The following is a 54,195-nucleotide window of genomic DNA, read 5'->3' on the forward strand; positions in this document are numbered from 1 at the left end:
TGCGCGTGGTGTGCTCGCCAACGAAATGCCCGGCCTGTGGGACACGCCCGCACAGAGCTTTGAAGTGGACTCGGCCCGCGTGTGGGAGGTCGCGCAGTGCGGCAACAACCAGCCGCCGTTTGATGCGCTGTGCCGCTCGGGGGCGACGTTGAACCCGAGCGTCGACGCCAAGACGTTGTCTGCACTCCTGCTTCTGGAGCCCAGTCGTTGGCTCGATGAGGCGCTGCCTGCCACGGCCATCGGCGCGCTGCACCGGCGCATCGACGTGGATCGCCCGGTCGAGCCCTTCCAGGGGCGTGATGTCTATCGCCTCAAGGCCCCAGCGGGCTGCGTGGCCGAGAAGACCTTCTGGAGCCCGACCCTGAACGCCGCGGCCACCGGTTTCACCGCCACGCATCTGGACGAGCGCACCGTGGCCGTGGACTGGCGGGCAGACTTCTGTGTGAAGTACGGCTGGGCGCTCGACCACGACTGGAGCTGCATCGGCAACTACATGAGCCGCAAAACCGTGATCAGCTGCCCGGCGGGGACGACCTTGCCATGAATGACAACAACCGACCACGCCTTCGCCAGCGGGCGCTGCTCCTCCTGGGCGTCTTGCTGGCAGCCTGCAACGCCAAGGCGCCCGAAGACCGTCAGCCCGCGACCGCGCCAGCGCCCGCGGCACCGGCCGCGGCCTGCGCTCGCTTGACCGAGGCGCAAGCGGCCCAGCTGCTGGCACTGCCAGCCACCCGCGCGATGCCCGACCGGGCCGAGAACTGCACCTGGAGCAGCGGCCGCGAGGACACGCCGTTCCCGCTGCTCAACCTCAGCGTCAACCGGCTGGACGACGAGGCCTCGGCAGCCAAGCTCTTCGAAGCCACGGCCCACGTCCAAAGCAAGCTCAACGTTGAAGTGAACCGCACGCTGGGCCAGACGACTCTCAGCGCCGGTCGTGCGCCGCAGGGTTTGGGCGACGAGGCCTGGCTGCAAACAGACGATCTCGCCGGTGCCGACACCGCGCTGCTCGTCATTCGCGCAGGCCGCAGCGTCTACACCGTCAGCGTGGTCGGCATGGGCAAGACGCAAGGCCTGGCCGAGCGGCTGGAAGCCATCGGCCGCTACCTCGTGGCGGCGCGATGACGCCACGAAGACGGGCGACAGGGGCGACTAACCCGGCCGCTCAAACGCGTCCCGCGCCTTCTGCGCCAGCGCCCAGTGATGGCAGCCCGGCTGGTGGTCGTTGATCAGCCCCATGGCCTGCATCAGGGCGTGCATGGTGGTCGGCCCGACGAACTTCCAGCCGCGCTTCTTGAGGTCTTTGGACAGCGCTTCTGACGGGGCGGACTGCGACAGGTTGTGTGCGACCGAATTCTTCGGGGGCTCGAAGCGCCACAGGTAGGCGGCCAGCGACCCTTCGGTGGCGACCAGGTCCACGCAGCGTCCGGCGTTGTGGATGGCGGCTTCGATCTTGCCGCGGTGGCGCACGATGCCCGGGTCGGCGAGTAGCCGGGCGACGTCGGTCGCGTCGAACTGCGCCACGCGGCGATAGTCGAAGCCCGCGAAAGCGGCCCGGAAGGCCTCGCGCTTGTTCAGGATGGTCCGCCACGACAGCCCGCTCTGGAACCCTTCCAGGCAAAGCTTCTCGAACAGCCGGAAGTCGTCCGCCACCGGGCGGCCCCACTCCTCGTCGTGGTAGCGAAGGTATTCGGCGTCGCCGGGGGCGGCGGCGCACCAGGCGCAGCGCGGGCGGCCATCGGGAGGCAGGTACAGGGGCTTCAACGGTATTTCTCTTGCAGCAGGCGCAGCACGCCCTCGCGCTCCAGGCGGCGCAGGGCGTCGGTCAGGCGGTCGACGGTGGGCTGCGGCAGGTCGCTGCGCACGGCGAGGTATTGCGACTCTTCCTGGAAGACCGTGCGGCCCAGGCGCACGCGGTCGGCGAGCCGGGCGTCGCGGATGTGGCGGATCAGGTTCACATCCTGCCCGTAGATGGCATCGGTGCGTCCCAGGGTCAGCATCTGCAGCGCCTCGCGCTCGGAGCTCACCTCCGACAGGTTCACGCCGGCAATGTCGAGCTTGCGCGCCAGCACCGTGCCGCGCGTGACGAGCACGGGCTTGACCTGGCTCATCGTGGCCAGGTCGAGCAGGCTGTCCACGGGGCGCAGGTCGTCCATGCGTTGCACGATGACGTGGCGGATGGTGTACAGCGGCACGGGCACATAGCGCCATTGCCGCTCACGCTCGGGCGAGCGCAGCAGGCAGAAGAAGGCATCCACCTGGCCCTCGCCGAGCATGCGTTCCACGCGCCGCAGCGGCACGAGCTGGTCCAGCCCGGTGAAGCGCAGCCCCGGGTCCACGCGCTCGACGGCATGCAGCACGTCCATGCAGATGCCGGGGCGTTGCGGGCCGCTGTCAGGGTCGTACTTGACGAGGGAACTCGCCTGCTGGACGGTCCGCAGGGTCAGCTCTTGCGCGTGGGCGCCGGTGAGCGCCAGCCCGCCGATCAGGCCACAGCAGGCGCGGCGCAGCATGAGGTTTCAGGCTTTCCTGGGGACATTCGCGCAGCATAGCGCCCGGGGCCGGCAGAATGCACGCATGGCAAAGCCCCAATTCACCTGCACCGTGACCGTCCAGGCCCTGCCCGAGCAGACGCATCTCGAGCAGGGGCTCTACGCCTACAGCTACACCGTCACGCTCGAAAACACCGGCGACGTGCTGTCCCAGCTGATCGGCCGGCACTGGGAGATCACCGATGCACGCGGCCAGGTCCAGGTCGTCGACGGCCTGGCGGTCGTCGGCCACCAGCCGGTGCTGGCGCCGGGCCAGAGCTTCCAGTACAGCTCCTGGGCCCAGATCAGCACGCCGCAGGGCACGATGCGCGGCCGCTTCTTGTGCGTGACCGAGGCCTGCGAGGTGTTCCACACCGAGGTGGAAGAGTTCCTGCTGGCCGACAGCGCCTCGCTGCATTGACCGGCCGCGCCACCGACGCCCGGGCGCGACGATGCCGCGCCCGACACGCCTGAGGCCTTCACGATTGCCATGAACACCGCCAACTGGGACCTCACCGCTTTGCTGAACGCGGCCGACCCGCAGGCGCCGCTGGCCGAGCGCAACCTGTGGCTGGTGCGCCTGCTGGAGTGGCTGCGGCATGCGCCGCGCGACGAGGCTGCGGCCGGTACGCCCAAGGCCATCGTGCGCCTGAAGCACCTGCTCAATGTGCTGGAGCGCCACCCTGAGCACGCCTGGGCCTTTGCCAATGTCATCGGCGGCGTGTGGAACGACGTGGACGCGGTTTCGCTGTTTGCCGAAGTGGGCTTTGCGCCGCGCATGGCGCTGTGGAACGAGTTTCTCGGCCGGCTGCGCCGCCGCCTGCTGCCGGGCACCACCGACACCCGCGACCTCGCCGCGCTGTTCGAGCTGTTGTTCGGCAGCGAGTCCGACGAGGACTGGATCGCCGCCATCGACGACGAGCTGCTGGCGCGCTTGAGCCTCCTGTTCTCGGCCACGCCGGACGACGGCTGGCGCATCGAGGCGCGGGCCGCGATCACGGTGCTCGTCAGCCATGTGCACGCGGCGGGCCTGTCGGGCGCGCTGCGGGTGCGCATGGACGAGCAGCTCGTGCAGGACAAGCCCTTCCACCAGCTGCCGGCCGCCTGGGAGGCGGTGGAGCGCGCGATGACGGCAGGCGACGCCGCGGCCCTGTCGCCGGCCACGCAGTACCTGCGCGCGCTGCTGGACCGCTGCCGCACCGCCGCCCTCACGGTGCCCGAGCACCTGGAGGCGCATGGGGTGTCGGTGGACCTGATGTTCTCGGTCGAGCAGCTCACTGCCCGGCTGGACCGCATCGAGGCGCTGCTGGCCTGCCTGCTGTCAGACGAGCCTCAGCGCGAACTGCTGCGCCTGGTGGCCGGCCTGGTGCGCGTGGTGCATGAACGGCGCAGCCTGCGCACGCTGTTCGCCCGCCACTACTCGCTGCTGGCCCGCAAGGTGGCCGAGCGCAGCGCCGAGACCGGCGAGCACTACATCACCCGCAACCGTGACGAGTACCGCGACATGCTGCGCCGTGCCGCAGGCGGCGGTGCCGTGATCGCCGGCACCACGCTGTTGAAGTTCCTGATCGCGATGCTGGGCTTCACCGCCTTCTGGGGCGGCTTCTGGGCCGGCGTGAACTACGCGGCGAGCTTTGTCGTCATCCATCTGCTGCACTGGACGGTGGCCACCAAGCAGCCCGCCATGACTGCGCCGGCCATGGCCGACAAGCTGCAGCACATTGACCGCGATGAAGGCGTGGAAGGCTTCGTCGACGAGGTCACGCATCTCGTGCGCTCACAGGTGGCCGGCATCATCGGCAACCTCGCGCTGGCCGCGCCCTTGGTGCTGGCGGTGCAGGGGCTGTGCTGGCTGGCCTTCGGCGCGCCGCTGGTCGGCGAGAAGGAGGCGCTGTATGTGCTGAAGTCGCTGAACCTGCTGGGGCCCTCGCTGTTGTTCGCGGCGTTCACCGGCACGTTGCTGTTCGCGTCCAGCCTGATTGCCGGCTGGGTGGAGAACTGGTTTGTCTTCCACCGCCTGGACAGCGCCATCGCGTGGAACCCGCGCATCGTGGGCCTGCTGGGGCGCAGCCGGGCGCAGAAGTGGTCGCGCTGGTGGCGCGCCAACATCTCCGGCCTCACGGCCAACATCAGCCTGGGCCTGATGCTCGGCGTGGTGCCGGCGCTCGGCGGCTTCTTCGGCCTGGGCCTGGAGGTGCGTCACGTGACGCTGGCCACGGGTCAGCTCGCCGCTGCGGTGGGCGCGCTCGGCGTGGGCGTGATGGCGACCTGGGCCTTCTGGTCGTGCGTGATCTGCATTGCCGGCATCGGCATGCTGAATGTCGGCGTGAGTTTCTTCTGCGCCTTCAAGGTGGCGATGCGATCACGCGGCATCCGGCTCGCTGACCGGCGGCGGGTGTATGCCGCCATTCGCAGCCGCCTGCGCCGGGCGCCGATCAGCTTCCTGGTGCCGCCGCGTTGATCAGTCCTCCTTGCGCTCGCCCTTGTTGCGACCGGCGAACATGGTCCACCAGATGATGAAGACGAAGATCAGCAGCGCGCCGAGGGCTTCGAGGGCAAGGAGCAGCATGGCGTGGTGGGCGCGGGGGATGGTGGCCGTCATTCTAGGAAGCCTGGCCGCCTGCTCGTCGCCGCCGCTGCAGTCGCCGTCACCAACGCCCGGCTCGCCCGCCTCGACACCGGTGCCGGCCGCGCCGTCGGCGCGCTCCGCACAGCGCTGGGTGGCCGCCGACTGGCGCGACCTGCCCGGCTGGGGCAGCGACGACCTGCTTGCCGCCTGGCCGGCGCTGCTCGCCGGCTGCCAGCGGCCGGCGCCGGGCTGGGCCGAGTTCTGCGCACGCGCTGCGCTTCAGTCACCCGCCGACCCGATGGAGGCCGCCGTGCTGCTGATGAAGCACCTGCGCCCCTGGCGGCTGGCGGCCGACACCGGCGAGACGACCGGGCTGCTGACCGGCTACTTCGAACCCCAGCTGGCCGCTCGCCGCAGCCGCCAGGGCACTTTCCAGTGGGCCTTGCACGCACTGCCGGCTGACCCGGCGCTGCGTCGCACGCCGCGCCGCGACATCGACGCCAACCCGCGCTTCGCGGCGCTGGAGCTGGCCTATGTGGACGACCCCTTCGGCCTGCTGCAATTGCAGATCCAGGGCTCCGGCCGGCTGGCGGTGCGCGATGCCGCCGGGGTGGAGCGCATCACCCGCGTCGCCTATGCCGGGCACAACGACCAGCCCTTCCAGTCGGTCGTGCGCGCGCTGCTGGATCGCGGCGAGATCAGCGACGCCACGCCGCGCACGCTGGCCGCCTGGGCCAGCCGCAACCCCACCCGCATCAACGACGCGCTGGCCGTCAACCCACGGGTCGTCTACTTCCGTGAGGAGCCGCTGCCCGACGCCAACATCGGCCCGCGCGGGGCCCAGGGCGTGCCGCTGACGCCAGGGCGCTCGGTGGCGGTGGACCGCAGCGTCATCGCGCTCGGCACACCGCTCTGGCTGGACAGCACCGAGCCGCTGTCCACCACGCCGATGCGCCGCCTCGTGATGGCGCAGGACACCGGCAGCGCCATCGTGGGTGCGGTGCGGGCCGACCTGTTCTGGGGCTGGGGCGAAGAGGCGGCGCTGAATGCCAGCCGCACCAAGCAGGCCCTGCGGCTGTGGGCCTTGCTACCTCAGGGCGTGACGCCCTGATCAGCGCCCGCTCATTCGGTGACCTTCACGCCCTTCCAGAACGCGTAGCGGCCCTTGATGTTCTCGGCGGCCGGCAGCGGGTCGGGGTAGTACCAGACCGCGTCGGGGTTCATCTCGCCGTTCACCAGCAGGCTCAGGTACTTGGCCTCGCCCTTCCAGGCGCAGCGGCTGACATGGTTGGAGAAGGTCGTGTACTGCTTGTTCAGCGACTCCGGCGGGAAGTAGTGGTTGCCCTCCACGACGACGGTGTCATCGCTTTCGGCCAGGGTGATGCCGTTCCAGACTGCTTTCATGAGGGGTCCTTGGGAGAATGGGGCAGATGAAACGCTACCACTCCCACCTCGGCCGCGACATCGTGCTCACCGGCGGCAGCGCGCGCGACCTCGCGCCGGGCCAGTTCGGCGTGCTGGCCATCGACGGCGGCGCGGGCGGCTGGTCGGTGGTGCACAAGGGCCCGGACGGCGACGTGATGGAACTCAACAACGAGATGCACTTCGAGCTGCCGGAGGATGCGCTGGCGTTCGTGAAGGAGCTGATCGAGATGATGGCGACCTAAACTCCCACCATGCGCCCGTCGTTCGCCCTTGCCGCCCAGCGCGCCGCCGTGCGTGAGGTCACCGGGCGTTTCCGGGCTGCGAACCCGCGCGTGTTCGGCTCCTGCGTTCGCGGCCAGGACACCGAAGGCAGCGATCTCGACCTGCTGGTGGACGCGCTGCCCGGCGCCACCTTGTTCGATCTGGGCGGCCTGCAGCAGACGCTGGAGGACATGCTGGGCGTGCGGGTGGACCTTGTCACCCCGGCAGACCTTCCGCCACGAGTTCGAGCGGCCGTGCTGGCCGAGGCTCAGCCGGTATGAAGCCGACGCGGCTGAAGGACTACCTCGGCCATATCCGCCAGGCGGTTGAGGAAGCCTGCGACTTCGTTTCCGGCATGAGCCGCGAGGAGTTCCAGAACGACCTGCGCACGCAAAAGGCCGTTGAGATGAATCTGGTGGTCATCGGTGAGGCGGCCTCTCGCGTGATGGACCACTACGCCGAGTTCACGCAGCGCCATCCAGAGCTGCCCTGGCGAGAGATGCGCGGCATGCGCAACCGCATGGCGCACGGCTACTTCGAGATCAACCTGGACGTGGTGTGGAGCACGGTGCAGACGGCGTTGCCCGCCTTGCTGGCGCAGCTTGACGCTCTGCCTGACGATGACGCCTGATCGCGTTCGATCCGGCTCCAGGGGCGCGCCGCGCCTGTTCGCAGCACTGCTGGCCCTCGCGCCTGCGCTGGCCTCTGCTGTGGGCGACCCGGCGGCCGGGCGCAAGCTGTTTGCCTCCTGCGCCAACTGCCATGCCGTCGGGCCGGGTGCCCGCAGCGCCTTCGGCCCGCACTTGAATGGCCTGCTCGGCCGGCCTGCGGGCAGCCTGCCGGGCTACAGCTACTCGGCCGGCCTGAAGGCCTCGCGCCTGGTGTGGAATCAGGCCACGCTCACCGCCTTCCTGCGCGAGCCAAGCGCCGTGGTGCCGGGCACCAAGATGCGCTACTGGGGTGTGGGCATCGACGAGAAGAAGGTGGCTGACCTGCTGGCCTATCTGGCCTCGCAGGAGCGCTGAAGGCGGCGAGGGTAGGGGCGCCCGCGCACGTGCGCGGACGAGGTGCGACCCGCCTTACACCTGGCCGCCCGCCTTGGAGCCCTTGCCTTGCAGCACCGGTGCGTCCGGCAGGCCGAGCAGGTCGGCGGCCAGGGCTTCGGCGACCTCGATGCCGTCCACGCCTGCGCTCATGATGCCGCCGGCATAGCCCGCACCCTCGCCGGCCGGGAACAGGCCGCGCACGTTCAGGCTCTGGTAGTCGCGGCCGCGGTTGATGCGCAGCGGGCTGGAGGTGCGTGTTTCCACGCCGGTCAGCACCGCGTCCGCCCGGTCGAAGCCGCGGATCTGGCGCGCGAAGGCCGGCAGGGCCTCGCGGATGGCGTCCAGGCAGTAGGCGGGCAGCGAGCCGCGGCCCTTTTCCTGCAGGTTGGTCAGCGTCACGCCGGGCTTGTAGCTGGGCAGCACGTCGCCGAATTCGCGGCTGACTTGGCGCTTGATGAAGTCGCCCACCAGGCTGCCGGGCGCAAGGTAGCCGCCGCCGCCCAGTTCGTAGGCGCGGCTTTCCCAGATGCGCTGGAAGGCCATGCCGTCCAGCGGGTTCACGGGGCTGCCGTCCTTCTTGCCGTCCTGACGGTAGTCCTCGGGCGTCAGGCCCACCACGATGCCGGCGTTGGCGTTGCGTTCGTTGCGCGAGTACTGGCTCATGCCGTTGGTGACGACCCGGTCGGGCTCGCTGGTGGCCGCGACGACGGTGCCGCCCGGGCACATGCAGAAGCTGTAGACCGCGCGGCCGTTCTTGGCGTGGTGTACCAGCTTGTAGTCGGCCGCGCCAAGGATCTTGTTGCCGGCATTCGGGCCGAAGCGGGCCGCATCGATCAGGCTTTGCGGATGCTCGATGCGGTAGCCGATGGAGAAGGGTTTGGCCTCCATGTGCACGCCGCGTTCGTAGAGCATCTTGAAGGTGTCGCGGGCGCTGTGGCCGAGGGCGATGACGACATGGGTGGCGTCGATCTGCTCGCCGGATTCGAGCGTCACGCCGCGCACGGCCTTGCCGTCGGGGCCGTCCTCGATGCGCAGGTCGGTCACCTTCTGCTGGAAGCGGATCTCGCCGCCCAGCCGCTCGATCTCGGCCCGCATCTTGATGATCATGCTCACCAGGCGGAAGGTGCCGATGTGGGGCTTGCTGACGTAGAGGATCTCCTCCGGTGCGCCCGCCTTCACGAACTCAGTCAGCACCTTGCGGCTGAGGTGGCGCGGGTCGCTGATCTGGCTCCAGAGCTTGCCGTCGGAGAAGGTGCCGGCGCCGCCCTCGCCGAACTGCACATTGCTCTCGGGGTGCAGCTTCTGTTCGCGCCACAGGCCCCAGGTGTCCTGCGTGCGCTCGCGCACCGATTTGCCGCGCTCCAGCACCAGGGGCCTGAGCCCCATCTGGGCCAGGATGAGCGCCACGAACAGGCCGCAGGGCCCGAAGCCGACCACCACCGGTCGCGGGCCGGTGTAGTCGCCCACCTGGGCCAGGAAGTGGTAGCCGGTGTCGGGCGTGGCGCGGATCTGGTGGTCGCCCGCAAAGCGGGCCAGCACGGCGGCTTCGTCCACGCCCGGGGCGAGGGCGCAGTCCAGCGTGTAGACGAGCTGGATGTCGCTGCGCTTGCGGGCGTCGTAGCCGCGGCGGAAGACGTGCACCTCGGCCAGTTCGGCCTCGGCCAGCTTCAGGCGGGCCAGCACGGCCGGGCGCAGCGCGTCCTCGGCGTGGTTCAGCGGCAGGCGGAGTTCGGTGATGCGGATCATGGTGGCGTTCAGGTCAGTGTCAAGCCGACAAAAACAAACAGGCCCTGGAGAGGGCCTGTGTGCGGTGATCGTTCAGGCGCGAGGCCCGGAGATCAACCCGAGTGCGGGCGCTTGCCCGGGTTCTTCTTGGAGCGGGTGTGCGAACCGCGCTCCAGGCTGCGCTTCTGGCCCTTGCCGGCCGTGAAGGTCACGCCCTTGGGGGCGGCGGGGCGGGGGGTGGCGCGGGCGGCCGCTTCGGTGATGATCTTGTTGCCCATGAATGGCTCTCCAGTGAAACAAAAAGCCCTTGAGCCAAGGCGGCAGGGGCAAAACGACGTTGATCGGCGATTTTAGCCTGCCTCGCCGCGCCAGCGCTCGAAGTCCGGCAGGTCCATGGGCCGGGCCAGCAGGTAGCCCTGCATGAGGTCACAGCCGCAGGCGGTGATGCAGGCCAGCTCCGCCTCGTTCTCCACGCCTTCGGCCGTCACCGTCAGGCCCAGGCTCTGGCCCACGCCGACGATGGACTTCAGCAGGGCCTGGCGGCGCGGGTCGCGGTGCACGTCCTGCACGAAGCTGCGGTCGATCTTGAGCTCGTCCACCGGCAGGTGTTGCAGATAGGCCAGCGACGACTGACCGGTGCCGAAGTCGTCGATCGCGAGCTTCACACCCCAGCTGCGCAGCGCATGCAGCACCGCAATCGGATCGGCGCTGCTGGACATCAGGCCGGTCTCGGTCACCTCCAGCTGCAGCAGCCCCGGGTCCACGCCATGCTCTGCCAGCAGGGCGGCCAGGCGCGCGGGCAGGGCCTGGTCCTGCAGGTCCAGCGTGGAGATGTTGACCGCGATCGTCATCGGCTCGCGCCCTTCGGCAGCCCAGCCGGCCAGCGTGCGCACCGCGCGGGCCAGCATCCATTCGGTGATCTGGCGGATGCGCCCGCTGCGCTCGGCAAACGGGATGAAGTCGCCCGGTGGCAGCCAGCCGCGCTGCGGGTGCAGCCAGCGCACCAGCGCCTCGGCGCCCACCACGCGACCGGTCTTCACGCAGCGCTTGGGTTGCAGGAACTGGCGCAGTTCGTCGTGCTGGATGGCCGTGGCCAGGTCGGACAGCAGGCTCAGATGCAGCGCACGCGCGGCTTCGGCGCCGGGGTTGTAGACGGCCACACCCTGGCGCAGGCGTTTGGCCTCGAACATGGCCTGCTCGGCGCGGCGCAGCAGGGCCTCGGTGTCGGCCGCATGCGCCGGCCAGTGCGCCACGCCCAGCGACACCGACAAGTCCAGCGATTGCCCCTGCCAGGACAGCTTGTGCTCCACCTCTTCACGCAGCTGTGCCGCGAGTGTTGCGCCATGGTCGGTGCGCAGCACCGGGGCCAGCGCGGCAAACGTGCCGCCCGCCAGCCGGCCGTAGGCGGCCACGCCCTCGAACAAGGCGGCCAGCTTGGCCGCCGCGCCCTTGAGCAGCGCGTCGCCCGCCTCGAAGCCGAGCACGCCGTTGACGGCCTTCAGCCGGTCCACATCAATGCAGATCAGCACCGCCACCTGCTCCCCCTCCGGCAGGCTGCCCAGCAGCCGGTCGCCATCGGCAATGAAGCGGGCGCGCTGGGGCAGGCCGGTCAGCAGGTCGGTGTCAGCCAGGCGCCGCAGGGCGGCCTCGCGCTCGCCGACGGCCACGGCCATGGTGTTCATCGCGCGGGCCATGCGGCCCACCTCGTCGTCCGACACCACCGCGATGCGGTGCGCGTACTGGCCTTGCGCGATGCGCTCCGCGCCGTCTTCCGCCCGCTTCAAGGGGCGCACGATGGAGCGCGTGACCAGCACCGACAGCAGTGCCCCGCCGGCCAGCGAGGCGATGCACAGCAGCAGCACGCCGCGGCGATCGGCATCGATCTCGTCGCGCAGGCCGCGCGCCTGGGCTGTGCCGGCGCGCTCCTCGGTGGCCGCCATCTGGTGAATGGCGCTGACGAACAGCGACAGCGCCGCTTCGGTGTCGCTGCCGAGCAGGCTGCGTGCGGCATGGAAGTCGCCGGCCTCGATCAGGCGGCGCACCTCGGCATAGCTCGCCCGGTAGTCCGCCAGCCGCTCGCGCACCTCTTCCAGCCGCTCGCTGCGCGGCCCGGGCGGCAGCACCAGCGACAGGCGCTGCATGGCGTCGTCCAGCCGGTTGTTGGCCGCGGCGATGTCAGGGTAGGCGGCCACGCGCAGTGCGCTGTCGGGGCTCATCACCACCAGCAGCTTGCGCGCCACAGCCTCGGCATTGCGGTTGATCTCGTTCACCGCATCGCGCACCGCGGCCTGGTCGTCCACGATGCGGTTCAGCGCGGCTGACAGCCCGGCCAGCCGGTAGGCCGACAGGGCCGCGAGGCCCAGGAAGAGCAGCAGCAGCAGGCCGAAGGCCAGGCCCAGGCGGGTGCGGATGCGCAGCCGCCGGGCCCACCTCATTCGCTGCTCCAGCGCGTCAGCAGCAAGCGGGCGGTGGCGACGTTGGTGGCGCAAGGCACGTCATGCACGTCGCAAGCGCGCACCAGCGCGTTGATGTCAGGCTCGTGGGGCTGCGGCGTCATGGGGTCGCGCAAGAAGATCACGCCATCCAGGTCGCCCACGGCAAGCCGCGCGCCGATCTGCAGGTCGCCGCCCAGCGGGCCGCTCAGCATGCGCTCGATGGTGAGGCCATGCGCCGCATGCAGCCGTGTGCCGGTCGTGCCGGTGGCCATCAGCTGGCAACGGCGCAGCAGGGGCAGGAAATCGCCGGCGAGGGCGATCATGGCGTCCTTCTTGCCGTCGTGGGCGATGAGAGCGAGCTTCATGGGTGTCGGGGGCGCTGGTGAATCCGCAAAGGATGAACGTTACACGCAAGCGGCCGTCACGCCGCCCGCCAACCTGGGCACATTGGCACGCCCGCGCCGGCTGTTACCCCGGGTTCAGCTGCGTCACGGCTGCGGCTGGACCGACACGCGCAGCTGCAGCTCGCGCTCGGGCTGGCCGGCGGCATCGGCGCTGCTGACGGTGCCCCGCGGCGCCGGCGCACCGGTGTCGCCGGTGCGGGCGACCGTCTGCCAGCGTGACAGCGGCAGGTCCAGGGTCGATTCGAACACCAGGCCGTCGTCCTCGACGTTCATCACGACACGGGCCGGCGCGCGACCGCCCGCCCAGGCCGGTGTGATCGCCAGTTGCCGCGTGACTTGCCGCTCGCGCGGCCGCGGGTTGACGAGGACGCTGCGCAGCTGCCCCTGCGGGCTGGCCTCGGCCAGCATGTCGACCCATTGCAGCGGTTCGCGGGTGACCAGCCGCAGCGCGGCGCGCTCGCCGTTGCGCACCAGCAGGCGCTGCGGCGGTGGCGCGGCTGGGCCGGCCGTGGCCGTGACCACGCCCGGCCCGCGCGGCGACACGGCGCCTGCGGTGCCGACGACCACGGCGCCATCGCGCACACCGGCGGTGGCGGCAGGAGCCAGTTGGCGGTCCACCCAACGCAGCTCCACCAGCAGCGTCACCTCCGGCAGCGCGGCGCGCGCCAGATTCGGCAACGGCCACAGTGACGGCAGAGCGATGAGGCAGGCACGGCGCTTCATGGCCCCGGAGCTTAAGCCTCGCGGGACGCCGCGCGCCAGCGCATCAGTTGCGGCCCGAACAGGTTGATGGCCAGGCCCCCCAGCACCAGCGCTGCGGCTGCGAGCTTCCAGCCCGGCAGGGGTTCGGCGAGCAGCAGGCTGGCCGAGCCCATGCCGAACACCGGCACCAGCAGCGCCAGCGGCACGATGCGGCCGGCGGCATGCCGGGCCAGCAGCCAGCTCCACAGCCCGTAGCCGAAGAGGGTGTTGCCCACGGCCTGCCACAGCACGGCGGCCCAGGTGCCGAGGTCGGCGGCGGCCAGGCCTGCGGCGATCTGCTGCGGTCCGTCGATCAGCAGGGCCAACACGAGCAGCGGCGGCACCGCGAAGGCGCTGCTCCAGACGACGTAGGCCAGCATGTCGATACGCCCGGCCCGCTGGGTCAAGAGATTGGCGCAGGCCCAGCAGAACGCTGCGGCCAGCACCATGGCCACGCCCAGCGGCGTGGTGCTGCCGTCAGTGTGCAGCGCGATGACGCCCACGCCGCCGGCGGCCAGCGCCAGGCCCAGCCACTGGGTGGCCAGCACCTTTTCCTTGCGCAGGCGCACGGCCAGCAGCAGCGTGAAGAACACCTGCGTCTGCACCACCAGCGACGCCAGGCCCGGCGAAATCTGGCTGCGCATCGCGAGGTAGAGCAGGCCGAACTGGCCCACGCCGATGAAGAGGCCGTAGCCGCCGAGGTTGCGCCAGTCCACCGCCGGGCGGCGCAGGAAGAAGCAGGCGGGCAGGAAGGCGAAACTGAAGCGCAGCACCGCGAGCGTCATCGGCGGCAGCGCATGCAGCGCGTACTTGATGACGACGAAGTTGCTGCCCCAGATGGCGACCACGCACAGCGCGAGCAGGAAGTGGCGAAAGGGCAGGGGAGCCATGCGCAGGGCAGGGAGCGGTGAGGTCGCCGACTATGCCAGCCGGGCAGCCGGCGCCTCGGTGGGCGCATCGGCCTGCAGCCGGTTGCGGCCCTGGGCCTTGGCTTCGTAAAGCCAGCGGTCTGCGCGCGCCAGGGTCTGCGCGAGGGTGTCGCCCGCTCGATGGGCGGCCAGGCCGATGGACACGGTGAGCCGGATCTCGCCGCCCTCGGCGATCCTGACGCTCAGGGCGGCCACCTGTTCCCGCAGCCGCTCAAGCGCAGCCTGGGCCTGGGGCAGTGGGGTGTCCGGCAGCAGCACGAGAAACTCCTCGCCGCCCCAGCGCGCCAGGACATCGGTGGCCCGCAGCGCCGCCTGGCCGGCCTGGGCGAAATGGCGCAGCACGGTGTCGCCGGCCGCGTGGCCCTGGCTGTCGTTGATGCGTTTGAAGTGGTCGAGGTCGACCAGGGCGATGCAGAAGTCGTGTGGATGGCGCTGGCTCCGCAGCAGCTCCTGGTCCATCAGGGCCTGCATCTGCCGCCGGTTGGGCAGGCCGGTGAGTTCATCGCGCGTGGCGATCACTTCCAGCTGCGCCAGCGCCCGCGCGAGGTCCTGGCGCTGCTGTGACAGCCGCTGGCGGATGACGCTCATCCGCGCCGTCAGCACCGCCACAGCGGGCAGCATCAGCGCGAGCATCAGGAAGTGGCCCAACTCGACCAGCGGCGGGTAGCTGTCGGGCTGGCGCAGGGCCATGGTGGTCATCACCGCGCCGAACAGCACCAGGGCGAAGAAGCTCAGCGCATAGGCGCTGCGCGCCCGCAGCTGGAACATGCCGAACATCAGGATCAGCGTCAGCACCGGGAAGACCGCCCCGCGCAGCGGCCCGGCCAGCGCATAGCCGAAGGCAGCCGAGCTGATGGCGAAGGCGATCTGCACGCTGGTGAGCGAAGGGTCTGCGAAACGGCAGGAGTGGCCGCTGCGGATGCAGCCGTAGAACAGCGCCATGCCGCCCACCGACCAGGCCGTCCAGAGCCACAGCCACGGGCCGCGCTCGCCATGGGCGATCAGCACGCAATAGTGCAGCACCGGCGCGCACAGGGCCATCAGGGCCATGGCCAGGCTCGTCTGGCGAAGGCGCAGGCGCTGGACGGGGTCGGTGCCCAGCCAAAGATCAGCCAGCCGCTTCAGGGGTGTCACCTGCATGCCGCCAGCCTAACCGCTTGGCGGCTTCAGTTCACGCGGCCGGTGCGCAGGGCCTGGGCCCACTCCGGCCGGCCGTGGCGCGCCGCGAGGGCGGCCATCGCGTCATGGCCGTAGGGCACGGCATGCAGGCTGCACTGCCAAGCGGTGCCCTGCTGTTCGACGATGGCGTAGTGCGCATCGGGCGTGCCGCGCTGGACGACGTAGCGCTCCGGCTCATCGTCCACATAGGCCTGCAGGCCGACGCTGCCCGGGTTCACCAGCCACTGGCCGCGGGCGGTGCGCACGGTGCGGGGCACATGGCTGTGGCCGCAGGCCACGAGGGCGCTCGTCTGCCCCGCCAGGCGCGCCTCGATCTCGTCCTCGGTCGCCAGCACCAGGGCGCCTTGCCGTGGCGTCTCCAGGAAGTGCTCGTCGTCCTGCCGCGGTGTGCCGTGGCAGAGGAAGACGCCGGGCGCCCAGGCCCAGGTCGCCGGCAGGCCGCGCACCCAGGCGAGTTCGGCGCTGCCGAGTGCGGCGCGCGCGAAGCCGTCCGAGGCGCCGCCGGCCTCCGGCGTCCATTCGAGGATCTGCCGCTCGTGGTTGCCCGCCAGCACCGGCCAGCCCGAGGCCATCAGCCATTGCGCGGTTTCCAGGGGCATCAGTGGGCCGGAGAGGTTGTCGCCCAGGCACAGCACCTGGTCGACGCCGCGGCGGCGGATGTCGGCGGCCACGGCTTCCAGCGCGGGCAGGTTGCCGTGGATGTCGGAGACCAGGGCGAGTCGCATGGGCATCAGCCTTTCAGGTGACCGAGGGGCAGCACGCCGCTGGCCTTGACCTCACCCAGTGAGAAGCTGGTGTGAATGTCTTTCACATTCGGCAGGTTCAGCAGGGTGTCGATGGAAAAGCGCGAGAAGGCGTCCAGGTCGGTCGCCATGACCTGCAGCTCGAAGGTGCCGGCACCCGAGATGTAGTGGCAGGCGATGACCTCGGGCAGCTGCCGGATGGCGTCTTCCAGCGGCTTGGTGGCGGCGCCTGCGCTGCGCTCGGCGTCCACCCGCACGAAGGCCAGCACGCCCAGGCCCAGCTTGCGCCGGTCGATCTCGGCGCGGTAGCCGGTGATGTAGCCCTGCTCCTCCAGCCACTTCACGCGGCGCCACGTGGGCGCGGCCGAGAGGCCGATGCGCTGGGCTAGCTCGGCGTTGGACAGGCGCGCATCCGCCTGCAGCGCGGCCAGGATGGCGATGTGGTGGCGGTCCAGCGCTTCGGGCGTGGCTTCTTCGGAACTCATGGTTTGCCCTGATCGGCGAAGTCTCGATACGGATTGAAGCGAAATCGGCAAATCAAAGCAAGAACTTTGCGCTTCCCGGCGGAATTGGGCGTGAATGAGAAAGCACTGTGCCCCTTCATTTCCCTACACTGCCCGGTCCGGCCATACTGGCCCGACGCCCGCGCGCCTGCTCCACAAGGGCGGTCCGCCCGGGCGCCCCGTTTCAGGAGACCCCCGATGAACGCCCCGCTGCCCGAACACATCCTGCGCGCCCTGCAGACCGTCACGCTCGACGACAAATATGCGCTCGATGCCGGTCGTGCCTTCATGAGCGGCGTGCAGGCCCTGGTGCGGTTGCCCATGCTGCAGCGCACGCGCGATGCGATGGCCGGCCTGAACACCGCCGGCTTCATCAGCGGCTACCGCGGCTCGCCGCTGGGCGGCTATGACCAGGCGCTGTTTGCCGCCAAGAAGCACCTGGCCAAGCAGAACATCGTCTTCCAGCCCGGCGTGAACGAAGAGCTCGGCGCGACCGCCGTGTGGGGCACGCAGCAGCTCGACCTCTTCCCCGAGAAGGCCAAGTTCGACGGCGTCTTCGGCCTCTGGTACGGCAAGGGCCCGGGTGTGGACCGCTGCATCGACGTGTTCAAGCACGCCAACATGGCGGGCACGTCCAAGCACGGCGGCGTCATCGCGATTGCGGGTGACGACCACATCGCCAAGAGCTCCACCGCCGCCCACCAGAGCGACCACGTCTTCAAGGCGGTCGGCTTCCCGACCTTCTTCCCGAGCAGCGTGCAGGACATCCTGGACATGGGCCTGCATGCCTTCGCGATGAGCCGCTTCTCGGGCCTGTGGGCCGGCATGAAGACCATCCAGGAGATCGTCGAGAGCTCGGCGTCGGTCAGCGTGGACCCCGACCGCGTCAACATCATCCTGCCCGAGGACTTCGTCATGCCCCCGGGCGGCCTGCACATCCGCTGGCCCGACCCGCCGCTGGAGCAGGAGTCGCGGATGATGAACTTCAAGTGGTACGCGGCCCTGGCCTACATCCGCGCCAATCGCCTGAACTACAACGTCATCGAAGGCCCGAACGATCGCTTCGGCATCATCACCAGCGGCAAGGCCTACAACGACACCCGCCAGGCGCTGCACGACCTGGGCCTGGACGACGAGACCTGCCGGCGCATCGGCATCCGGCTGCACAAGGTCAACGTGGTGTGGCCGCTCGAAGCCCAGGTGGCGCGCGAGTTTGCCAAGGGCTTGCAGGAGATCCTGGTCGTCGAGGAAAAGCGCCAGATCATCGAATACCAGGTCAAGGAAGAGCTCTACAACTGGCGCCCCGACGTGCGCCCGAACGTGCTCGGCAAGTTCGACGCGGGCGACGCGGACGGCGGCGAGTGGAGCGTGCCCAACCCGAGCGAGCACTGGCTGCTGCGCCCGCAGGCGGACCTCACGCCGGCCATCATCGCCCGCGCCATCACCAAGCGCCTGAAGAAGCTCGGGGTGGATGCCGACATCGTGGCGCGGCTGGACGCCCGCATGGCCATCATCGACGCCAAGGAAGCGTCGCTCAAGGCCGAGGAGCAGACCGCCGGCGGCGCCGACCGCACGCCGTGGTTCTGCTCCGGCTGCCCGCACAACACCTCCACTCGCGTGCCCGACGGCTCGCGCGCGGTCGGCGGCATCGGCTGCCACTACATGGTGACCTGGATGCCTGGCCGCAACACGGCCACCTTCACGCAGATGGGCGGCGAGGGCGTGCCCTGGGTGGGCCAGGCGCCGTTCACCGACGAGAAGCACATCTTCAGCAACCTCGGTGACGGCACCTACTTCCACAGCGGCAGCCTGGCCATCCGCCAGAGCATCGCCGCGGGCGTGAACATCACCTACAAGATCCTCTACAACGACGCGGTCGCCATGACCGGCGGCCAGCAGGTGGGCGAGCGGCCCGAAGGCCACACCGTCATCCAGATCATGAACAGCGTGATCTCGGAGGGCGTGAAGAAGCTGGTCATCGTGACCGACGAGCCGGCCAAGTACGAAGGCGTGGCGCTGGCGCCGGGCGTGACCGTGCACCACCGCGACGAGCTTGACGAGATCCAGCGCCAGTTCCGCGAGATCCCGGGCACCACGGCCATCATCTACGACCAGACCTGCGCCACCGAGAAGCGCCGCCGCAGGAAGCGCGGCAAGCTGGTGGACCCGGCCAAGCGCGTCGTCATCAACGAGCTGGTGTGCGAGGGCTGCGGCGACTGCTCGGTGCAGTCCAACTGCCTGAGCGTGGAGCCGCTGGAGACGGAGTTCGGCCGCAAGCGCCAGATCAACCAGAACACCTGCAACAAGGACTACTCCTGCGTGAAGGGCTTCTGCCCGAGCTTTGTCACGGTCGAAGGCGGCGAGCTGAAGAAGCCCAAAAAGGAGTCCCGCAAGAGCCCCTTCGACGCCGGCCTGCCCAGCCTGCCGATGCCCGTCATCCCCAACGCGGAAGACGCCTGGGGCATCGTGGTGGCCGGCGTGGGCGGCACGGGCGTCATCACCATCGGCCAGCTGCTCGGCATGGCCGCGCACCTCGAAGGCAAGGGCGTCATCACCCAGGACGCCGCAGGCCTGGCCCAGAAGGGCGGCGCGACCTGGAGCCACATCCAGATCGCCAACACGCCCGAGGCCATCCACTGCACCAAGGTCGGCACCGCCGAGGCCGACCTCGTCATCGCCTGTGATGCCATCGTGGCCGCCAACAAGGCCACGCTCGCCGTCATGCGCGAGGGGCGCACGTTTGTGGCCCTGAACACCCACGGCTCGCCCACGGCGACCTTGGTCAACAACCCCGACTGGACCTTCCCCGGCACGGCTTGCGAGCAGGCGCTGGGCAAGGCCGTGGGCGCCGGCCACCTGGGCGCGTTCGATGCCGAGGAAGTGGCCGTCAAGCTGCTGGGCGACTCGCTCTACACCAACCCGCTGATGATGGGCTATGCCTGGCAGCAGGGCCGCATCCCGCTGAGCTACGACGCGCTGATGCGCGCCATCGAGCTCAACGCCGTGCAGGTGGACAACAACAAGGCCGCCTTCGAGTGGGGCCGGCGCTGCGCGCATGACCTGAAGGCGGTGCAGTCGCTGTATGCCGCCCAGGCCGTCATCCAGCTCGTCAAGCGCCAGAGCGTTGATGAGATGGTGGCCAAGCGCGTGGACTTCCTGACCGGCTACCAGAACGCGGCTTACGCGGCCGAGTACAAGGCCTTCGTCGAGAAGGTGCGTGCGGCCGAGTCCAAGCTGGGCAGCAAGACCACGCTGACGGAAGCCGTGGCCCGCTACCTGTTCAAGCTGATGGCCTACAAGGACGAGTACGAGGTGGCGCGCCTGCACACCGATGCGGCCTTCACCGCCAAGATCGCCGGCATGTTCGAGGGCGACTACAAGCTGGTGCACCACCTGGCGCCGCCACTGCTGGCCAAGACCAACGCCAAGGGTGAGCTGGTCAAGCGTCCGTTCGGCAGCTGGATCCGTCCGGCCTTCGGTCTGCTGGCCAAGATGAAGGGCCTGCGCGGCACGGCCCTGGACGTCTTCGGTCACACCGAAGAGCGCAAGATGGAGCGCCGCTGGATTGCCGACTACCGAGCCGGCATCGAGAAGGCGCTGGCCGGCCTCACGGCCGAGTCGCTGGTCACCGCCGTCGAACTGGCCCGCGTGCCCGAAGAGATCCGCGGCTATGGCCACGTGAAGGCGCGCCACGAGAAGGCCGCCAAGGCCAAGTGGGACGCCCTGCTGGCGCGCGTCTGACCGTCTCGGCTCGCCGGGCCCCGCGCGCTGGCTGAGGCCGGTGCGCGGGGCTCGGTGCTTTCAGGGCTGGGTCAGGGCCTGATGGTGAGGTGCTGCAGCACGATCAGCCATTCGCCGTCGAACCGCTGGTAGGCCAGGCTGTAGCGCACCGGGCGGGTGACGATCTTGCCGTCCAGCTCTTCGTCGAACTCGCATTCGCCGGACCGCACCGCGGTGTTGCCGAAGAAGTTCAGGTTGCCGATCACCCAGCGCATGCGCGCGCTGGGTCGGCGGGCCAGGTCGTCGAAGAACACCGGCACGCCCTCGCCGGACTTGGGCACGGCGCTGAACTCGTCGTCGGTGATCAGCGCGCCGGGCGCGTAGAGCCTGCGTAGCGCCACCGGGTCACGGCGGTTGTAGGCGTCTTGCCAGGCCTGCAAGGCCTCCAGCACTTCGCCCGTGCACTGGGCCTCCGGCTGGTCGCAGGCGGGCGGCGCGGGGGGCGTGGTGGCGCAGCCGCCCAACGCCGCCATCAGCAGACCGGCGAGCAGGGCCAGCAGCCGGCGGCTTCGGCAATGCGGGGTCATGTGTTGTTCTCCTGTTCTCCCTCAGCGCCCGGATTTGACTTGACGGGCGGGCCGGGCCCGGGCGTGGAAAACCCGACGCAGGTCATCCCGCACCGTGAGGTCGCGCCGTTTGCACGGGCCGCCAATAATGCGCCGATGAGCCATCGCCGCACCGTCCTGGCCGCCTTGCTGTCTTTCAGCACCGGTGTGCCGGCTGCAGAGCCGAGCGTCGTGCTGCGAACGGCAGCGGAGGCTGGCGTGCCGCACAAGTTCGGTCGCCCGGGCGATGTGCCGGCGGGCTTCTGCACCGAGTACATCCGCGCGCTGGTGGCGCACGATGCCGGCCTGCAGTTCGAGGGGCTGCAGCAGTTTCTGCCGGTGCTGCGCATCGAGCGCGAACTCGCCACGGGCACGCTGGATGTGTTCTTCGGCCTGCTCAGCACCGTGGCCCGGCTGGAGCGCTTTCGCTTCATCGAACAGCCGCCGCTGTACATCTCCCGTCACCGCGTCGCGGTGCGGGCGGACGACCGCGAAGTGGACGCGGTGCAGGGCTTCGACGACATCCGCGCGCTGGGCGAGCAGGGCGTGGTGCTGGCCACGCGCGGCACGGCCTACACCAGCTATCTGCTGCGTCAGCCAGGCCTGAAGGTGGATGATGGCGGCACCGATCATCTGCAAAACATGCGCAAGCTGTTGCGCGGCCGTGGGCGCTTCTTCTACCAGTCCGAGCCCATGCTGCGGCAGCTGATCCAGGCGGAGGGGCTGCAGGATCAGGTGCGCCTGCTGCCGGCGGTGTTTGCGGCGGAGCCGCTGCTGGTGGCCCGCGCCACCACGCTGGAGCCCGCCCGGCTGGCGCGCCTGACCGCCGCCATGCAGGCGCTGGAAGCCAACGGCACCGCGGCGCGGCTGCGCGCCCAGTACCGCCTGACCTGAGGGGCCCCGCCGCCCATGGCGGTGAATCCTCCCGACGTCGGACATTCCCGGGTCGGGGCCAGGAGCTCGCCTGCCTAGACTGGCTGCCTCAACGAGGGAGAGCCCATGAACAAGATCCTGTGCGGCCTGCTGGCCGCTTCGCTGGCCTGCGCGGCACTCGCGGTGCGTGCGGCCGATGCACCGGCCGAGAACCCCGCCTGGACGGAGGCCAAGGCGGCCGCTCAGGTCGGGCCGGCGGATGTTGCGATCGCCGGCCAGGCCAAGCTGCACCTGCCCCAGGGGCGCATCTTCATTCCCCAGCCTCAGGCCGGCAAGCTGCTCACCGCCATGGGCAACCCCGGCCAGCACAGCGAGCTGGCCGGCCTGATCTTTCCGCAGGGCGGCGGCGAGTGGTTCGCCACGCTGCGCTACATCCCGTCGGGTTATGTGAAGGACGGCGATGCCAAGGACTGGAAGGCCGACGAGCTGCTCACCAGCTACAAGGAGGGCACCGAAGCCAGCAACGCCGAGCGCGTGAAGATGGGTGTGCCGGCGCTGGAGATCGTCGGCTGGGCCGAGCCGCCGGCCTACGAGGCGGGCAGCCATCGGTTGGTCTGGGCCATGAGCTCCAAGGAAAAAGGCGCCCCCGACGACGCAGGCCGGGGCGTCAACTACAACACCTACGCCCTCGGCCGCGAGGGCTACCTGAGTTTGAACTTCGTCACCGACTTGAAAAACCTGCCGGCCCAGAAGCCCGATGCCCAGGCGCTGCTCGGCGCGTTGGAGTTTGATGCCGGCAAGCGCTATGAAGACTTCAACGCCTCCACCGACCATGTCGCCGAGTACGGCCTCGCCGCCCTGGTGCTCGGGGTAGGCGCCAAGAAGCTCGGCCTGCTGGCCGTCATTGCCGCCTTCGCCGCCAAGTTCGCGAAGGTGATCTTCCTGGCCGTGGTCGGCCTGGGCGCCGTCGTGACGAAGTTCTTCAAGCGCGACAAGTCGGCCGCCTGACCCCAGCGACGCTTGCCCGCGCATGCGGACGCGCTTCGCTGCGCGCGCAGGCTGTCGCGCCTAGACTGGGCGCATGCAGTTTCCTCTCCTGGCGCGGTGACGCCGCGCCGTCTCTGGCCCGGCCTGCTGATGGCCATGCTGGGCGCCATCGGCTTCTCGGGCAAGGCCATCATCGTCAAGCTCGCCTACCGGCATGGTGTCGATGCGGTCACGCTGTTGATGTGGCGCATGCTGCTGGCCATGCCCTTCTTCCTGGCCATGGCCTGGTGGGCCGGGCGGGGCCAGCCGGCGCTCACGCGGCGTGACTGGCGCGATATTGCCGTGCTCGGCTTCACCGGCTACTACCTCGCCAGTTACCTGGACTTTGCCGGCCTGGCCTACATCACGGCCAGCCTTGAGCGCCTCATCCTGTATCTCAACCCGACGCTGGTGCTGCTGATCTCGGTGGTGTGCTTTCACCACCGGCTGCAGGCGCGGCAGGTGCTGGCGATGGCCGTCAGCTATGCCGGCGTGGTGGCGGTGTTCGCGCATGAGTTGCACTTCGAGGGCGTGAACACCGCCGTCGGTGCCGCGCTGGTGTTCGGCAGTGCGATCAGCTACGCGATCTACCTCGCGCTGAGCGGCAAGGTCGTGCAACGCCTGGGCGCCCTGCGCCTGGCGGGGCTGGCCAGCAGCGTGGCCTGCGTGCTGTGCATCGGCCAGTTCCTGCTGCTGCGCCCCATGGCGGATGCGCTGGTGCCCACCCCTGTCATGGGCTTGTCGCTGCTGAACGCGACGGCCTGCACGGTCGCTCCCGTGCTGATGGTCATGCTGGCCATTGCCCGTATTGGCGCGCCGCTGTCCTCCCAGGTCGGCATGGTCGGCCCGATGAGCACGCTGCTGATGGGCTATTTCATCCTCGGTGAGCCGCTGAACGGCTGGATCGGCGTGGGCACCACGCTGGTGCTGGCGGGCGTGTTCCTCGTGGGCCGCGGCCCCCGCCCTTCGAGCCCCGCCCGCTGAACTGACTTGACCCCTGGCGGGCGCCCGTGTTCAAAATCGCTGAACATTGGCGACAAGGGCCATGAACCGACGCCACCCCTGCGAGGAACACACTCCATGCCCATGACAAGCCCTGCTCGTTACACCCCCGTCGCCATCGTGCTGCACTGGTTGCTGGCCCTGGCCATCATCGGCGCCTTCTGCATGGGCGTGTACATGAGCGACCTGCCGTTCTCGCCGACGCGGCTCAAGCTTTACAACTGGCACAAGTGGGCCGGCGTCACCATCCTGGCGCTGTCGGCGCTGCGCCTGCTGTGGCGCCTGACGCACCGTCCGCCTGCCGACGCGCCCATGCCCGCGTGGCAGGCACGCGCGGCCCATGCGGTGCACCTGCTGCTGTACATCACCTTCTTCGCGGTCCCCCTGACCGGCTGGGCCATGAGCTCCGCCAAGGGTTACCCCATCGTGTGGTTCGGCGTGCTGCCGCTGCCCGACTTCGTGCCCAAGGACCATGACCTGGGCGAGCTGCTCGAGCAGGTGCATGCGGCGCTGGCCTGGGGCCTGGCCGTGCTGGTGCTGGCCCATGTGGGCGGCGCGCTCAAGCATCAATTCATCGACCGAGACGGCCTGCTGGCGCGCATGTCGCTGCGCCGCTCCTGAACGAGGACCTTCCCATGACCAAGCTGTTCGCCTCCCTGTTGTTCACCGCTGCCCTGCTGCCCGCCCAGGCGGCCACCCTGCAGCCCGAGAAGAGCGACGTGACCTTCACCTTCAAGCAGATGGGCGTGCCGGTCGACGGCAAGTTCAAGAAATTCGAAGCTCAGCTCGACTTCGACGCCAAGAAGCCTGAGGCCGGCAAGATCGCCTTCACCGTCGATCTGGGCAGCGTCTCGCTGGGTGACCCGAGCTTTGACAAGGAGCTGGCCGGCGCCACCTGGTTCGACACCAAGCGCAACGGCAAGGCCACTTTCGTGTCCACCGGCATCAAGGCCACCGGCCCCGGCAAGTACGACGTGGCCGGCAAGCTGACCATCAAGGGCGCCGCGCGTGACCTGGTGGTGCCCATCACCGTCGCCGGTGGCGTGGCCAGCGGCAGCGTGCCGATCAAGCGCCTGGATTTCAAGATCGGTGACGGCGAATGGGCCGACACCTCCATCGTCGCCAACGACGTCACCGTCAAGTTCAAGCTGGCCTTCGCCGGCCTCTGAGTTCCTTCACCCCAACCCCCACCCCGGAGATCCTCCCGATGAAGAAAGCCCTGCTGCTGACCGCCCTGTTCGCCGCCTTCGGCGCCGCTCACGCCCAGAGCGCCACCTACGCCGTCGAGCCCACCCACACGCAGGTCTATTTCGAGGCCAAGCACTTCGGCACCAGCACCAACCGCGGCCGCTGGGACAAGAAGGAAGGCACCATCGTCTACGACAAGGCCGCCAAGACCGGCAAGGTCGACGTGACGCTGGACATGAACTCCATCTCCACCGGCATCGGCCCGTTCGACGGCCACCTGAAGAGCAAGGACTTCTTCGCCGCCGCGGAGTTCCCGACCGCCAAGTTCGTGGGCGACAAGTTCACCTTCAACGGCGACAAGCTGGTCAGCGTCAGCGGCGAGCTGACCCTGCGCGGCAAGACCAACCCGGTCACGCTCAACGCCAACAGCTTCAACTGCTACGACAACCCCATGCTCAAGCGTGAAGTCTGCGGTGGCGACTTCGAGGCCACCATCCAGCGCAGCCAGTGGGGCATCACCTACGGCATCCCGGGCATCCCGGACAGCGTGCGCCTGCTGATCCAGATCGAAGCCGTCAAGCAGTAAGCCTCGGCGCCCTGCCCTGCAAAGGCCCGCCTCGGCGGGCCTTTGTGCTTTCTCAGCCCCGCACCAGGTGCAAGGCCAGCCCGCAGGCCGCGCAGGCGCCCAGCACCGGCAGCACGCCGAGCTTGAAGCGGAACAGCGCGACCGCCGCGGCAAGGGCGATGACTGCCGCGCCCACGTCCACCGGGCCATGCACGCCCTGCGGCCACAGCACGTGCCACCCGAAAAACACCGCCAGGCTCAGGATCACGCCCACGACGGCTGCGGTGATGGCGGTCAGGGGCGCGGTGAACTGCAGCCGGCCGTGGGTCGACTCGATCAGCGGACCGCCTGCCAGGATGAAGACGAAGGACGGCAGGAAGGTGAAGAAGGTGACGACCAGGGCCGCCATGGCGCCGGCCAGGAACAGTGCATCGGGCCCGAAGAGGGCTTGCGTCCACCCGCCCACGAAGCCGACGAAGGCCACCACCATGATCAGCGGCCCGGGCGTCGTCTCGCCCAGCGCCAGGCCGTCGATCATCTGCGCGGCACTCAGCCACTGCTGCTGCTCCACCGCGCCCTGGTAGACATAGGGCAGCACCGCGTAGGCGCCGCCGAAGGTCAGCAACGCGGCCTTGGTGAAGAACCAGCCCATCTGCGCCAGTGCACCCTGCCAGCCGAAGGCGACCGTCAGCACAGCCAGCACGGCCGCCCACAGGCCCAGGCCGACGGCCAGCACCCGGGCCAGGCCGCCGCGGCTGAAGCGGGCATGGGCGGGTGTGGGGGTGTCGTCGTCGATGACGGCCGGCGCGTGCGGGGTGTGGGCTGCCGCCGCGCCATGTGCCCGGGTGAAGACCTGCGGCATCCAGCGCCCCCCGAGCGCGCCCGCGACGCCTGCTGCCACCACGATGAACGGAAACGGCAGACCGAACACCGTGATGCCCGCAAAGGCCGCCGCGGCGATCGCCACCAGCCAGCCGTTCTTCAAGGTGCGCGTGCCGATGCGATGCGCCGCATGCACCACCAGCGCCGTCACTGCGGGCTTGAGGCCATAGAACACCCCCGCCACCACCGGCAACTGGCCGAAGGCGAGATAGACCCACGACAACCCGATCAGCAGCACCAGCGACGGCAGCACGAACAGACCGCCGGCCACCAGGCCGCCCCAGGTGCGGTGCATCAGCCAGCCGATGTAGGTGGCCAGCTGCTGGGCCTCGGGGCCGGGCAGCACCATGCAGTAGTTCAGCGCATGCAGGAAGCGGCCCTCGCTGATCCAGCGCCTGCGCTCCACCAGCTCGGTGTGCATGATGGCAATCTGGCCAGCCGGCCCGCCGAAGCTGATGCAGCCGAGCTTGAGCCAGAAGCGCAGGGCGTCGCGGAACGGGACGGCGTCTGGGGGCGAGGGGGGCGTGTCGCTCATGGGCTTTGCAGTTCGCTGCATGAGGCTAGCAGAGGGTTCACTTCGCACGGCCATACTTCGCGGCATGAGCTTGCTCGTTCGTCTGCTGCCGCTGGTCCTGTTTGCTTCGGCGACCACCCATGCCGCCTGTGACCGCAGCCTGCCACCGCCCCCAGCCAGCGGCCCGCCGCAACGCATCCTGTTCGTCGGCAACAGCTTCCTGCACGGGCATGCGCCACCCGTGCTGCACTACAACGCCGCGGCCGTGACCGACCTCAACGGCACCGGCTATGGCGGCGTGCCGGGGGTGTTCAAGCAGCTGGCCGACGAAGCCGGGTTGCAGGTGAGCGTTGCGAGCGAGCTGCTCAGCGGGCAGACGCTGCGGGTGCATCTCGACCAGAAGCGCGGCGTCATCACCGGGCAGCCGTGGGACGTGGTGGTGCTGCAGGAGTACAGCCTGCTCAACCCGCGCCAGCCGGGCGACCCCAGGGCGTTTGTGACGGCCGTGGGTGAACTGGAGGCGGCGGTGCATGCCGTCAACCCGGCAGCCCGCGTGCTGCTGCTGCAGACCTGGGCGCGGGCCGACCAGGTCTACCGCACGCCGGGCGGCCGATGGGCGGGGCAGACGCTGGAGGCCATGCAGGCCGACCTGCGTGCCGCCTATGCGCTCGCGGCGCAACGCGCGGGCTGCGTGGCCGGCGTGCTGCCCGTGGGCGACGCGGCGCTGCGCGCGGTGCAGGCGGGCGTGGCCGACCGCAACCCGTTCGATGGCATCGAGCCGGGGCAGGTCAATCTGTGGGGCCCCGACAGCTATCACTTCGGACCCTGGGGCAGCTACCTGGAAGCCTTGGTCATCTTCGGCCGCCTCACCGGGCGCGACCCCATCAGCCTGGGCGAGAGCAGCCGTGCCGGGCGCGACCTGGGGCTCACCCCGGCGCAGGTGGCCGCCGCGCAGCGCATCGCCGCGCAGACCCTCAAGGCCGAGGCAGCGCCCGCTTCGCCGTCAACGCCATGAACACCGCGAACACCACCACCACGAGCAGGCCGTGGGTGAGTGACGAATGCTCGGCCACCAGCCCGATCAGCGGCGGCCCGGCCATCATGCCGAGATAGCCCACGCCCGACACCGCGGCGATGCCATGGGCCGACGACACCCCCGGCACCTGCGAGGCCGCGCTGAACAGCACCGGCACCACGTTCGACAGCCCCAGGCCCACCAGGGCGAAGCCCACCAGCGCCACGGTGGCCGAAGGCACCGCCAGCGCCAGCGCCATGCCGGCGGCCGCGAGCACGCCACTGGCACGCATGAGCACCGGGCCCGAGAGTCGCGCCCGCACCCAGTCGCCACCGAAGCGCCCGGCCGCCATCGCGCCGCTGAAGCTGGCATAGGCCAGCGCGGCGGTGGAGGCCGCGCTGTCGCGCTCCTGCCTCATGAACAGCACGCTCCAGTCGTACATCGCGCCCTCGGCGATCAGGCCCATCGACGCCAGCACGCCCAGCAACAGCAGCGGGCCGCGCGGCAGGCTCAGCGGCTGCTTCTCGCCAGCCGGCTGATCCGGCACCGGCAGCATCGCGCGGCTGGCCAGCAGCGACACGACCGCGCCCAGGCCGGTGGCCACGAAGAGATGCCCCTGGGCCGACAGCCCGAGGCTGGGTGCCGCGCTGCCCAGGCTGGCGCCGGCCATGCCGCCGAGGCTGAACATGCCGTGAAAGCCGCTCATCAGCGGGCGGCCGCTCTGGTGCTCGATCTCGGTGGCCTCCGTGTTGATGGCCACATCCATCAGGCTGCCACTGATGCCGAACACCAGCATCACCGCCAGCAGCGCGCCGTACACCGGCCAGGCCAGCAGCGCCGCGATGGCGGCACAGCAAAGCACGCCCATGGCACCCGACACCGCCGCCGGCCCCCATCGCCCGACCACGCGGCCCGCCTGGGCCAGGGCCGTCAGCGCGCCCACGCCGCCGGCCAGCATCGCCAAGGCCAGGCTCTGCTCGCCCAGGCCGTAATGGCCCTTGACGGTCGGGACATGCACGCCCCAGGTCGCAAACATCACGCCGAGCACGAAGAACTGGGCGCGCACGGCGGCGGACGCGCGGGAGAGAGAGGTCACGGGGTCTTGGCAGCGATGCGGGTGAAGAAGTCGTAGACGCCCTGGTCGCCCATCTTGCGGGCGTCAGCCAGTTCGCCGCCTTCGGTGGCGTAGATGAGCTGGCCTTGGGGCGACAGCACCGCCACGGCCGGGATGCCCTTCTTGAGCGGCACGCGGTAGCGCTCGGCGATGTCGACATTGCGGTCGAAGCGGCCGACATTGACCTTCACGACCTTGAAGCGCTGTGCGATCAGCGGCGCGCTCGGGCCGTGCTTGAACGTGGCGTCCAGCATGCGGCAGTCGCCGCACCAGTTGGCGCCGAACACCACCAGCACCGGCAGCTTGGCCTTCTCGGCCTCGGCCAGCGTGGCGCGGATGGCGGCGTTCGCGTCGGCCTCTTCGTCATAGATGGCCGGCGGGCCGGAGGCGGCGGCCGACAGGCAGGCGGCCAGGCCGGCGGCGGCGAGCACGGAGGCGGTCAGGGCGCGGCGGGAGAGGGGTGAATTGATCATGTTTGAAAGCGCTTTCAAAAGATGATGAAGGAGCTGGACAACGTTGTCAAACTCCGCCCCGGCAAGGCCAGGGCGGCCGGAAGGTCAAAAGCGGCGTCGGGGGGCGAGCGCCGGCCGGTCCTCACCGGCTCGCCTGCTCGAAGAAGCGCCAGATCACGTCGTTGGCATCCAGCGCGGTGGACGCGCCCGGTTTGCCGCGCCGCACCGTGGGCGCACCGGGCCAGGAGTGACCGCCGGTCTCGGTGACGCACAACTGCACCTCGCGGCCGTCGGCGCAGCCGGCGTGCACCTCGCAAAACGCACCGGGCACGTCCAGCGTGCGGCGCACCGGGCCGCTGCAGCGGTCGCGGGCCACCCAGCGGGCGACGGTCTCGGGCACGGAGACGAAGTTCATGACCTTGCTGGTGTCGCGGAAGGCGCCCGGGCCGGCTCCGCCGTCGAACAGCACATGGGTGTCGTCGCGCGCGTGGATGTGCAGCACCGAGATCGGCCGGCTGGGCGTGCAGCGGTCGGTGGCGTCCGTGCCGGCGACCGAGGCCACCGCACGGAACACGTCGGCCGCTTCGCAAGCCAGGCGGTGGCTCATCATGCCGCCGTTGGACATGCCGGTGGCGAACACCCGTGCGGCGTCCACCCGCCAGCGGGCCTGCACGGCCGCCACCACGGCGCGCGCGAAGGCCACGTCGTCCACGCCGCGGTCGCGCGCGTCGCCGCAGCAGCCGCCCGCGTTCCAGGTGGCGAACTTCTCGCCGGGCAGCTTGCTGTAGCCGTTCGGGAAGGCCACGATGAATCCGGCTTCGTCCGCCTTCTTCTGCAGCGCGTAGTGGGCATCGTCAGCCATGAACTCGGCGTGCCCGCCGCCGCCGTGCAAGGCCAACACGAGCGGTGCGGGCTGTGCCGGGTCCAGCGTGGCGGGCACATGCACCAGCACCTTGCGGCCCTGGACCTTGAGCTCCTCCAGCGCGGCCGGCGCGGCGTTGCCGCGCTCGGCCCGGCGCTGCTCCATGCGGGCCTTGAGCCGGTCGCGCAGGCTGTCCTGGGCCTGGCTTGCCGGGCTGGCGGGCAGCAGGCAGGCCAGGCTCAGTGTCAGCAGCCAGGCGCGCATGGGTCAGCCGCCTCCGCCCAGGGCGCGGTAGAGCGTGACGAGGTTCTGCGCCCGCTGGCTCTGCACCTGCACGAGGCTCTGTTGTGCAGCGAACAGCGAGCGCTGCGCATCGAGCCGGTCCAGCGCGCTGGACACACCGGCGGCATAGCGCTGCTCGGCGGCACTCAGGCGGCGCGTCTCGGCCTCCACCTGGGCGGCCAGCGCGCTGCGTTGCTCGGCCAGCGTGGCGCGCCCGGCCAGGCCGTCGGCCACCTCGCGGAAGGCGGTCTGGATAGCCTTCTCATACTGCGCCGTGGCGATGTCGCGATTGGCGCGGGCGCTGGCCAGATTGGCACGGTTGCGACCGGCGTCGAACAGCGGCTGCACCAGCTGCGGCGCAAAGCTCCAGGCCGAGTTCTTGAACAGGCCCGACAGCTGGCCGCTGGCCGTGCCGACGCTGCCGGTCAGCGTGATGCGCGGCCAGAAGGCGGCGCGGGCCGCGTCGATGTTGGCGTCGGCCGCGCTGAGGGCGAACTCGGCCTGGCGGATGTCGGGGCGGCGGGTCAGCACCTCGGCAGGCAGGCCGGCGGGCAACTCGGCCAGGGGCTCGAAGTCGGCCAGGTCGCCGCTGGGCGGCGGCAGGTCGGCCGGCAGCGGGCCGCCGACCAGCAGCACCAGCGCGTTCTCGTCGAGCGCGCGCTGGCGTTGGGTCTGTGCCAAGGCGGCGCGCGCGGCCTGCAGCGATGACTCGGCCGAGCGCAGGTCCAGCTCGCCGGCAATGCCACCCTCAAAGCGCTGGCGGGTCAGCGCGAGCGACTGTTCGCGCGTGGCCACGGTGTCGCGGGTCAGCTTGAGCAGGGCTTCGTCGGCCTGCAGCGCGATCTCGGCATTGGCCACGCTGGCGATCAGCGCGGTGCGCACGGCCTGCTGGGCTGACTGCGCCGCCAGCACCTGGGCTGCCGCTGCCGCGCTCAAACCGCGCAGGCGGCCGAACACGTCCAGCTCATACGCCGACACCTGAAGGCCGGCCTGGTAGAGGCTGTTGATGCCGCCCGCCGCGGTGGGCGTGCGCGAGCCGCTGAGGCCGGCATTGACCGTGGGCCACAGGTCAGCATCGCGGGCCGACGCGGTGGCGCGGGCGGTTTCGATGTTGAGCGCCGCCACGCGCAGGTCCCGGTTGTTGGCGAGGGCCAGCGGGATCAGCTGCTGCAGCCGCGCGCCGCGGAAGGCCTCCGCCCAGGGCAGCTCGGCGGCGGCCGGCCCGCTGCCACCCGGGCTGGCGAAGCTCGCCGCCGGCAGGGCTGCCTGCGCGGCCTCGGGCGCGGTCGGGCGCTTGGGCTCGGGGCCGGCGCAGGCGGCCAGCAGCGCGGCCGTGGCGATCAGGCTCACAGTCAAGGTAAGGGTGGTCTTCATGCCTGGCCCTCCTCGCTTTCATGGGCGTCGCGGCGGCGCTGCCGCTCGCTGCCCGGGAAGAACTTGCGCACGACGACGAAGAACACGGGCACGAAGAACACCGCCAGCAAGGTGGCCGAGATCATGCCGCCCATCACGCCGGTGCCAATGGCGCGCTGGCTGGCGGAGCCGGCGCCGCTGGCCAGCACCAGCGGCAGCACGCCGAGGATGAAGGCCAGCGAGGTCATCAGGATGGGCCGGAAGCGCAGGTGCGCCGCCTCGATGACGGCCTGCACCGCCGTCTTGCCCTGGGCCTGCAGCTCCTTCGCGAACTCGATGATCAGCACCGCGTTCTTGGCCGACAGGCCGATGATGGTGATCATGCCGACCTTGAAGTAGACGTCGTTCTCCAGCCCGCGGAAGGTGGCGCCCAGCACCACGCCCAGCACACCCAGCGGCACCACCAGCAGCACCGCGAACGGGATGCTCCAGCTCTCGTACAGCGCAGCCAGGCACAGGAAGACGGCCAGCAGCGAGAACGCGAACAGGATCAGGGCGGTGGAGCCGGAGAGCTTCTCTTCACGCGACTGGCCCGTCCACTCGAAGCCGAAGCCCGAGGGCAGCTCGGCGGCGAGCTTCTCCATCTCGGCGATGGCCGCGCCGGTGGACACGCCCTTGGCCGGCTCGCCCTGGATGCGCATCGACGGGTAGCCGTTGTAGCGCACCGTCTGCATCGCGCCGGTGACCCACTTGCTGGTGGCAAACGACGACAACGGCACCGGCTGGCCGGCGCTGTTCAGCACGTTGAGCTGCAGCAGGTCTTCTGGTTGCATGCGTGCTGGAGCGTCGGCCTGCACGATCACGCGCTGCAGCCGTCCCGCATTGGGGAAGTCGTTCACATAGCTCGACCCGAGCGAGGTGCCGAGCACCGCGTTCACCGCGCCGATGTTCACGCCCAGCGCCAGCGCGCGGTCGCGGTCGATGTCCAGCTGCAGCTGGGCGGCGTCTTCCAGGCCGTCCGGGCGCACCGCGTTGAGCAGCGGGCTCTTGGCGGCCGCGGCCAGCAGCTGGTTGCGCGCGGCCAGCAGCTCGGCGCGGGTGTGGGTGCCGCTGCGGTCCTGCAGGCGGAAGGCGAAGCCGTTCGCGCGGCCGAGGTCGCGGATGGGCGGCGGGCTGGTCGGGAAGATCACGGCATCGCGGATCTTGCCCAGGGCCGGGAAGGCGCGGCCCACCAGCGCCTGGGCCGAGTGCTCGGGCCCATGGCGTTCATCCCAGGGCTTGAGCGTGACGAAGGCCAGGCCCGCGTTCTGCCCCGAGCCCGAGAAGCTGAAGCCCACCACGCTGACCATGCTGTCCACCTCGGGCTGCTTGAGCATGAAGGCTTCGGTCTGCTTCATGACCTCCAGCGTGCGCGCCTGTGTGGCGCCCGGGGGCAGCTGCACGTTCACGAGGATGTTGCCCTGGTCCTCGTTGGGCACGAAGGAGGTGGGCAGCTTCTGGAAGATCAGCACGGCCGCGGCGATGACGGCGGCGTAGATCACCAGCATGCGCAGGCTGCGGTTCAGCAGCCGCGCCACCCAGCCTTCGTAGCCCTTGGCGGTGCGCGCGAAGCTGCGGTTGAACCAGCCGAAGAAGCCGCGCTTCTCGACATGGTGGCCGGCCTCGACCGGCTTGAGCAGTGTGGCGCACAGTGCGGGCGTCAGCGACAGCGCGAGGAAGGCCGAGAACGCGATGGCCGACACCATCACCGCCGAGAACTGGCGGTAGATGTTGCCGATGCTGCCGCTGAAGAAGGCCAGCGGCACGAACACCGAGATCAGCACCACGGTCACGCCGATGATGGCGCCCGAGATCTGGCCCATGGCCTTGCGCGTGGCCTGCAGCGGCGACAGCCCCTCCTCGCTCATGATGCGTTCGACGTTCTCCACCACCACGATGGCGTCGTCCACCACGATGCCGATCACCAGTACCATGCCGAACATCGTCAGCACGTTGATCGAGAAGCCCAGCGCCAGCAGCGTGGCGAAGCTGCCCAGCATGGCGATCGGCACCACCAGCGTCGGGATGAGGGTGTAGCGGATGTTCTGCAGGAACAGGAACATCACCACGAACACCAGCACCACCGCTTCGATCAGCGTCTCCACCACCTGCGAGATGGAGATGTCGATGAACAGCGAGCTGTCGTAGGGGATGTCGGCCTTCACGCCGGCCGGGAAGTAAGGCTGCAGTTCTTTCAGACGCTGCTTGATCAGCTTGGCCGTCTGCAGCGCATTGGCCGACGGTGCGAGCTGCACGCCCACACCCACCGACGGCGTGCCGTTCAGGCGCGTGGAGCGGCCGGTGTAGCTGTCGGCCCCCAGCTCGATGCGGGCGACATCCCGCAGCCGCACGGTCGAGCCGTCGGCATTGGCGCGCAGCACGATGTTGCCGAACTGCTCGGGGCTGGACAGCTGGCCGCGCACCACGACCGTGGCCGCGATCGGCTGGCCCGGCACATTGGGCAGGTCACCGATGGAGCCTGAGCTGACCTGGGCGTTCTGCGCCTGGATGGCGGTGTTCACGTCCGAGGGTTGCAGGCGGTAGCCCACCAGCTTGGCCGGGTCCAGCCAGATGCGCATCGCGCGCTCGGTGCCGAACAGCAGGCCTTGGCCCACGCCGGGCACCCGCTGGATTTCGGGCAGCACGGTGCGCGAGGCGTAGTCGCCCAGCGCGATCGGGTCGAAGTTCGGGTTGTTGCTCGACAGGATGATGAAGAGCAGGAAGTTGGGGTTGGCCTTGTCCACCCGCACACCCTGCTGGATGACCGCCTGCGGCAGCCGCGGCTGGGCGCGGGCGTAGCGGTTCTGCACGTCCACCTGCGCCAGGTCGGGGTTGGTGGACGGGTCGTAGCTCAGCGTGATGGAGCCGGTGCCATCGGCCTGGGCCACCGCTTCCATGTAGATGAGGCCGGGAGAGCCGTTCATCTCGCGTTCGATGACGCTGATGACCGAATCCTCCAGCGTCTGCGCCGAGGCGCCAGGGTAGGTGACCGACAGCACGATGGACGGCGGCGCCACCGGCGGGTACTGCGCAATCGGCAGCTGCGTGACCGCCACGCCGCCGATGACCGTGATGAACAGGGCGATAACCCACGCGAAGATGGGTCGGTTGATGAAGAACTGCGCCATGGCGGTGTCAGGCCTTGGAGGCGGCCGAAGCGGCAGGGGCTGCCGGTGCGGCGGGTGCGGCTGACGCGGCGCCTGGTGGTGTCCAGGCCACCGGCCGTGCCTTGCCGCCGGCGCGGGTCTTCTGCAGGCCGTCGACGATGACCTTCTCGCCCGGCTTCAGGCCGGACAGCACCAGCGCCTGGCCGGTGCGCGGCGGACCGAGCTTGACCGGGCGGGCGCTGACGCTGCCGTCCTCGGCCACCACCAGCACGGTGTCGCCCTGCGGGGTGCGCGCCACCGCCTGCTGCGGCAGCCAGATGCCGTCGGCCACTTCGGCCTGGGCCAGGCGCACGCGCACATACAGGCCGGGCAAGAGCTGACCCTGCGGATTGGGCAGTTCGGCACGCAGCGTGATCTGGCCGGTGGCCGGGTCCACGCTCAGGTCGCTGAACAGCAGCCGGCCCTTCTGGGCGTAGATGCTGCCGTCCTCCAACACCACCTGCACCTCGGCGGCCTCCTTGCCGGCGGCGCGCTGCAGCTGGCCGCCGGCCAGCGCCGCGCGCAGCCGCATGACCTCGCCGGCCGACTGGGTGAAGTTCACGTAGAGCTTGTCGATCTGCTGCACCACCGCCAGCGGGGTGGCCTCGCCCTGGCCGACCAGCGCACCTTCGGTGACGAGGGCGCGGCCGATGCGGCCGGCAATCGGCGAGGTGACGCTCGCGTAGCCGAGATTGATCTGGGCCGTCTGCACCGCGGCCTTGCCGGCCTGGACGTCCGCGGCCGCCTGCTTGGCGGCGGCCTGGGCGTTCAGGGCTTCCTGCTGGCTCACGGCTTGGGTCTTGGCCAGGGGCGCGTAGCGGTCGGCCAAGGCCTGGGCCTGGACCAGGTTGGCTTCAGCCCGGGCGAGCTGGGCCTGGGCGCTGGCGAGCGTGGCGCGGTAGGGGGCGGCGTCGATCTCGAACAGGGCCTGGCCGGCCTTCACGTCCGAACCCTCGGTGAAGAGGCGCTTTTGCAGGATGCCGGCAGCCCGCGCGCGCACCTGCGCCACGCGGAAGGCTTCCAGCCGACCGGGCAGTTCGGTCGTCAGGTCGGCACGGCCCGGCGTGGCCGTGACCACGCCCACTTCCGGCGGTGGGGGCGCCGCGGGTGCGGCCTTGGTGTCGCCACCTCCGCAGCCCGTCAGTGCCATCCCTGCTGCGCCCAGCATCAGCACCCATGCTGCTGCCTTCGCCTGATTCCTGTTGACTGCCTTCATGCCGGCCTCGATCTGATTCGCACGTCGCCGGCTGGCGCCGGCAAAGCCGCCGACTGTAGCGAGAAGCGTCAAGCCGCGTCGGTGAACGAACGCAAAGCCTGCAGGCGCGCCTGTCTGACCGCCGCGCCGATGGCCGGGCCGGTGGCGCCGCGCGCGATCGCGGCCGCACTCGTGGCGGCGAGATCGACCGCCTGGGTTGCGCGCAGGTCGGCCAGCAATTGCTTGCGTTGCGGGTAGTCGCGGTCCTCGAGCCCGAGCCGGCCGCGGGCATCGCATTCACACGCCAGCAACAGTTCAGCAAAACGCTCGGGCCGCCGCCAGGCGTCGCACCGTTCCAGCAGGCGCAGCCGCGCCTCGGCGCTGAAGGTCCCGCTCTGGTGCACATGCGTGTGCTCGCGCGCCACCAGCTCGGCGAGTTCGCGGCAGTCGCTCGGCACCTTCCAGCGTGCGCTCACGCCGCGGGCGAGCTTCTCGCTGCGCACCTCGTGGGCGATATGGCGAGGCCATTCTTCCGGCCGCGTGGTGCCCTTGCCCAGGTCGTGGCACAGGCAGGCATAACGCACGGTCAGCGGGGCGCCCAGGCGTGCGCATTGGTCCAGCACCATCAGCAGGTGAACGCCCGTGTCGATCTCAGGATGGTGGGCTTCGGGCTGCGGCACGCCGAAGAGGGCCTCCACCTCGGGCAGCAGCTTCTGCAAGGCGCCGGCATCGCGCAGCACCTCGAACATCCGTGAGGGCCGGCGCTCCATCAGCCCCCGGGAGAGCTCCTGCCACACGCGCTCAGCCACCAACGCGTCGACTTCGCCGGCCGCCACCATCTCGCGCATCAGCGCCACGGTCTCGGGCGCCACGCGGAAGTCGGCAAACCGCGCCGCGAAACGGGCCAGCCGCAGGATGCGCACCGGGTCTTCGGCAAAGGCAGGCGACACATGGCGCAGCACCCGGTCGGCCAGATCGCGCTGGCCGCCGTAGGGGTCGATCACCTGGCCGTGTTCATCCTCGGCCATCGCATTGATGGTCAGGTCGCGCCGCGCCAGGTCCTGCTCCAGCGTCACGTCGGGCGCCGTATGGAAGGCAAAGCCGTGATAGCCCGCCGCCGTCTTGCGCTCGGTGCGCGCGAGGGCCACTTCCTCATGGGTGCGGGGATGCAGGAAGACCGGGAAGTCCTTGCCTACGGGCTGGTAGCCGGCCGCCAGCAGGTCGGCCGGCGAGGCGCCCACGACCACCCAGTCGCGGTCCTGCACTGGCAGCCCAAGCAGGCGGTCACGCACGGCGCCGCCGACGAGATAGGTCTGGAATTGCGTCATTGCAGCCATTCTGCGGCCACACTCACGCCATGCAGACCTTGAACGAACACCGCTGCTTTGGCGGCACCCAGCGCTTTCATCAGCATGACTCGGCCGAGATCGGCCTGCCGATGAAGTTCGCCCTCTTCACGCCGCCCGAGCCCCGGGCCTTGCTTGTCTTCCTTGCGGGCCTGACCTGCACCGAAGAGACCTTCACCATCAAGGCGGGCGCCCAGCGTCTGGCGGCTGAGCTGGGGCTGGCGCTGCTCATGCCCGACACCAGCCCGCGCGGCGCGCAGGTGCCGGGTGAGGGCGACAGCTGGGATTTCGGCGTCGGCGCAGGCTTCTACCTGGACGCCGCACGCGAGCCCTGGGCCAAGCATTGGCGCATGGAAAGCTATCTGATGAAGGAGCTGCTGCCATGGGTGCAGCGCGAGACGGGGCTGGCACGCGTCGGCCTCTTCGGCCACTCGATGGGCGGGCATGGTGCGCTGACGCTGGCACTGCGCCACCCGGGGCGCTTTCAGTCGCTGTCGGCCTTTGCACCGATCGCCGCGCCGACACGCTGCCCCTGGGGCGAGAAGGCCTTCAGCGGCTATCTGGGTGACGACCGCAGCACCTGGGCCGCCCACGATGCAAGCGCGCTGATGGCCAAGCAGGCGGCAGCCCCCTACCCGGGCGGCATCCTCGTGGACCAGGGCCTGGCCGACAAGTTCCTCGCCGATCAGCTGCACCCCGAGGCCTATGAGGCCGCCTGCGCCGCGGTGGGCCAGCCGCTGACCCTGCGCCGCCACGCCGGCTACGACCACGGCTACTACTTCATCGCGAGCTTCATTGACGACCACTTGCGGCATCACGCCCGCGAGCTGCTGGGCTAGGCCCGAGGCGGTTGCAATTCATGTGGGAAGCCACATGAATCGTCGCGTCCCTCGCACCTAAGCTGCCGCGCTGGCCCCGCTCGAAGGGCCGCAGGAGACGCGCATGTCAGCCACCCCCGCCGGGCGCCAGCCCCTTTACAAGTCGCTCTACGTCCAGGTCGTCACGGCCATCCTGATCGGCGTGCTGGTCGGCCACTTCTTCCCGCAGACGGGCGAGGCCCTCAAGCCGCTGGGCGATGGCTTCATCAAGCTGATCAAGATGATCATCGCGCCCATCATCTTCTGCACGGTGGTGGTGGGTATCGCCGGCATGGAGGACATGAAGCGCGTCGGCAAGACCGGCGGCTATGCGCTGCTGTATTTCGAGATCGTCTCGACGCTGGCGCTCATCGTGGGCCTCATCGTCGTCAACCTCGCACAGCCCGGCGCCGGCATGCATGTCGATCCGGCCACGCTCGACACCAAGGGCATCGCCGCCTACACCGGCCCCGGCAAGATGCAGGGCACGGTGGAGTTCCTGCTGGCCATCATCCCGAACTCGGTGGTGGATGCCTTCGCCAAGGGCGAGATGCTGCAGGTGCTGCTGTTCTCGGTGCTGTTCGGGTTTGCGCTGCACCGCTTCGGGGGCCGTGGCACGCTGGTGTTCGACGGCATCGAGAAGACCTCGCATGTGCTGTTCGCCATCGTCGGCATGATCATGAAGGTGGCCCCCATTGGTGCCTTCGGTGCGATGGCCTTCACCATCGGCAAGTACGGCGTGGGCTCGCTGGTGTCGCTGGCCAAGCTGATGGGCGCCTTCTACGCCACGTGCCTCATCTTCATCTTCCTGGTGCTGGGCACGGTCGCGCGGCTGCACGGCTTCTCGGTCTGGAAGTTCATCAAGTACATCAAGGAAGAGCTGCTCATCGTGCTGGGCACCTCGTCCAGCGAGTCGGTGCTGCCGCGCATGATGGCCAAGCTGGAGAACCTGGGGGTGCGCAAGTCCACCGTCGGCCTGGTCATCCCGACGGGCTACTCCTTCAACCTCGACGGCACCTCCATCTACCTGACCATGGCGGCGGTCTTCATCGCCCAGGCCACCGACACACCCATGACGCTGACCCAGCAGCTCACCCTGCTGGGTGTGTTGCTGCTGACGTCCAAGGGCGCCGCCGGTGTGACCGGCAGCGGTTTCATCGTGCTGGCGGCCACGCTGTCGGCCGTGGGCCATGTGCCGGTGGCGGGCCTGGCGCTCATCCTGGGCATCGACCGCTTCATGTCCGAGGCCCGGGCATTGACCAACCTGGTCGGCAACGGCATTGCGACCGTCGTGGTGGGCAAGTGGACCGGCGACCTCGACACCGCCCGCCTGCACGCCGTGCTGGACCACGAGACCCCGGCCGAAGCCGACGCGCCCGAGGCGGTGCTGGACACCGTGGACCAGCACATGCCGGGAGCGCCCGCGCGTCGACCGTGAAGCCTCGGGGGACAATCCCCCGATGGCAGTCCTCTCCCTCACCAACGCTCATCTCGCCTTCGGCCACGTCGCCCTGCTGGATGGCGCCAACTTCGCCCTCGAAACCGGCGAGCGTGTCGGCCTCATCGGCCGCAACGGCACGGGCAAGTCCTCGCTGCTGAAGATCCTCGCCGGCCTCGAGAAGCTCGACGACGGCCTGCTGCAGCAGCAGCACGGCCTCACCAACGTCTACGTGCCGCAGGAGCCGGAGCTGCGCGGTGACGCCACCATCTTCGACGTCGTCAGCGAGGGCGTGGCCGAGTCCAGGTCGCTGCGCGAGCGCTACGAGCGGCACGACGAGAACGACGACCTGGCCTGGGTGCAGGAGCGCATTGAGCACATCGGTGCCTGGAACTGGGAGCAGCGGGTCGACGAGACCCTGCACCGGCTGGGCCTGGACGGCTCGCGACTGGTGGGCAGCCTCTCCGGCGGCCTGAAGAAGCGGGTGGCCCTGGGCCGTGCGCTGGTGGCGCAACCGGACGTGTTGCTGCTGGACGAGCCCACCAACCACCTCGACCTCGACGCCATCGCCTGGCTGGAAGGTCTACTCAACGACTTCAAGGGCTCGCTGCTGCTGATCACCCACGACCGCCAATTCCTGGACAACGTGGCCAACCGCATCGTCGAGCTCGACCGTGGCCAGCTGCGTGGCTACCCGGGCAACTTCGCGGCCTTCCAGGCGGCCAAGGCCTACGAGCTGGAGAACGAGGCCCTGGCCAACGCGCGCTTCGACAAGCTGCTGGCGCAGGAGGAGGTCTGGATCAGGAAGGGCGTGGAGGCTCGTCGCACCCGCTCGGTGGCGCGCGTGCAGCGCCTGCAGGAGATGCGGGCGCAGCATGCGGCGCGGCGCGACGTGCAAGGCAAGGTGCGGCTGGACATCGACACCGGGGCGAGCAGCGGCAAGATCGTCGCGGAGCTGGAGGACGTGTCCAAGAGCTTTGGTGACCGCGCGATCGTGCGCGGATTCACCGGCACCATCCTGCGCGGCGACAAGGTCGGCCTGATCGGCCCCAACGGTGCGGGCAAGACGACGCTGCTCAGGATGATCCTCGGCGAGCTGCCGCCGGACAGCGGCACGGTGCGCCTGGGCTCGCGCCTGACCGTCGCCTACTTCGACCAGATGCGCGACACGCTGAACCTCGACGCGACCCTGGCCGACACCATCAGCCCGGGTTCGGAATGGATCGAGATCGGCACGCAGAGGAAGCACGTGAAGAGCTACCTCGGCGACTTCCTGTTCTCGCCCGCGCGGGCCAATTCACCGGTGCGTACGCTGTCCGGTGGCGAGCGCAACCGGCTGCTGCTGGCGCGCCTGTTCGCGCGGCCCGCCAACGTGCTGGTGCTGGACGAGCCCACCAACGACCTCGACATCGAGACGCTGGAACTGCTGGAGGAACTGCTGGCGGAGTACGACGGCACGGTGTTTCTCGTCAGCCACGACCGGCGCTTTCTGGACAACGTGGTGACGTCCACCATCGTGTTCGAAGGGGACGCCCGCTGGCGCGAGTACGAAGGCAGCGTGCAGGACTGGCTGACCCAGTCCAAGCGCGCCGCGGTGCTGCAGGCCCAGGCGGCACCGGCCGTGGCCTCGCCACCGCCCGCGCCAGCCGCGGCGCCCGTCGTCGCGACCAAGCGCAAGCTCAGCTACAAGGAGCAGCGCGAGCTGGAGGAAATCCCGCAGCAGATTGCCGCGCTGGAGGCTGAGCAGACCCAGCTCAACGCGCTGCTCGCCGGCACCGAGCTCTACACCCAGGGCGCCGCCCGCATCCAGGCCGTGACCGAGCGCGCTGCGCAGGTGGATGAGGAATTGCTGGTGCTCCTGGAGCGCTGGGAAACGCTGGAGGCCAAATGAGCGCCGGGCTGCAGCAGGAGTGGCTCGCGCTGCAAGGCCAGCACGAGCGCTATGAAGGCCTGGCCCTGGGCGTGAAGCTGGTGGCTTTCGCCGCCACGGTCTTGGTGCCTGACAACACGCTGGCCATGCTGCTGCTGGCGCTGCTGTGGCTGCAGGAGGCGGTGCTCAAGACCTTCCAGGCGCGGCTGGGTGAGCGTCTGCTGGCGATTGAGGCGGGCTTGCGCGCGGACGCCAGCGAAGGGCAGGGCGCCGTGCCGATGCAGCTGCACAGCGACTGGCTTGCTCGCCGCCCGCGCGGCCTGGCACTGGTGGCGCAGTACCTGAAAAGCGCGCTGCGGCCGACCGTGGCGCTGCCCTATCCGCTGCTGATCGGCTTGATCGCCTTCGGCGGCTTCTGAGTTCAGGCCGGCTGCAGCTTGCTCACCGGCACGAAGCCGGCCTGACCCTTGAGCTGCACCACGGTTTCGCCGTGGCGGTGCACCACGTACTGCGCCTCGTGGATGGCGCCCTGGTAGCGCACCCGGTCACCCTGCTTGATGATGGGCTCGATCGGCAGCACCGGCACGGCCACGCGCGGCATGTCGCCGCGCGGCTGGGCGGTGCGCATGGTGCTGGACAGGCGCTGGTGCAGCGACGGGTTGTCCTTGGCCAGACCTTCGAGCGCGCGGCCCATGGTGGTCTTGAGCTCTTCAGCCGTGAAGGGCTTTTTCAGCAGGAAGTGCGAGCCGAGTTCGCGGGCCTGGGCCTCGTGGGTGGGCGTGACCTCGAAGCTCATCAGCGCCAGGCGCAGCTTCGGGCAGCAGTCCTGCTTGAGCCGCTGGAACAGCGCCGGGCCCGTGAGGTCGGCCTTGGGGAACCAGTCGGTGATCAGGAAGTCGGGCTTGAACAGCAGGCCCTGGGCCAGGGCTTCGTCCGTGTTCGCGCAGCACAGGATGGACGCCGTGGAGAAGCCGTAGCCCTGCAGCAGCTGCCGGGCGAAGGTCTGGACGCCGGCCAGGGCGTCGACAACGAGGAATTTCAAGGGATCGCTCATGGGCACGTTCAGGAGCCGCAGGCGGGGCGGCCCCGGGCGGCGCGGATTGTGCGGCAGCCTCGGCGCCACTGCCTGAGCGCAGGCTGTGTGACCGAGAATTTTTCGCGGGTTTTTCGGCCCGGCGGTCGGAGCTGTTGAAGGCCTCCGCCCGCCCCCTCAGGGTTCCCCCGTATCAGGGCCGGATTGGTGCAGGCCTTCCCCAGGGCGGGCCGTCGCGGGCGGCCTTGCCGCCCACCGGCCAGAGCATTGCTTGGTACAAGCCCTGGACCTCGCCTTCGGCAGCAAAACCCAGCCGTTCGTAGAGCCGCCGTGCGGGGTTGTGCACCTCGACCTGGATGCTCAGGTGCCTGCCGCTGGCGGCTGCCTGCGCCGCCAGCGTGCGCAGGCACCGAGTGCCCAGACCCTGCGCGCGGAAGGCCGGCAGCAGCGCGATGTCCAGGATGTGCAGCCGGTCGGGCCGGCTGTCGACCCAGAGCCGGCCGGCCACCGCGTCGTTGACGAGGATCAGGTCACAGGCCGCCTGCGGGAAGTGCTGCCGGTAGTGCTGCTGCTGGGCGCGGTGCTGCAGGGCGATGAAGGCATCGCGGTCGTCTGCAGGCCAGCCGAGAGCGGCCAGTTCATCCGCCCGCACGCTGGCGTAGATGGCGAGCTGCCAGGGCTCGTCAGCCGGTGAGGCGGGGCGCAGCCGATAGTGCACAGGCCCGACCGTTGGCGCCTTCAGCCGCGTGACGGGAAGCTGCCCTGCAGCGCGATGCAGAACGGCACGGCGAGGAAAGGCTGACGGTTCTCATGGGGCAGGCTCGCGCCGGTGGGCCCGACCGAGGAGGGCGCCATCGGCGTGGTGGCGCCACCTGCCCGGTACGCATTGCCGGAGGCGGTGGTCGACATGAGGGCCGCCGCCGGGCTGGTGGCGGCGGGCGAGCCGCCCGCTTGCAGGCCGTGCGTGTGGCTGGGCATCTCCTGGGGCAGCAGCGTGACCGAGGCGGCGCCGACCGCCTCGCCCAGCACGCGCTCACTCAGGCCCGGGCCTTGGCCAGTGCCCATGGCGAAGTTCCCGCGCAGGTCGGGCAGGGCGAAGTTGGATGTGCCATTGCCGCCGAAATAGATACCGATCAACGAGAAGAGCGCCGTGTTCTGGGCAATGGGCATCAACTGGCCGTCGCAACTCGCCCAGCCCCGTGGGGCGAAGTTGTAGGGCATGACGCGGATCTCCGCGATGAAAGGGTCTGACATGCCAGTCTCCTCAGTTCGGTGAGGGGTAGATCCCGTACAGCGAAATGATGTAGTTGAGGGTCACCGTCGGTGCCATGTTTTCGTGCGGTTGCGGGTTGTCACCGCTGCTGGTGATGGCGCCAGCGGCCATGGCCGATGTCACGGGACCCGGGGCGTAGGTGGCCGCCGTGGTCGTGGCGAGCACCTGGCCGGCCGGTGTGCCGCCGCTGGCTGCCGCCGTGCTTGCGAACAGCGTGTGGGTGTGCACGGGCACCTCGCTGGTCTGCAGCGTCACGCTCTCGGAGCCCCCGCTTTGCCCGATCGTTCGCGGTGTCAGGCCGGGGCCCTGACCCTGATGCACCGGCACGCGCCCACGCAGGTCCGGCAGCGCGAAGTTGTTCTGACCGTCGCCGCCGTAGGTGGTGCCGATCAGGTTGAACAGCATGTCGCTTTCAGAGATTGGCACCAGCTGCCCCTGGCACAGCGCCCAGCCGCTGGGGGCGAAGGTGCCGGCAAAGAGGCGCAACTCGCCCACATAAGGATCAGGCATGTCGGTCACCTCGCGTCAGTCGCGGCTCGGGAAGACGCCCACCAGGGCGATGGCCCAGCTGAGCGTCTGGAAGGGTTGCATGTTGGCGTGGCCCTGGCCGCCGGCATTGAGGGCGATGGCGCTGGTGTCCATGCTGGCGCTGTTGTCAGCCGGGGCATAGCGGTCGATGCCGCCGCGCCCCTTGGTCGCCGGCAAGGCCCCCGCCGGAGAGTTGCTGTCGGCGAACTCGCTGCTGGCATTGAGCCCGTGGTTGTGCGCCGGCATCTGCTGCGCGCTCAACGTGACGGCCTCCTGCCCGCCCGGTGTACCTGCAGGCAGCGTCGAGTCCGGATGCAGCGGCGTGCGGCCGCGCAGGTCGGGCAGCATGAAGGTGGTCTGGCCGTTGCCACCATAGGTGGTACCCAGCAGTGAGAACAGCGCCTGGTTTTGTGCAATCTGCAGCGTCTGCCCGTTGCACAGCGCCCAGCCTTTGGGCGGGGTGGCGAAGCTCATCAGTCTCAGTTCGCCGAGGTATGGATCCGACATGAACACCTCCTGGGGCAGGATGCGCCGCGCGGTCGTGCGCTAGCCAAAGACGGCTTCGTAGGTCATGCCGGTGGCTGATCGGGCCACCGGCACGAGAAAGATGTCCAGCGCGCCCAGCTCGGCATGGGCCAACCGATAGATGCGCTGGGCGAGCTGCGGTTCGGCGGGCGCGTCGAAGGCAAGGCTGAACGGGGCGCGCGGGCGTGTGCTGCCTGCCGTGGCGGCCCTGACTGCGACGAGCGCCGTGGCGATCGGCGGCTCGCCGTCGCGCTGGAGCCAGAAGCAACTGCCGACGTGGGGCTGGAAGTCCGCCAGCGTCAGCGCGCCTTCAGCCACGACGGCGCCGTGCCGTGCCGGCGCCCAGGGCGGCAGCCATCAACAGCGCCAGCGTGGCGGGCTCGGGGACGTCGTTGTTGCCGGGCGGGGTCTCGGCGTCACGGGTGATGAGCGTGATCAGAAAGTCCGCGTGATCCTCGCTGTTGCCGATGTTGACGCCCCGGTCGGCGAACACGATGTCATCGAGGTAGAGGCTCACCGTGTCGGCGTCGACCAGCTGCACGAGGCTGGCCGCCGAGACCGAGCTCGCCAGTCCGCTGACGCCACTGGTCAGGAAGTCGTCGAAGGTCGTGACGCTCAGTCCCACGATCGTCTTGCCGGCGATGCTCAGCCCGTCGAAGACATAACGCGCATGCTCGCCGCCGAAGCCGAGAAAGCCCGTGATGCTGGCGCCGGCGCTGTTGCTGTCGCCGGCATAGCTGCGCACGCGGATGGTGTCGCCGGAGAAGGTGATGGATTCGTTGTCCAGCAGCCAGGTGCCAACGGCGCCGCCGCCGGCATAGGTGATGCCCGTTCCGAAATTCAGGGGGCTCACGATCTGCACCGCATTGATCGGTGGTCCACCACCGGGGATGTTGCTGATGCCGCCTGGCGAGATCAGGCTCACCGTGATGCTGCTCTGGAAGTCGGCATGCGCCGACAGGGCGCAGCAGGCGAGCAGGGCGCCAGTGAAGGCCGTGAGCCGCCGGCGGACGGAAGATGCAGTAGCAAGCATGAGACGCTCCCTGGCGTTAACCGAGATGTCAGTGGACTCGCCATGGCGCCGGTCCGCCAGTGCTTTTCCCCGCGAATGAGGGGGGTGCAACCTAGCAACTCATCGCGGGTCTGCGGAGGTCGTCCGCGCAGGCGCGAAGCTGCCGCCAGAAGGCCGGGTCCTGTGATGTGGCCATGTTGATGCGCATCAGCGAGCCGGGCTCGCGTGTGACGCTGAACAGCGCTCCCGGCGCGGTCAGCCAGCCGGCGTCCAGCAGAGGCTGGGCGATGCGCTCGGTGTCTACGCCCACGTCCAGCCAGCCGAACAGCCCGTCCGGCGGCGCACCCCAGGCAAAGCCGTGCCGCGAGGCCAGCGCCGACACCCTTTGCCGGGCCTGCGCCAGCCGTTCGCGCAGCCGCTGTGCATGGCGGCGCAGCCGGCCCTGCTCCAGGCACAGGGCCACGGCGCGTTCCATGACGGGTGAGCTGGTCAGGCCGTCCAGCAGCTTGGTGTCGGTCAGCGCATGGAGTCGTTCGGGCGATGCCGCGAGGTAGCCCACCCGCCACGCCGGCGTCAGCACCTTGGAGAAGCCGCTGACGTAGATGACCCGCCGCAGCCCGTCCAGCGCCGCCAGCCGGGGCAGGTGCTCGGGCGCCAGGAAGCCGTAGCTGTCGTCTTCGACGATGAAGAAGTCGTGCTCATCCGCCAGCCGCAACAGCCGGTGGGCCGTGGCGAGGTTGATGCTGTGGCCGGTGGGGTTGTGCAGCACCGAGACGGTCAGGTAGGCCCGCGGGGCGTGCTCGGCGGCGAGGCGGGCGAGCACATCCAGGTCCGGCCCCGGCGCGCCCTGGCGGGCCCGTGGTACGGGCAGCAGGCGGATGCCGGCCTGGGTCAGCCGGGCGAACATGACCGCCCAGCCGGGGTCGTCGATCAGCACGGCGTCGCCCGGCTGCAGCTGGGTGCGGATGATCAGGTCCAGCGCATGCGTGGCGCCGTGGGTGGTGAGCAGTTGCTCCGCGCGGGTGTGCACGCCCAGGTCACCCAGGCGCTGCACCAGCGCATGGCGCAGCCGCAAGTCGCCGCTGGGGTCGCCGTAGCTGACCTGCACCGCCTGGGCGTCACCGGTGTTCAGGCGGCGCAAGGCGGACTGCAGCAGCGGTGCGTCCAGCCAGTCGGCGGGCAGGGTGCCCAGGCCCGGGGAGCGAGCGGCGTCGGCCTCGAACATGCCGCGGATGAGGGCCGTGGCGTCCATCGGTGCCTGGCGGGTGACGGGCGGCGTGGGCGCTGCGGGGGCGCGTGCGGCAGGCCGGGTCTCGCGCACGAAGAAGCCACGCTGGCTGCGGGCCTCGACCATCCCCGCCGCCTGGAGCTGGTCGTAGGCCGCGACCACGGTGTGCGGGCTCACGCCGTGCTGGCGGGCGCAGTCGCGCACCGAGGGCAGCCGGGCGCCCGGCGCCAGCAGCCGCTCGCGGATGCGCTGGGCGTAGCGCTGAGCGAGTTGCTCGGCCAGCGGCAGGCTGGCGCCGCGAAGCAGCGGGGTCGGTGTACCGGTCGACATGGCAGTACAGATTCGGGGTGTGGTTGGCTGACTGTACTGGGTCTGTACTGGTCGTGTGCGCCAGACTGCTGCCATGTCCCGCCTTGCCTCCACCCCCACCGCCACCGATGCCACCCGCGGCCTGCTGCTGGGGCTGGCGGGCGTCGTGATGTTCGCGCTCAGCATCCCGATGACGCGGTTGGCTGGCGGCAGCGCCGAGGCGCCACAGCTGGCCCCGGCCTTCGTGGCCTTGGGTCGCGCGGCGGTGGCAGGCGGGCTGTCGCTGGCCTACCTCGCGTTGACGCGGGCGCGACGGCCGCAGGGCCGCGAATGGCGGCTGCTGGCGTTCACGGCCGCTGGCGTCGTGTTCGGCTGGCCGCTGCTGCTGGGGCTGGCGGTGCGGCATGTGGATGCGGTGCATGCCTCGGTCATCTCGGGCGTGCTGCCGCTGGCCACGGCCGTGATCGCGGCCCTCGTGCTGCGGCAGCGGCCGAGCGCGGGCTTCTGGACCTGCGCGCTGGCGGGGCTGGGCCTGGTCGTCGGCTTCGCGGCCTGGCGCGGCGCCGGGGCACTGGAGCTGGCCGACGGCCTGTTGCTCGGTGCGGTGCTGTGCGCGTCGGCCGGTTATGTCAGCGGGGCACGGCTGTCGACCGGGCTGACGGCCGAGCAGGTCATCTGCTGGGTGCTGGTGATCAGCCTGCCCGTCACGCTGCCCCTGGCCGTGCTGACCCGCCCGGCCGCGCCGGTGGCGGCCTCGGCCTGGCTGGGCTTTGCCTATGTGTCGCTCGTGTCGATGTGGATCGGCTTCTTCGCCTGGTATCGCGGGCTGGCCTTGGGCGGCACCTTGCGCGTGAGCCAGGTGCAGGTGCTGCAGCCTTTCCTGTCCATGCTGTTCGCGGTGCCGCTGCTGGGAGAACACCTGGATGCCATGACCGTCGTGTTCGCCCTTGCGGTGCTGGCCGTGGTGTGGTGGGGCAAGCGACAACCGATTCACTGAAGGAGACCGCCATGCCCGATCGCTTTCTCACCTGCCTGGCGCCCGGTCAGGCGCTGACCCTGGCCCCGGCCCGGCTGCCACGGCGGCTCGTCGTCACGCGGGGGCGCCTGTGGCTCACCGTGACCGGGCGCACGGGCGACCACTGGCTGCAGGCCGGCGAAGGCCTGACGCTGGCGCCGGGCGAGGCGGTCGTGGTCGAAGCCTGGCCGCAGGCGGCCTTCCAGCTGTTGCAGCCTGCGCCCCAGCCGGTGCGTCGGCGCACCGGCTGGGCGCAGGGGAGCGCTGTGGGGCAGCCGGCATGAAGACACTCGGCATCCTGGGCGGCATGAGCTGGGAATCCACCCAGCATCTGTATGCCCTGATCAACCGGGACGTGGCTGCGCGCCTGGGCGGTTTGCACAGCGCGCAGCTTGTGCTGCACAGCGTCGACTTCGCACCCATCGCAGCTCAGCAGGCGGCCGGTGACTGGGCCGGCGCCGCTCGCGTGCTCGGCGAGGCCGCGGCCGGCTTGCGGCGCGCCGGCGCCGAGGCGCTGCTGATCGCCACCAACACCATGCACCGCGTGGCCGCCGAGGTCGAGCAGGCCGCCGGGTTGCCGGTGCTGCACATTGTCGACAGCACTGCCGATGCCCTGCGCGCTGCCGGCGTGAAGCGCGCCGGCCTGCTGGCCACACGCTTCACGATGGAGCAGGCGTTCTACCGCGAGCGCCTCTGGCAGCGCCACGGCATCGAGGCCATCACGCCCGACGAGGCCGGGCGCGCGGAGGTGCACCGGCTGATCTACGAGGAACTCTGCCGCGGCCGATTCGAGGCGGCGTCGCGCGAATGGCTGCGCGACGCGGTAGGGCGACTCGCCGATCGCGGCGCGCAGGCGGTCATCCTCGGATGCACAGAACTGGGGCTGTTGCTGCCGGCCGGTGCGGCGGCGGCTGTCCCGCTTTTCGACTCCACCGAGCTGCAGGCCCGCGCCGCGGTCGACTGGATGCTAGGCTGACTCCTTTGAAATCACGCGTAACTGACATGACCATCGTCTGGAACCAGGCCCGCCGCGCGGCGCGCATGAACCCGTCCATCATTCGCGAAATCCTCAAGGTCACCGAGAAGCCCGGCATCCTGTCGATGGCCGGTGGCCTGCCGAGTGCCGACACCTTCCCGGTCGACGCGCTGAAAGCCGCTTGCGACCGCGTGCTGAGCCAGGCGCCGCGCGAGGCGCTGCAGTACGCGGCCAGCGAAGGCTTCGCACCGCTGCGCGAGTGGGTGGCCGCCCGCGTCGCCACCCTGGGCATGCAGGTCAAGCCTGATCAGGTGCTGATCACCAGCGGCTCCCAGCAGGGGCTGGACCTGGTCGGCAAGATCCTGTGCGATGCGGGTGCGCCCGTGGCGGTCGAGACGCCCACCTACCTGGGCGCCCTGCAGGCTTTCACACCCTTCGAGCCGCTGTTCACCAGCCTGGCCAGCGACGCCGAAGGGCCACTGCCCGAGGCAATTGCCGCGCTGCCGCACGACGCCCCCGGCACCCGCTTCAGCTATTTGCTGCCCAACTACCAGAACCCGACCGGCCGCGTGATGGGCGCCAAGCGCCGCGCGGAGGTCGTGGAAGCGTCTCGCCGCGCCGGCGTCCCGATCGTTGAGGACAACCCCTACGGCGACCTGTGGTTCGACGAGCCTCCGCCGGCGGCCCTGTCCAGCCTGTGGCCGGAGGGCTCGCTCTACCTCGGCTCCTTCTCCAAGGTGCTGACGCCGGGCTTCCGCCTGGGCTACCTCATCGCGCCGCCGGAGCTTTACCCGAAGCTGCTGCAGGCCAAGCAGGCCGCCGACCTGCACACGCCAGGCTTCAACCAGCGTGTGGTGCACGAGGTCATCCGCAACGGCTTCCTGGACGACCACATCCCGTCCATCCGCGCCCTGTACAAGGCCAACCGGGATGCGATGGCCGAGGCGCTGCAGGCTTATCTGCCGCCGGGTTGCGAATGGCAGAGCCCGCAGGGCGGCATGTTCTTCTGGATCCGCCTGCCCGCCGGGCTGGACGCCATGGCCCTGCTGCCCCAGGCGGTGGAGGCCGGCATCGCCTACGTGCCGGGTGCCGCCTTCTACGCGCACCAACCTGATGCACGCACGCTGCGGCTGTCGTTCGTGACCCTGACGCCTGATCTCATCAAGGAAGGCGTCGAGAAGCTCGGTCGGCTGTTGCACGAGGCGCTTTCGCTGGCGACAGAGCATGCGCCTTAATCCCCAACCCTGACGCCGAACTGAAGCCCCGGGTCTTCAGTTTCTCCCGGGTTTCCATAGCCCCACGGCGCCTGCTGCTCTGGCATCGTATGCAAAGGCCCCGGTCTTGATGCCGGGTCGTTCGATAACGGAGACGAGGCAACGATGAAGCAGGTTTGGACAGCCGTGGCTGCAGCGGTTTTTGCAGTGGGCGCCTATGCGGCAGACCCGATCAAGATCGGCGTGGCAGGGCCCTTCACGGGCGGCTCTTCGTCGATGGGCGTCAGCATGCGCGACGGCGTGCGCCTGGCGGCCGACGAGATCAACAAGGCCGGCGGCGTGCTCGGTCGCCAGATCCAGCTCGTCGAGCGTGACGACGAGGCCAAGAACGAGCGTGGCGTGCAGATCGCCCAGGAGCTTATCAACAAGGAGAAGGTGGTCGCCACCGTCGGCTACATCAACACCGGCGTGGCCCTGGCCTCGCAGCGCTTCTATCAGGAGGCCAAGATCCCGGTGATGAACAACGTGGCCACCGGCTCCATCATCACCAAGCAGTTCGAGAATCAGCCCGAGAACTACATCTTCCGCAATGCGGCGCACGACTCGATCCAGGCGCCGATGATCGTGGAAGAAGCCATCACCAAGCGTGGCTTCAAGAAGGTCGCCATCCTGGCCGACAGCACCAACTACGGCCAGCTCGGCCGCGCCGACCTCGAAGCGGCGCTCAAGCTGAAGAACATCACGCCGGTCGCGGTCGAGAAGTTCAACATCAAGGACGTCGACATGACGCCCCAGCTGCTCAAGGCCAAGGAAGCCGGCGCTGAGGCCATCCTGACCTACGCCATCGGGCCGGAGCTGGCGCAGATCGCCAACGGCATGACCAAGCTCGGCTGGAAGGTGCCGATGATCGGTTCCTGGACGCTGTCCATGGCCAACTACATCGACAACGCCGGCCCCGGCGGTGAAGGCGCGCGCATGCCGCAGACCTTCATCCAGGAGCCCACGACGCCCAAGCGCCAGAGCTTCATCATCAATTACCTGAAGACCTTCAACCCGAAGAACTCGCGCATCGACTCGCCGGTCTCTGCCGCTCAGGGCTACGACTCCATCTACCTGCTGGCCGCCGCCATCAAGCAGGCCAACTCCACCGAAGGCCCCAAGATCAAGGCCGCGCTGGAAGACCTGAAGACCCCGGTCGAAGGCGTGGTGACGACCTACAACAAGCCCTTCTCCAAGACCGACCACGAGGCCATCACGGCCAACATCCCGGTCATGGGCGAGGTCAAGGGCCAGCGCGTGGTCTATGCCTACCAGGACGACTTCAAGAAGGCCTCCGAGGTGCGCGTCAAGGACGTGAACGCCAAGGGTGCCCTCGAGCAGAAGAAGCGGCAATAAAAGAGACCCCCCGTACCGGCTTCGCCGGCCCCCCGAGGGGGCGCTGCCGGTGGCCCGGCGGAGCCGGATCCACGGCAGCCGCTGGACGGGTCGGGCGGGGTCGCTCTCGCGACTCCGCCCTTGTTTTTTGACGGGAACGACGATGGAAATCCTGACCCAGCTCGTGTTCAGCGGTATTGCGCTGGGCATGATCTACGCTGTCATCGCCTTCGGTTACCAGCTCACGTTTGCCACCAGCGACACCCTGAACTTCGGTCAGGGCGAGTCGCTGATGCTCGGGGCGCTGGTGGGCCTCACCCTGGTGGGGTGGGGCGTGAACTACTGGCTGATGATCCCGCTCGTGTGCCTGTTCGGCGCGTTCCAGGGCGCGGTGGTGGAGCGCATCGGCGTTCGGCCTGCCATCAAGATCAAGAGCGAGTTCGGCTGGATCATGTCCACCATCGCGCTCGGCATCATCTTCAAGAACGTGGCCGAGAACGTCTGGGGGCGTGACGACCTCAAGTTCCCGTCGCCGCTGCCCGAGTCGCCGATGAAGTTCCTCGGCGCCAATGTGCTGCCGATGGAAATCCTCGTCATCGTCGGCGCAGTCGGCATGATGCTCGCGGTCGAGCTCTTCAACCGCAAGAGCATCTACGGCAAGGCCGTGGTGGCGACATTCAATGACCGCGACGCGGCCAAGCTGATGGGCATCAACACCGGCCTGGTCATCACGTTCAGCTATGCGCTGTCGTCGCTGACCGCGTCCTTCGCCGGCGTGCTGATCGCGCCGCTGACGCTCACCGGCGCCACCATGGGCGCGGTGCTGGGCCTGAAGGCCTTTGCGGTCGCCATCATCGGCGGCCTGACCAGCGGCATGGGCATCATCATCGGCGGCATCATCCTCGGCGTGGCCGAGACGACGACGGGCTTTTATCTGTCCACCGGCTACAAGGATGTGCCGGGCCTCGTGCTGCTGCTCATCGTGCTGGCCGTGAAGCCGGCCGGCCTGTTCGGCAAGACCGCCATCAAGAAGGTCTGAGGAAGGCCCGACACGTGAACCTCCAGAAACTCGTCCTCGGCGCCGCGGCGATTGCCGTGCTGGCTGCCTTCCCGCTGGTCTCCGGCAACCCGTACTACATCCACCTGGTCGAGACGATCATGATCTACGCGATCGTGCTCTTCGGCCTGGACATCGTGGTGGGTTACACCGGCCAGGTGTCGCTCGGCCATGCGGGTCTTTTCGGCATCGGGGCCTACACGGCCGGCGTGCTCATCCTGAAGCTCGATGCGCCCGTCTACGCGACGCTGCCCGCCGCCATCGCGGTGGCGGCCGTGTTCGGCGCGATGCTGGCCCTGCCGGCGCTGCGCGTGACCGGGCCCTACCTCGCCATGGTGACGCTGGCTTTCGGCACCATCATCCAGATCCTCATCAACGAGATGACCTTCCTCACCGAAGGCCCGATGGGCATCACGCTGACCAAGCCGACGCTCTTCGGCCACCAGCTCGACGAGACCGAGTTCTACTGGCTCGTGATGGTCTGCCTGGTGGCGTCGCTGATCTTCGTGCACCGGGTGCTGCACTCGCAGCTGGGCCGCGCCTTCGAAGCCCTGCGCGGCAGCCCGGTTGCGTCGGACTGCATGGGCGTCTCGGTCTACCGCTACAAGGTCTACGCCTTCGTCATCTCGGCCGCGCTCGCGGGCCTGGCCGGGTCGCTGTATGCCTACTCCGAGCAGTACATCAGCCCGAACACCTACAACTTCGAGCTGACCGTGATGTTCCTGCTGGCCATCATCATGGGCGGCCGCAAGACACGCACCGGCGCGCTGCTGGGGGCGGCCATCATTGTGATGCTGCCCAAGCTGCTGGACGACCTGC

At 69.6% G+C, this 54,195-nt stretch carries 58 protein-coding genes (2 of these 58 only partly in view); 28 read left to right on the forward strand and 30 right to left on the reverse strand.

The annotated features are described in order from the left end of the window. Positions 1 to 544: the final stretch of a hypothetical protein gene (locus tag CDO81_RS08585; RefSeq protein ID WP_088482764.1), read on the forward strand. Its footprint begins 866 nt before the window's first position; only the last 544 of its 1,410 coding nucleotides appear in the window; the start codon falls outside the window, past its left edge; its stop codon occupies positions 542 to 544. After that, positions 541 to 1,122, forward strand: a complete 582-nt coding sequence (locus CDO81_RS08590; RefSeq protein WP_088482765.1) for a hypothetical protein — start codon at positions 541 to 543, stop codon at positions 1,120 to 1,122. The genes CDO81_RS08585 and CDO81_RS08590 overlap by 4 nt, the downstream gene beginning before the upstream one ends. A 27-nt stretch (positions 1,123 to 1,149) precedes the next feature. On the opposite strand, the gene CDO81_RS28725 is transcribed toward CDO81_RS08590, so the two are convergent. Both CDO81_RS28725 and CDO81_RS28730 read right to left on the reverse strand, forming a co-directional pair. Then, positions 1,150 to 1,761, reverse strand: coding sequence for a DNA-3-methyladenine glycosylase I (locus tag CDO81_RS28725; RefSeq protein WP_088482766.1), 612 nt, complete (start codon positions 1,759 to 1,761; stop codon positions 1,150 to 1,152). Next, positions 1,758 to 2,510, reverse strand: coding sequence for a substrate-binding periplasmic protein (locus CDO81_RS28730; protein WP_088482767.1), 753 nt, complete (start codon positions 2,508 to 2,510; stop codon positions 1,758 to 1,760). The genes CDO81_RS28725 and CDO81_RS28730 overlap by 4 nt, the downstream gene beginning before the upstream one ends. 64 nt (positions 2,511 to 2,574) lie before the next feature. On the opposite strand from CDO81_RS28730, the gene apaG reads away from it, so the two are divergent. Together apaG and CDO81_RS08610 are read left to right on the forward strand one after the other, a co-directional pair. Next, positions 2,575 to 2,949, forward strand: coding sequence for a Co2+/Mg2+ efflux protein ApaG (gene apaG, locus CDO81_RS08605; protein ID WP_088482768.1), 375 nt, complete (start codon positions 2,575 to 2,577; stop codon positions 2,947 to 2,949). A gap of 69 nt (positions 2,950 to 3,018) precedes the next feature. Continuing rightward, the gene (locus tag CDO81_RS08610; RefSeq protein WP_088482769.1) at positions 3,019 to 4,989 is read left to right on the forward strand and encodes a site-specific recombinase; all 1,971 of its coding nucleotides are present in this window, start codon (positions 3,019 to 3,021) and stop codon (positions 4,987 to 4,989) included. Here CDO81_RS08610 and CDO81_RS28735 read toward each other — a convergent pair whose 3' ends face one another. Then, positions 4,990 to 5,130, reverse strand: a complete 141-nt coding sequence (locus tag CDO81_RS28735) for a hypothetical protein (RefSeq protein WP_241516942.1) — start codon at positions 5,128 to 5,130, stop codon at positions 4,990 to 4,992. It lies immediately after the preceding gene. Between CDO81_RS28735 and mltA the strand changes: the two genes are divergently transcribed. Further along, complete coding sequence (gene mltA / locus CDO81_RS08615) at positions 5,117 to 6,208, forward strand: murein transglycosylase A (RefSeq protein WP_241516923.1); 1,092 nt, start codon at positions 5,117 to 5,119, stop codon at positions 6,206 to 6,208. The two genes, CDO81_RS28735 and mltA, sit on opposite strands and share 14 nt — an antisense overlap. A gap of 11 nt (positions 6,209 to 6,219) precedes the next feature. Here mltA and CDO81_RS08620 read toward each other — a convergent pair whose 3' ends face one another. After that, positions 6,220 to 6,501: a DUF427 domain-containing protein gene (locus CDO81_RS08620; protein WP_088482771.1), complete on the reverse strand. Its 282-nt coding sequence runs from the start codon at positions 6,499 to 6,501 to the stop codon at positions 6,220 to 6,222. A gap of 26 nt (positions 6,502 to 6,527) precedes the next feature. Between CDO81_RS08620 and CDO81_RS08625 the strand changes: the two genes are divergently transcribed. From CDO81_RS08625 to CDO81_RS08640, 4 genes are read left to right on the forward strand one after another with little or no spacing between them, the layout of a single operon-like run. Then, positions 6,528 to 6,764 (forward strand): hypothetical protein, encoded by a 237-nt coding sequence (locus CDO81_RS08625; RefSeq protein WP_088482772.1) that lies wholly within the window; start codon positions 6,528 to 6,530, stop codon positions 6,762 to 6,764. 9 nt (positions 6,765 to 6,773) lie between these two features. Then, the gene (locus CDO81_RS08630) at positions 6,774 to 7,064 is read left to right on the forward strand and encodes a nucleotidyltransferase family protein (RefSeq protein WP_088482773.1); all 291 of its coding nucleotides are present in this window, start codon (positions 6,774 to 6,776) and stop codon (positions 7,062 to 7,064) included. After that, positions 7,061 to 7,414, forward strand: coding sequence for a HepT-like ribonuclease domain-containing protein (locus CDO81_RS08635; protein ID WP_088482774.1), 354 nt, complete (start codon positions 7,061 to 7,063; stop codon positions 7,412 to 7,414). Before CDO81_RS08630 ends, CDO81_RS08635 begins: the two co-directional genes overlap by 4 nt. After that, positions 7,404 to 7,808, forward strand: a complete 405-nt coding sequence (locus tag CDO81_RS08640) for a c-type cytochrome (protein WP_088482775.1) — start codon at positions 7,404 to 7,406, stop codon at positions 7,806 to 7,808. Before CDO81_RS08635 ends, CDO81_RS08640 begins: the two co-directional genes overlap by 11 nt. A 54-nt stretch (positions 7,809 to 7,862) precedes the next feature. Here the strand turns inward: CDO81_RS08640 and CDO81_RS08645 are convergent, their stop codons facing one another. The 9 genes from CDO81_RS08645 to CDO81_RS08680 all read right to left on the reverse strand — a co-directional run bounded on the left by CDO81_RS08645 (position 7,863) and on the right by CDO81_RS08680 (position 16,470). Further along, positions 7,863 to 9,575: an NAD(P)/FAD-dependent oxidoreductase gene (locus tag CDO81_RS08645; protein WP_088482776.1), complete on the reverse strand. Its 1,713-nt coding sequence runs from the start codon at positions 9,573 to 9,575 to the stop codon at positions 7,863 to 7,865. Positions 9,576 to 9,667: 92 nt separating this feature from the next. Then, a complete protein-coding gene (locus CDO81_RS28365) occupies positions 9,668 to 9,832 on the reverse strand; it encodes a hypothetical protein (RefSeq protein WP_168928260.1) in 165 nt (54 codons plus the stop codon). A 72-nt stretch (positions 9,833 to 9,904) separates the two neighbouring features. Beyond that, positions 9,905 to 11,989: a putative bifunctional diguanylate cyclase/phosphodiesterase gene (locus tag CDO81_RS08650; RefSeq protein ID WP_088482777.1), complete on the reverse strand. Its 2,085-nt coding sequence runs from the start codon at positions 11,987 to 11,989 to the stop codon at positions 9,905 to 9,907. Beyond that, positions 11,986 to 12,354, reverse strand: a complete 369-nt coding sequence (locus CDO81_RS08655) for a methylglyoxal synthase (protein ID WP_088482778.1) — start codon at positions 12,352 to 12,354, stop codon at positions 11,986 to 11,988. The genes CDO81_RS08650 and CDO81_RS08655 overlap by 4 nt, the downstream gene beginning before the upstream one ends. 123 nt (positions 12,355 to 12,477) lie before the next feature. After that, positions 12,478 to 13,116, reverse strand: a complete 639-nt coding sequence (locus CDO81_RS08660) for a hypothetical protein (RefSeq protein ID WP_088482779.1) — start codon at positions 13,114 to 13,116, stop codon at positions 12,478 to 12,480. Positions 13,117 to 13,127: 11 nt separating this feature from the next. Further along, positions 13,128 to 14,015, reverse strand: coding sequence for an EamA family transporter (locus CDO81_RS08665; RefSeq protein WP_206602091.1), 888 nt, complete (start codon positions 14,013 to 14,015; stop codon positions 13,128 to 13,130). A 39-nt stretch (positions 14,016 to 14,054) separates the two neighbouring features. Beyond that, positions 14,055 to 15,203, reverse strand: coding sequence for a GGDEF domain-containing protein (locus CDO81_RS08670; protein ID WP_088482781.1), 1,149 nt, complete (start codon positions 15,201 to 15,203; stop codon positions 14,055 to 14,057). 26 nt (positions 15,204 to 15,229) lie between these two features. Then, a complete protein-coding gene (locus CDO81_RS08675; protein ID WP_088483037.1) occupies positions 15,230 to 15,967 on the reverse strand; it encodes a metallophosphoesterase family protein in 738 nt (245 codons plus the stop codon). A 5-nt stretch (positions 15,968 to 15,972) separates the two neighbouring features. Continuing rightward, entirely contained in the window at positions 15,973 to 16,470 is a 498-nt protein-coding gene (locus CDO81_RS08680; protein WP_088482782.1) for an Lrp/AsnC family transcriptional regulator, read from the reverse strand. A 216-nt stretch (positions 16,471 to 16,686) separates the two neighbouring features. On the opposite strand from CDO81_RS08680, the gene CDO81_RS08685 reads away from it, so the two are divergent. Further along, positions 16,687 to 20,229, forward strand: coding sequence for an indolepyruvate ferredoxin oxidoreductase family protein (locus CDO81_RS08685; protein ID WP_088482783.1), 3,543 nt, complete (start codon positions 16,687 to 16,689; stop codon positions 20,227 to 20,229). A 71-nt stretch (positions 20,230 to 20,300) separates the two neighbouring features. Here CDO81_RS08685 and CDO81_RS08690 read toward each other — a convergent pair whose 3' ends face one another. Next, positions 20,301 to 20,795 (reverse strand): DUF4440 domain-containing protein, encoded by a 495-nt coding sequence (locus tag CDO81_RS08690; protein ID WP_088483038.1) that lies wholly within the window; start codon positions 20,793 to 20,795, stop codon positions 20,301 to 20,303. A gap of 135 nt (positions 20,796 to 20,930) precedes the next feature. On the opposite strand from CDO81_RS08690, the gene CDO81_RS08695 reads away from it, so the two are divergent. The 6 genes from CDO81_RS08695 (at position 20,931) to CDO81_RS08720 (ending at position 25,488) form a co-directional block, all read left to right on the forward strand. Further along, positions 20,931 to 21,707 (forward strand): substrate-binding periplasmic protein, encoded by a 777-nt coding sequence (locus tag CDO81_RS08695; protein WP_158218202.1) that lies wholly within the window; start codon positions 20,931 to 20,933, stop codon positions 21,705 to 21,707. A gap of 105 nt (positions 21,708 to 21,812) precedes the next feature. After that, positions 21,813 to 22,694 (forward strand): DUF2167 domain-containing protein, encoded by an 882-nt coding sequence (locus tag CDO81_RS08700; RefSeq protein WP_088482785.1) that lies wholly within the window; start codon positions 21,813 to 21,815, stop codon positions 22,692 to 22,694. A gap of 129 nt (positions 22,695 to 22,823) precedes the next feature. Continuing rightward, complete coding sequence (locus CDO81_RS08705) at positions 22,824 to 23,696, forward strand: DMT family transporter (protein ID WP_088483039.1); 873 nt, start codon at positions 22,824 to 22,826, stop codon at positions 23,694 to 23,696. A gap of 96 nt (positions 23,697 to 23,792) precedes the next feature. Further along, on the forward strand, positions 23,793 to 24,335 hold the full coding sequence (locus CDO81_RS08710; protein ID WP_088482786.1) for a cytochrome b: 543 nt from the start codon (positions 23,793 to 23,795) through the stop codon (positions 24,333 to 24,335). A 14-nt stretch (positions 24,336 to 24,349) separates the two neighbouring features. Next, positions 24,350 to 24,883, forward strand: a complete 534-nt coding sequence (locus CDO81_RS08715) for a YceI family protein (RefSeq protein WP_088482787.1) — start codon at positions 24,350 to 24,352, stop codon at positions 24,881 to 24,883. Between the two features lie 38 nt (positions 24,884 to 24,921). Beyond that, the gene (locus CDO81_RS08720) at positions 24,922 to 25,488 is read left to right on the forward strand and encodes a YceI family protein (protein ID WP_088482788.1); all 567 of its coding nucleotides are present in this window, start codon (positions 24,922 to 24,924) and stop codon (positions 25,486 to 25,488) included. Positions 25,489 to 25,540: 52 nt separating this feature from the next. Here the strand turns inward: CDO81_RS08720 and chrA are convergent, their stop codons facing one another. Beyond that, a complete protein-coding gene (gene chrA / locus CDO81_RS08725) occupies positions 25,541 to 26,884 on the reverse strand; it encodes a chromate efflux transporter (protein ID WP_088482789.1) in 1,344 nt (447 codons plus the stop codon). Between the two features lie 64 nt (positions 26,885 to 26,948). Between chrA and CDO81_RS08730 the strand changes: the two genes are divergently transcribed. Next, a complete protein-coding gene (locus CDO81_RS08730) occupies positions 26,949 to 27,878 on the forward strand; it encodes a PEP-CTERM sorting domain-containing protein (protein ID WP_088482790.1) in 930 nt (309 codons plus the stop codon). On the opposite strand, the gene CDO81_RS08735 is transcribed toward CDO81_RS08730, so the two are convergent. From CDO81_RS08735 to CDO81_RS08765, 7 genes are all read right to left on the reverse strand, one after another. After that, positions 27,838 to 28,974 (reverse strand): MFS transporter, encoded by a 1,137-nt coding sequence (locus CDO81_RS08735; protein ID WP_241516924.1) that lies wholly within the window; start codon positions 28,972 to 28,974, stop codon positions 27,838 to 27,840. The genes CDO81_RS08730 and CDO81_RS08735 overlap by 41 nt on opposite strands. Beyond that, positions 28,971 to 29,465: a thioredoxin family protein gene (locus CDO81_RS08740; RefSeq protein WP_088482791.1), complete on the reverse strand. Its 495-nt coding sequence runs from the start codon at positions 29,463 to 29,465 to the stop codon at positions 28,971 to 28,973. The genes CDO81_RS08735 and CDO81_RS08740 overlap by 4 nt, the downstream gene beginning before the upstream one ends. Positions 29,466 to 29,586: 121 nt before the next feature. Next, entirely contained in the window at positions 29,587 to 30,570 is a 984-nt protein-coding gene (locus tag CDO81_RS08745; RefSeq protein WP_206602086.1) for an extracellular catalytic domain type 1 short-chain-length polyhydroxyalkanoate depolymerase, read from the reverse strand. A gap of 3 nt (positions 30,571 to 30,573) precedes the next feature. Then, positions 30,574 to 31,962, reverse strand: a complete 1,389-nt coding sequence (locus CDO81_RS08750) for an efflux transporter outer membrane subunit (RefSeq protein WP_088482792.1) — start codon at positions 31,960 to 31,962, stop codon at positions 30,574 to 30,576. Continuing rightward, positions 31,959 to 35,108 carry an efflux RND transporter permease subunit gene (locus CDO81_RS08755; protein ID WP_088482793.1) on the reverse strand — a complete coding sequence of 1,050 codons (3,150 nt, stop codon included), beginning with the start codon at positions 35,106 to 35,108 and terminating at the stop codon, positions 31,959 to 31,961. The genes CDO81_RS08750 and CDO81_RS08755 overlap by 4 nt, the downstream gene beginning before the upstream one ends. Before the next feature lie 7 nt (positions 35,109 to 35,115). Next, positions 35,116 to 36,342 carry an efflux RND transporter periplasmic adaptor subunit gene (locus tag CDO81_RS08760; RefSeq protein WP_088482794.1) on the reverse strand — a complete coding sequence of 409 codons (1,227 nt, stop codon included), beginning with the start codon at positions 36,340 to 36,342 and terminating at the stop codon, positions 35,116 to 35,118. Positions 36,343 to 36,410: 68 nt separating this feature from the next. Next, positions 36,411 to 37,649: a multifunctional CCA addition/repair protein gene (locus CDO81_RS08765; RefSeq protein ID WP_088482795.1), complete on the reverse strand. Its 1,239-nt coding sequence runs from the start codon at positions 37,647 to 37,649 to the stop codon at positions 36,411 to 36,413. Between the two features lie 29 nt (positions 37,650 to 37,678). Between CDO81_RS08765 and fghA the strand changes: the two genes are divergently transcribed. The 4 genes from fghA (at position 37,679) to CDO81_RS08785 (ending at position 42,251) form a co-directional block, all read left to right on the forward strand. Then, positions 37,679 to 38,506, forward strand: coding sequence for an S-formylglutathione hydrolase (gene fghA / locus CDO81_RS08770; RefSeq protein ID WP_088482796.1), 828 nt, complete (start codon positions 37,679 to 37,681; stop codon positions 38,504 to 38,506). A gap of 103 nt (positions 38,507 to 38,609) precedes the next feature. Then, positions 38,610 to 39,962 carry a dicarboxylate/amino acid:cation symporter gene (locus CDO81_RS08775; RefSeq protein ID WP_088482797.1) on the forward strand — a complete coding sequence of 451 codons (1,353 nt, stop codon included), beginning with the start codon at positions 38,610 to 38,612 and terminating at the stop codon, positions 39,960 to 39,962. A gap of 22 nt (positions 39,963 to 39,984) precedes the next feature. Then, positions 39,985 to 41,853, forward strand: a complete 1,869-nt coding sequence (locus CDO81_RS08780; RefSeq protein ID WP_088482798.1) for an ATP-binding cassette domain-containing protein — start codon at positions 39,985 to 39,987, stop codon at positions 41,851 to 41,853. After that, positions 41,850 to 42,251 carry a hypothetical protein gene (locus tag CDO81_RS08785; protein WP_088482799.1) on the forward strand — a complete coding sequence of 134 codons (402 nt, stop codon included), beginning with the start codon at positions 41,850 to 41,852 and terminating at the stop codon, positions 42,249 to 42,251. Before CDO81_RS08780 ends, CDO81_RS08785 begins: the two co-directional genes overlap by 4 nt. A 2-nt stretch (positions 42,252 to 42,253) precedes the next feature. Here CDO81_RS08785 and CDO81_RS08790 read toward each other — a convergent pair whose 3' ends face one another. From CDO81_RS08790 to CDO81_RS08825, 8 genes are all read right to left on the reverse strand, one after another. Further along, positions 42,254 to 42,874, reverse strand: coding sequence for a response regulator (locus CDO81_RS08790; RefSeq protein WP_158218203.1), 621 nt, complete (start codon positions 42,872 to 42,874; stop codon positions 42,254 to 42,256). Positions 42,875 to 43,058: 184 nt separating this feature from the next. After that, positions 43,059 to 43,583: a GNAT family N-acetyltransferase gene (locus CDO81_RS08795; protein WP_088482801.1), complete on the reverse strand. Its 525-nt coding sequence runs from the start codon at positions 43,581 to 43,583 to the stop codon at positions 43,059 to 43,061. Between the two features lie 20 nt (positions 43,584 to 43,603). Continuing rightward, the gene (locus CDO81_RS08800) at positions 43,604 to 44,119 is read right to left on the reverse strand and encodes a phage tail protein (protein ID WP_088482802.1); all 516 of its coding nucleotides are present in this window, start codon (positions 44,117 to 44,119) and stop codon (positions 43,604 to 43,606) included. Positions 44,120 to 44,129: 10 nt separating this feature from the next. Continuing rightward, positions 44,130 to 44,648, reverse strand: coding sequence for a phage tail protein (locus CDO81_RS08805; RefSeq protein WP_088483042.1), 519 nt, complete (start codon positions 44,646 to 44,648; stop codon positions 44,130 to 44,132). Positions 44,649 to 44,663: 15 nt separating this feature from the next. After that, positions 44,664 to 45,173, reverse strand: coding sequence for a phage tail protein (locus tag CDO81_RS08810; protein ID WP_088482803.1), 510 nt, complete (start codon positions 45,171 to 45,173; stop codon positions 44,664 to 44,666). Positions 45,174 to 45,212: 39 nt separating this feature from the next. After that, complete coding sequence (locus tag CDO81_RS08815; protein ID WP_088482804.1) at positions 45,213 to 45,509, reverse strand: DUF6916 family protein; 297 nt, start codon at positions 45,507 to 45,509, stop codon at positions 45,213 to 45,215. After that, on the reverse strand, positions 45,502 to 46,224 hold the full coding sequence (locus tag CDO81_RS08820; RefSeq protein WP_088482805.1) for a PEP-CTERM sorting domain-containing protein: 723 nt from the start codon (positions 46,222 to 46,224) through the stop codon (positions 45,502 to 45,504). The genes CDO81_RS08815 and CDO81_RS08820 overlap by 8 nt, the downstream gene beginning before the upstream one ends. A 91-nt stretch (positions 46,225 to 46,315) precedes the next feature. After that, entirely contained in the window at positions 46,316 to 47,761 is a 1,446-nt protein-coding gene (locus CDO81_RS08825; RefSeq protein ID WP_088482806.1) for an aminotransferase-like domain-containing protein, read from the reverse strand. A 73-nt stretch (positions 47,762 to 47,834) separates the two neighbouring features. Between CDO81_RS08825 and CDO81_RS08830 the strand changes: the two genes are divergently transcribed. The 7 genes from CDO81_RS08830 to CDO81_RS08860 form a co-directional block, all read left to right on the forward strand. Continuing rightward, complete coding sequence (locus CDO81_RS08830; protein ID WP_088482807.1) at positions 47,835 to 48,737, forward strand: DMT family transporter; 903 nt, start codon at positions 47,835 to 47,837, stop codon at positions 48,735 to 48,737. A gap of 11 nt (positions 48,738 to 48,748) precedes the next feature. Next, positions 48,749 to 49,039 (forward strand): DUF2917 domain-containing protein, encoded by a 291-nt coding sequence (locus tag CDO81_RS08835; protein ID WP_088482808.1) that lies wholly within the window; start codon positions 48,749 to 48,751, stop codon positions 49,037 to 49,039. Continuing rightward, positions 49,036 to 49,731 carry an aspartate/glutamate racemase family protein gene (locus CDO81_RS08840; RefSeq protein WP_088482809.1) on the forward strand — a complete coding sequence of 232 codons (696 nt, stop codon included), beginning with the start codon at positions 49,036 to 49,038 and terminating at the stop codon, positions 49,729 to 49,731. Before CDO81_RS08835 ends, CDO81_RS08840 begins: the two co-directional genes overlap by 4 nt. 32 nt (positions 49,732 to 49,763) lie before the next feature. Then, complete coding sequence (locus CDO81_RS08845; RefSeq protein WP_088483043.1) at positions 49,764 to 50,966, forward strand: aminotransferase-like domain-containing protein; 1,203 nt, start codon at positions 49,764 to 49,766, stop codon at positions 50,964 to 50,966. A 144-nt stretch (positions 50,967 to 51,110) separates the two neighbouring features. Beyond that, positions 51,111 to 52,340, forward strand: coding sequence for an ABC transporter substrate-binding protein (locus CDO81_RS08850; protein WP_088482810.1), 1,230 nt, complete (start codon positions 51,111 to 51,113; stop codon positions 52,338 to 52,340). Positions 52,341 to 52,482: 142 nt separating this feature from the next. Then, positions 52,483 to 53,358: a branched-chain amino acid ABC transporter permease gene (locus tag CDO81_RS08855; protein ID WP_088482811.1), complete on the forward strand. Its 876-nt coding sequence runs from the start codon at positions 52,483 to 52,485 to the stop codon at positions 53,356 to 53,358. Between the two features lie 14 nt (positions 53,359 to 53,372). Next, positions 53,373 to 54,195, forward strand: partial view of a branched-chain amino acid ABC transporter ATP-binding protein/permease gene (locus tag CDO81_RS08860; protein ID WP_088482812.1) — the beginning only. The gene runs 1,091 nt beyond the window's last position; the window shows 823 of its 1,914 coding nt (coding positions 1-823); the start codon lies at positions 53,373 to 53,375; the stop codon falls past the right edge of the window.

This window comes from Roseateles puraquae (assembly GCF_002205845.1).
Taxonomy (GTDB): Bacteria; Pseudomonadota; Gammaproteobacteria; order Burkholderiales; family Burkholderiaceae_C; genus Pelomonas; species Pelomonas puraquae.

Excerpts from the sequence above, each read along its gene's own strand:
- CDO81_RS08590 (WP_088482765.1), top strand. The coding sequence starts at position 541 with ATGAATGACAACAACCGACCACGCCTTCGCCAGCGGGCGCTGCTCCTC.
- CDO81_RS28730 (WP_088482767.1), bottom strand. The coding sequence starts at position 2,510 with ATGCTGCGCCGCGCCTGCTGTGGCCTGATCGGCGGGCTGGCGCTCACC.
- apaG (WP_088482768.1), top strand. The coding sequence starts at position 2,575 with ATGGCAAAGCCCCAATTCACCTGCACCGTGACCGTCCAGGCCCTGCCC.
- CDO81_RS08610 (WP_088482769.1), top strand. The coding sequence starts at position 3,019 with ATGAACACCGCCAACTGGGACCTCACCGCTTTGCTGAACGCGGCCGAC.
- mltA (WP_241516923.1), top strand. The coding sequence starts at position 5,117 with ATGGTGGCCGTCATTCTAGGAAGCCTGGCCGCCTGCTCGTCGCCGCCG.
- CDO81_RS28735 (WP_241516942.1), bottom strand. The coding sequence starts at position 5,130 with ATGACGGCCACCATCCCCCGCGCCCACCACGCCATGCTGCTCCTTGCC.
- CDO81_RS08620 (WP_088482771.1), bottom strand. The coding sequence starts at position 6,501 with ATGAAAGCAGTCTGGAACGGCATCACCCTGGCCGAAAGCGATGACACC.
- CDO81_RS08625 (WP_088482772.1), top strand. The coding sequence starts at position 6,528 with ATGAAACGCTACCACTCCCACCTCGGCCGCGACATCGTGCTCACCGGC.
- CDO81_RS08630 (WP_088482773.1), top strand. The coding sequence starts at position 6,774 with ATGCGCCCGTCGTTCGCCCTTGCCGCCCAGCGCGCCGCCGTGCGTGAG.
- CDO81_RS08635 (WP_088482774.1), top strand. The coding sequence starts at position 7,061 with ATGAAGCCGACGCGGCTGAAGGACTACCTCGGCCATATCCGCCAGGCG.
- CDO81_RS08640 (WP_088482775.1), top strand. The coding sequence starts at position 7,404 with ATGACGCCTGATCGCGTTCGATCCGGCTCCAGGGGCGCGCCGCGCCTG.
- CDO81_RS08645 (WP_088482776.1), bottom strand. The coding sequence starts at position 9,575 with ATGATCCGCATCACCGAACTCCGCCTGCCGCTGAACCACGCCGAGGAC.
- CDO81_RS28365 (WP_168928260.1), bottom strand. The coding sequence starts at position 9,832 with ATGGGCAACAAGATCATCACCGAAGCGGCCGCCCGCGCCACCCCCCGC.
- CDO81_RS08650 (WP_088482777.1), bottom strand. The coding sequence starts at position 11,989 with ATGAGGTGGGCCCGGCGGCTGCGCATCCGCACCCGCCTGGGCCTGGCC.
- CDO81_RS08655 (WP_088482778.1), bottom strand. The coding sequence starts at position 12,354 with ATGAAGCTCGCTCTCATCGCCCACGACGGCAAGAAGGACGCCATGATC.
- CDO81_RS08660 (WP_088482779.1), bottom strand. The coding sequence starts at position 13,116 with ATGAAGCGCCGTGCCTGCCTCATCGCTCTGCCGTCACTGTGGCCGTTG.
- CDO81_RS08670 (WP_088482781.1), bottom strand. The coding sequence starts at position 15,203 with ATGCAGGTGACACCCCTGAAGCGGCTGGCTGATCTTTGGCTGGGCACC.
- CDO81_RS08675 (WP_088483037.1), bottom strand. The coding sequence starts at position 15,967 with ATGCGACTCGCCCTGGTCTCCGACATCCACGGCAACCTGCCCGCGCTG.
- CDO81_RS08680 (WP_088482782.1), bottom strand. The coding sequence starts at position 16,470 with ATGAGTTCCGAAGAAGCCACGCCCGAAGCGCTGGACCGCCACCACATC.
- CDO81_RS08685 (WP_088482783.1), top strand. The coding sequence starts at position 16,687 with ATGAACGCCCCGCTGCCCGAACACATCCTGCGCGCCCTGCAGACCGTC.
- CDO81_RS08690 (WP_088483038.1), bottom strand. The coding sequence starts at position 20,795 with ATGACCCCGCATTGCCGAAGCCGCCGGCTGCTGGCCCTGCTCGCCGGT.
- CDO81_RS08695 (WP_158218202.1), top strand. The coding sequence starts at position 20,931 with ATGAGCCATCGCCGCACCGTCCTGGCCGCCTTGCTGTCTTTCAGCACC.
- CDO81_RS08700 (WP_088482785.1), top strand. The coding sequence starts at position 21,813 with ATGAACAAGATCCTGTGCGGCCTGCTGGCCGCTTCGCTGGCCTGCGCG.
- CDO81_RS08705 (WP_088483039.1), top strand. The coding sequence starts at position 22,824 with ATGGCCATGCTGGGCGCCATCGGCTTCTCGGGCAAGGCCATCATCGTC.
- CDO81_RS08710 (WP_088482786.1), top strand. The coding sequence starts at position 23,793 with ATGCCCATGACAAGCCCTGCTCGTTACACCCCCGTCGCCATCGTGCTG.
- CDO81_RS08715 (WP_088482787.1), top strand. The coding sequence starts at position 24,350 with ATGACCAAGCTGTTCGCCTCCCTGTTGTTCACCGCTGCCCTGCTGCCC.
- CDO81_RS08720 (WP_088482788.1), top strand. The coding sequence starts at position 24,922 with ATGAAGAAAGCCCTGCTGCTGACCGCCCTGTTCGCCGCCTTCGGCGCC.
- chrA (WP_088482789.1), bottom strand. The coding sequence starts at position 26,884 with ATGAGCGACACGCCCCCCTCGCCCCCAGACGCCGTCCCGTTCCGCGAC.
- CDO81_RS08730 (WP_088482790.1), top strand. The coding sequence starts at position 26,949 with ATGAGCTTGCTCGTTCGTCTGCTGCCGCTGGTCCTGTTTGCTTCGGCG.
- CDO81_RS08740 (WP_088482791.1), bottom strand. The coding sequence starts at position 29,465 with ATGATCAATTCACCCCTCTCCCGCCGCGCCCTGACCGCCTCCGTGCTC.
- CDO81_RS08745 (WP_206602086.1), bottom strand. The coding sequence starts at position 30,570 with ATGCGCGCCTGGCTGCTGACACTGAGCCTGGCCTGCCTGCTGCCCGCC.
- CDO81_RS08750 (WP_088482792.1), bottom strand. The coding sequence starts at position 31,962 with ATGAAGACCACCCTTACCTTGACTGTGAGCCTGATCGCCACGGCCGCG.
- CDO81_RS08755 (WP_088482793.1), bottom strand. The coding sequence starts at position 35,108 with ATGGCGCAGTTCTTCATCAACCGACCCATCTTCGCGTGGGTTATCGCC.
- CDO81_RS08760 (WP_088482794.1), bottom strand. The coding sequence starts at position 36,342 with ATGAAGGCAGTCAACAGGAATCAGGCGAAGGCAGCAGCATGGGTGCTG.
- CDO81_RS08765 (WP_088482795.1), bottom strand. The coding sequence starts at position 37,649 with ATGACGCAATTCCAGACCTATCTCGTCGGCGGCGCCGTGCGTGACCGC.
- fghA (WP_088482796.1), top strand. The coding sequence starts at position 37,679 with ATGCAGACCTTGAACGAACACCGCTGCTTTGGCGGCACCCAGCGCTTT.
- CDO81_RS08775 (WP_088482797.1), top strand. The coding sequence starts at position 38,610 with ATGTCAGCCACCCCCGCCGGGCGCCAGCCCCTTTACAAGTCGCTCTAC.
- CDO81_RS08780 (WP_088482798.1), top strand. The coding sequence starts at position 39,985 with ATGGCAGTCCTCTCCCTCACCAACGCTCATCTCGCCTTCGGCCACGTC.
- CDO81_RS08785 (WP_088482799.1), top strand. The coding sequence starts at position 41,850 with ATGAGCGCCGGGCTGCAGCAGGAGTGGCTCGCGCTGCAAGGCCAGCAC.
- CDO81_RS08800 (WP_088482802.1), bottom strand. The coding sequence starts at position 44,119 with ATGTCAGACCCTTTCATCGCGGAGATCCGCGTCATGCCCTACAACTTC.
- CDO81_RS08805 (WP_088483042.1), bottom strand. The coding sequence starts at position 44,648 with ATGCCTGATCCTTATGTGGGCGAGTTGCGCCTCTTTGCCGGCACCTTC.
- CDO81_RS08810 (WP_088482803.1), bottom strand. The coding sequence starts at position 45,173 with ATGTCGGATCCATACCTCGGCGAACTGAGACTGATGAGCTTCGCCACC.
- CDO81_RS08820 (WP_088482805.1), bottom strand. The coding sequence starts at position 46,224 with ATGCTTGCTACTGCATCTTCCGTCCGCCGGCGGCTCACGGCCTTCACT.
- CDO81_RS08825 (WP_088482806.1), bottom strand. The coding sequence starts at position 47,761 with ATGTCGACCGGTACACCGACCCCGCTGCTTCGCGGCGCCAGCCTGCCG.
- CDO81_RS08830 (WP_088482807.1), top strand. The coding sequence starts at position 47,835 with ATGTCCCGCCTTGCCTCCACCCCCACCGCCACCGATGCCACCCGCGGC.
- CDO81_RS08835 (WP_088482808.1), top strand. The coding sequence starts at position 48,749 with ATGCCCGATCGCTTTCTCACCTGCCTGGCGCCCGGTCAGGCGCTGACC.
- CDO81_RS08840 (WP_088482809.1), top strand. The coding sequence starts at position 49,036 with ATGAAGACACTCGGCATCCTGGGCGGCATGAGCTGGGAATCCACCCAG.
- CDO81_RS08850 (WP_088482810.1), top strand. The coding sequence starts at position 51,111 with ATGAAGCAGGTTTGGACAGCCGTGGCTGCAGCGGTTTTTGCAGTGGGC.
- CDO81_RS08855 (WP_088482811.1), top strand. The coding sequence starts at position 52,483 with ATGGAAATCCTGACCCAGCTCGTGTTCAGCGGTATTGCGCTGGGCATG.